Raw genomic sequence first — 57,671 nt, forward strand, 5'->3', positions numbered from 1 at the left:
ATGTAGGTGAGCTTGAGATAGAGCAAGTAGAACTTGAGGTATATTACGGTCTTGGTAAAAATGCTTCAAAATTATATGAAGATGCTCAAGATGGGTACGATTATAAAAAAGATCGTTACAGTTACCGCACTTTTAAAATGGTAGGTAGAGAAAAAGACTGGATTATACAGCAACACAAGCGTGGTGACTTTATCACTACTTATGACACTTTTCGAATACATTTAATAGGTCTACCTTTTGAAATTACGACTATAGAGTTAGATAATGAAGTAATTTCTATGGAAGATGTGCAGTTTGACCCGAAAGCTTGTGCTTTAATCATTAAGAAAGATTTCACAGAGCTTCATCTAAGTGGTATTTAACATTTCTGTATTTTTATAAATAATATCAAACCTTATTACAATGAAACTTAAAAATACATTTGTTCTTATAATGACCGTACTCTTAGTATGTGCTTGTAAGACGAGCCCTTTTACAGGAAAAAAGACACTTAACTTTGTAAGTAACGATCAGCTATTTCCGATGGCTTTTCAACAATATGATGCCTTTCTTTCAGAAAATAATGTTATTACCGGTACGGCAGATGCAAATATGGTAAAGAGTGTAGGTGAGAAAATTGCTGTAGCTGCAGAGCGTTACCTTACAGCTCTGGGAGAGCCAGGTTATTTACAAGATTATCGCTGGGAATATAACCTAGTAAAAGACGAGGCTGTAAATGCGTGGTGTATGCCAGGTGGGAAAATTGTAGTGTATACAGGTATATTACCTATCACACAGTCTGAAACAGGTCTTGCAATGGTTATGGGGCACGAGCTTGCTCACGCACTTGCAGATCACGGTGCACAGCGTATGAGTGCTGCACAGTTACAGCAATTTGGTGCCGTAGCCACTGCAGTAGCAGTAAGTGGGCAAGAGCAAAGCAAGCAACAACAGATAATGCAACTGTACGGTGTAGGTTCACAAGTAGGGGGTATGCTTCCTTTTTCACGTAGTCACGAGACACAGGCAGACGAGATAGGTATTGTAATTGCTGCAATAGCAGGTTACAACCCAGATGAGGCTGCAGAGTTATGGAAACGTATGAAAGCTGCTAGTGGAGGTCAAGCACCACCACAAATATTAAGCACGCACCCATCATCAGACTCGCGTATTGCAAACCTCACTGCAAAAGCGCCTATGGCAAGAGCAGAGGCAGCAAAGTTTGGAGTGACAAGTTTCAAATAAGAATTTACAATAATATATAGTTTAAAAAGCTGTGCACTCGCACAGCTTTTTTATTTTAGTGCTATGAAAGAACAACTCAAAAAAGGCGATAAGAAGTTATTAAACGCTTGGGCGTTTTATGACTGGGCAAACTCTACATACAGTCTTGTCATTGCATCTGCTATATTCCCTTTGTTTTATGGTGCACTTTTTAGAGGAGCAGGTATAGAAGAAATTGAGGTTTTTGGGATGATGTTACGTCGTAGTCCGCTTATATTTTATACCACTGCTATTGCATTTTTAGTCGTGGCTATCATATCTCCCATACTCTCTGGTGTGGCAGATTATCTGGGTAACAAAAAGTTCTTTTTAAAACTCTTCTGCTATCTAGGAGCTTTATCTACAATAGGTTTGTACTGGTTTAGCCTTGAGCATATATACCTGAGCCTTACGTTATATGCCCTGGGACTTATAGGTTTCTGGGGGAGTCTCGTTTTTTATAATTCATACTTGCCAGATATAGCCTATCCAGAACAACACGATAAGATAAGTGCAAAAGGGTATTCCCTAGGCTACATAGGGAGTGTGTTGCTACTTATAGCTTGTTTAGTAATGATACTTGGGTATGAAACATTTGGTTTTGAAGATGAAGGTTTCCCTACACGACTATCTTTTGTGCTTACTGGTGTCTGGTGGATAGGTTTTAGCCAGTATACGTATGCTTATTTACCTCAAGGAAATCAAGCGCAAGGAAAACTTACCAAAGATGTGTTCTTTAATGGCTTTAAGGAGCTAAGAGCCATTTGGTCTTCTATGCAAGACCAGCTACGTCTTAAAAAATATCTTATTGCCTTCTTTGTATACAGTATGGCGGTACAGACAGTGATGCTTGCTGCAGCATATTTTGGGGAGCAAGAACTAGAGTGGGGGAGTGATAGTGAGCGCACGACGGGATTAATTGTAAGTATACTTTTAATACAACTTGTGGCAGTGCTGGGTGCCATACTTACTTCAAAACTTTCGGCACGTGTGGGTAACATAAAAGCACTGGTCATTATTAATGTGATCTGGATTGTAATTTGTGCCTGGGCATACTTTGTATATACGCCCTTCCAGTTTTATATTACTGCCGGTTTTGTAGGTTTAGTAATGGGTGGTATACAATCACTCTCGAGGTCTACGTATGCAAAGTTTTTACCAGAGACAGAAGACACAACATCATACTTTAGCTTTTATGACGTTGCCGAAAAAATAGGGATCATCATCGGGATGTTCTTATATGGTTTTATAGAAGAGATCACCGGTAGTATGCGTTACTCTATTGTATTTCTTATACTGTTTTTTGCAGTAGGAGTAGTGCTTCTGTACAGAGTCCCAAAAGAGAATAAATAAACATAAGGTTTCCGCTTTCGCGAAAGCGTACAACAAAACAATCTTTGCAAGCAATTAATCTGTTTATTAAACGGTCTAGAATGGCTTGAAGCGTTTTTCTAATATTTATATACTATGAAGAGTTTTATACAAGAATTTAAAGATTTTGCCGTAAAAGGTAATATGGTAGATATGGCAGTGGGTATCATCATAGGTACTGCTTTTAATAATGTGGTAAATACCATTGTAAAAAAGGTGGTAATGCCACCACTTTCTTTACTTACCGATGGCATAAACCTACGAGAGCGTAAGTACATTTTACGAGACGCCGAAAATGAGGCAGATGTTGTTGCGATAGGCTATGGTGAGCTCATAGAGGTGGGGATAGATTTTGTTATCATAGCTTTGACTATATTTATAGTCATAAAAGGGATTAACAGATTTAAAGAAAAATCTGAGGACCCAAAAAATACGGAAGAAAAAACACCAAAAAACATTGAACTCTTAGCAAATATTGAACACTTAATGCAAGAGCAAAACAAGATTCTTAGATCACATAAGGAGTCATAAATTGCTTGTATAACAGTCCAATAAAATGTTTATGTTTGCGTTTAAGGTTCACAAAATCCTACATCGATGAAAAAGCTACACTACCTACTCTTATTTATAATGCTAGCCTCAGTCACAGTAATCTCTTGTGATGATGAACAACTAGAGGGCGAGTTTTCTGTAACTGGAGATGGTTCTGAGCCTGGAGAGACAGATCCAGATAGTGATACGTGTGAAACAGCATTTGATGTATTGCAAACTTCACAAGCAGTATTTGCTTCATCTTCTGAAGCAAATTATACACAGGCCTGTACGACCTATGCGCTTGCACTTGAGGCAACTATAGAAATATGCGGTGATAGTTCTGGAGAGCTACAATCCATACTTACTACGCTAGGCGACTGTACAACACCAGACCCGTGCTTACAAGCAGAGCTAGCTACAGAGGCAGCGCTGGAGGCACTTAACAATGCTACAGAAGAAAATGAAGAGCAGTTATGTCTCGCATATAGTGCCGCGTTAAGTGCACAAATAGAAGCGTGCGGAGATGCAAATGGTAGTTTACAAGCAACTATAGATAGTCTTAACTGTGGTGGAGATTGTGCCGCTGCCGAAATTGCAACAGCAGAAGCTCAAGAAATATTTAACGCAGTAGACCCTCAAGATAGTGATGCTTATACGGCTGCCTGCGCAGATTACTCATTTGCACTGCAGGAACAGATTACAGCTTGTGGAGATCCAGACGGAAGTCTAGATGCAATTGTTCAAGAGCTAGGGGATTGTAACCCACCAGAAGATGATGGACCGGTGTATGGAACTATAGGAGGAACGTTTACAAACTTTGATAATGCAGTAGTAACTATAGATGGTTCTCTATTAAGCGTTGTAGCAACAGATACAGATACTGGCGACACCTTCACTTTTGATATTGTATTACAACAAACTGGAGATAATGTGATGCAAAACACAATTATTACTATAGATGGTGTAGTACTTACTGCAGCACCTGGAGGAACATCACCTTTTATTAATACAATTACGGCAAACGATGGTACTATAATCGTAGGAACCTTTTCTGGAGCATTTACAAACCCAGATAACGAAGAAGTATTTACGGTAGATGGAGTTATTAATATTGCTTATTAGTATCCATAAACGACATATTTTTAAAGAGCATCTGTAACCAGATGCTTTTTTTATGTGCGGTTATTAAGGATGGCTCATTTATTGTACTTTTAATTATATGAAGAATAGATATATAAAGAGTTTTGGGGTTGCAATACTTCTAGTTGTAACTACAAGTGTCGCTGCACAACGCGAGCGAGTAAAAGGTAGTCGTAATGTCATAGATGTTTCTGAGAGACTAGATGGCTTTACCGCAATCAAGGTGACAGATGGTCTAGAGGTGACACTTATGGCAGATTCTCAAACCGGTTATGACCTAGAGATGGATGATAACCTAGTTGAACTTATAGATTTTGACATTAAAGATAGTCTACTTGTGGTCTCAACCCGCAAGGATATACGTAGTGCAAAAAGACTTAACATTACTGTGCGATATACAGCACTGAGCGCTGTAAGTTTAGATTCAAAAAGTAGTGCCTTTGTATCTACAGCCATAGAGGGAGATATGTTTACGGGTAGTTTTCTAGATGGAAGTCGTTTCAACGGTGAGCTCAAAACGAGAGAGGCAGATATTATGGCAAACGGCAACTCAAAGTTTGAGATAGATTACACTGGAGACGATATACGTGTGAATTTAAGTGATAACGCTTTCGCGAAAGCGGATATAAACACCGTAAAACTCTCAATAATTGCTTCAGGAAGATCTGATATAGCGTTTACAGGAAATGCTAGTGAAGCTACTTTTACAGTAAATCAAACCGCTCAATGTAAAGGACTCTCCTTTGATGCAGACATAGTGCAGATAGTAGGAAGAGAAAGCGGTAGCGTGACGCTAAGTGTAGATGAGAAGGTAACACTTGACCTTTCAGATAAGAGTATGGTACAACTTTATGGCGAGCCAAAAATTATAGTAGAACGATTTTCTGGTACCGCGAGACTACTTAAGAAAGAACTATAATATGTTATAGGTAAAAAAGCCCTCGCAAGAGGGCTTTTATTGTATTTGGGGCAATAGTTTTATCCTCTAGAGATATCTCCAGATCCAGAAACCTTTGTGTCTTGCTTTGTAGGGTTACCTACATATTCTATATCTCCAGATCCTGTTACTCTAGCGCGTATGCTCTTCTCACAACTTACTCTTATATCTCCAGACCCTGTAACCTTTGCATCTACATTATCTGCTTTAAAGCGTCCTGCTTCAAGATCTCCAGATCCCGTTACACTTGTCTCGTGATCTCTTGTGCTACCTCGTAATACCAAATCACCAGATCCAGTAACACGACTCTCTGTGCTGCTAGCTTCTACTACAAGATTTATATCACCAGATCCAGATACAGAAACTCTAAAGTTATTCGCCTTTATAACATCTGTACTCATAATCTCGCCAGATCCAGATAATGATACTTGGTTTAAATCTCTAAAAGGTACGCGTATTTTAATGTCTTTTCCCCAGCTCGTTTTTAGGTTTTGCTTATTTTTTACCTTGATAGTAAGTCTGTCACCATTTACTTCGGTCTCAATGTATTCAAGTAGGTTACTCTCTCCTTCAATAGTAATTTCTCCTTCATTACCGGCAACAAGTGTCACGTCAAAAAAGCCAGCAACACTTATCTCATCATAGTCACCTACGTTACGAGTTATAGTTTCTAGTTCGCCATTACCTTTTACGCTTTTTCCCCACCATTGTGCGTGTATTTGAGTACTTGCTAAAAGGACTAAGCTGAGTGTGATTAATTTTTTCATAATAGATTGTTTAGTTGATGATTGAATTTAGTTTCTAAATAATGTAACACCCCCATACTCTGAGTTGATGTTTATGTTGTTGTTAGTAGAAGATGATCCTTTGTACCCTTCATAATATTTGTCTGAAGATTCTACACGCTCTACATTAAAAGTAAGTTCATCTTTACCACTCAAGCCTGCATACTCAAGTTTAATATTAAAGGTAAAGTCATAAGCAGGACTGTATCCCACTTTTATGCCAGTATAATCGCTTTGTATCACCACATCACCAGCATCACCAGCAAGTTCTTCTATACGTATACTACCATAATCTGCATTAATATTTAAGTTACCGTGTACAACTCCTATCTTTGCAGAGAGGTAATCACCACGACCTATAATGTCATTACTTTCTGTTGTTTTTACAGATCCATAATCACAGTTGTAGTTGAGATTTTCAATTTTTCCAAATTCAGACTTCGTATAATCTGCATTGAGTTCTATATCACCACCACGTTCTAACATAAAGCTTGAGTAGTCTGCATTAATACGGCCACTTTTCATATAAGAGATGGTACTGTTTTTTGTGTAGTCAAAGTTGAGGTAGTTATCCTCTGCAAGTAACTCGCCTATAGTGATTTTACCATAGTCACAGTTTATTTTTGCATTGCCCTCAAGACGGTCAAGGCTTATACCCCCGTAATCATTGCTTATATCTATCATATTAGTAGCTGGGAGTTTTATGGTGTAGTTAATTTCCATATTTACATTATTGTTTTTCCAGCTATTCCACCACGAGCGACTGCTACTTCTCTCAAAATTAGTCTTAGCACTTACATAAGATGGAGAGCCTTCAAAACGTACATCTATCTCATCTAGCTTTTCTTGCACGCGCTCTTCATCATTTCCATTAGTTTTTACAAGCACTTCTATGACAATACGGTTTTCATTCCAGCTTACCATATTTACATTACCGTATGAGTTATCTATAACCAGTTTTGCATCTGCATTAACGTTATATTCTTTTTTGATTCTTTTCTCCTTAGTATATTTCCCTTTAGGGTAGTTGTCACTTGCCATTACCATAAAAGGCATAGCGAGTACAAAGAGTAGGAGGTGTGTAATTTTTGTTTTCATAGTAATAGTATATTATTTAAGTAACTAGAGAGTTACTGCTTTTTCAATTTTTCTTAATTCTTCGATGGCTTTCATTTGCTCTACTACATTTTGTAGGAGGTCAATGCGGTTCTGGAAGTTGTCTATCATAGCGTAGATCACACGCTTATCTTCACCACTCTCAGAAAGGTCAATTTTAAGTTTATCATATTGCTGCTCTAGCACTTCCAGCTGGCTTATGGCATCTTCTACCATAGCTTGGTTTTCTGGAGTCATCTTTTCTTTGATGTCAAAAAGCTCTCGTTCTATAGTCTTTGTAAAGAAGTCTTGAGTTTCTTGCATTTCTGGTGAGACATCTGCAAGTTCTTTATCACTCGAGCTCGTGTTGAACTGAGTAAAAATGACTCCGGCAAGCAAGAGCATACTCGCTGCTATAAAAAGAGGACGCATCCACTTTATGACTTTAGTTTCTTTCTCTGGAGTTACGGGAGCAGCTTGCGCCTGTAACTTTGCAAGAAAGTTTGCTTTGTGATCTGCACTAGGTGCAGCTGTATCTAGCTTGCCTTCTAGGCGCTTAAATACTTGATCTATAGGTTCCTTTTTCATTTTTATTTAAAATTCTTCGTAAGCTGTCTTTTGCTCTTGACACCATCGTTCTGCAGTTTGCATAGCTTACATTCATTATTTCACTCATTTCTTCATAGTCATAACCCTCTATAAGATGTAATGACAGAGACTGTCTGTAGTTGTCCTTTAATTCACTCATTGCGTTTACCACTTCTTGAGCACGTACACTAGAGAGATCCATCTCTGCTACACCAGCTGCATCGTCTTCTATTTTATATAGATGGTCATCTATAGACGTTTCATCTAGTCGCTTACTTTTATTGTAAGCATTGAGGCTATTATTTACAACGATACGTTTTAACCAACTCCCAAAAGATGCCTCACCCTTGTAGCTGTCTAGTTTTGTAAAAGCACTTAAGAAGGACTCTTGCATAATATCTTCTGCTTCTGCTTCGTGTTTTACAATGCGCAATGAGGTGTTATACATCGCCTTGTAATAGCGATTATAAACTTCCATTTGTGCACCCTGCTCACCTTGCTGGCATAGTGATAATAGATCGGTTATTTGATGGTTGGTAAAATTCACTTTTGGTTAATTCTATAGTAAAGATGTGGTAATTTTTAAGTTGTTACACTTTCGTGAAAAATTTATTTTATTTTTTTGATTCTCCTTTTGAGCACTAGCAGGCTAGTCTCCCTAAAGATGGTTCTTCCGGCCAAAGGTTTTACTATAATTATAAGGAAAGATAAGGGTTGTGGTTTACATTTTCGCGAAAGCGTACATCACTTGGCATAAGAATTGACTTAATGTAATGGTGAGTGACTATATACCATACATTACAGCGTCACTCGCCGATTTTAATAGAATAGTAATACTTAGATAGTCATAATGAGTGTAGCAATACCCGACATTGTGGCACATATATTATATGGCAAAACCAAAATTTACAACATTAGACAGATTGTCACTGCAAGAGATAGATGGAGATGCAGAGCTTATCCCGTTAATGACCCCAGAAGATGAGGAGGCGATTAATAATGAAGAGCTCCCAGAAAGTCTAGCAATATTACCTTTACGTAATACGGTACTTTTTCCTGGAGTTGTGATTCCTATTTCGGCAGGAAGAGACACCTCTATAAAACTTATAGACGAGGCAAATAAAGGAGGAAAGGTAGTAGGAGTAGTGGCTCAAAAAGATGAGTCTGTAGAAAACCCTACGGCAGATGATATAAATAAAGTAGGCGTGGTAGCACGTATACTGCGTGTTCTTAAAATGCCTGACGGTAATGTAACCGTAATCATACAAGGTAAAAAACGCTTTGAGATTAATGAAGTGACTCAAACCGAACCTTACTTAAGAGCCACGATAAAAGAATTTCCAGAAACACGTCCAGATAAAGGAAGTCAAGAATTTAAGGCTGCGATAGACTCTATAAAAGATCTTGCTCTTAAAATTATTCAAGACTCGCCAAATATCCCATCTGAGGCATCTTTTGCAATAAAAAACATACAGAGCGATTCTTTCTTAATAAACTTTGTGAGTTCTAATATGAATCTCACGGTGGCTGAGAAGCAGGAATTACTTCACATAAACGATTTACATAAACGCGCTATCGAGACGCTTAAGTTTATGGATATGGAGCGCCAGAAGCTGGAACTCAAAAATGATATCCAAAACAAGGTTCAAAATGATATGAGCCAGCAGCAGCGCGAGTACTTCTTGCACCAGCAAATGAAGACCATTCAAGAAGAACTAGGAGGATCTACCTCTGAGGATGATCTTGAAGAGATGCGCGAGCGTGCAAAGACAAAAAAATGGGGAGAAAAAGTAGAAAAGCATTTTAAGAAAGAGCTTTCTAAAATGCAACGTATGAATCCTCAAGTAGCGGAGTATAGTATACAGCGCAACTATCTTGACCTCTTTTTAGACCTTCCTTGGAACGAGTTTAGTGAAGATAAATTTGATTTAAAACGTGCTATGAAAATCTTAGACCGTGATCACTATGGTCTTGATGATGTAAAGCGTCGTATTATAGAATACCTAGCAGTATTAAAATTACGTAATGATATGAAGTCACCTATACTCTGTCTTTACGGACCTCCTGGAGTGGGTAAAACCTCACTAGGTAAATCTGTTGCCGAGGCACTTGGTCGAGAGTACATACGTATGAGTCTAGGTGGTATGCGTGACGAGTCTGAGATACGTGGTCACAGAAAGACTTATATAGGAGCAATGCCGGGTCGTATCATACAGAGCCTTCGTAAGGCAGGTACAAGTAACCCAGTCTTTGTACTAGATGAGATAGATAAGTTAAGTATGGGGAGTCAGGGAGATCCATCTTCTGCATTACTAGAGGTACTTGACCCAGAGCAGAATAGTGAGTTTCACGATAACTTCCTTGAGATGGGGTTTGACCTTTCTAAGGTAATGTTTATCGCAACTTCAAATAGCCTTAATACCATACAGCCAGCATTACGCGATCGTATGGAGATTATAAATGTAACGGGTTATACTATAGAAGAAAAGACAGAGATTGCAAAGAGACACTTATTACCTAAGCAACTTAAGGAGCACGGTATGACACCAGAGCAGCTTAAGATTGCAAAGCCACAACTAGAAAAAATTGTTGAGGGGTACACTCGTGAGTCTGGAGTACGTGGTCTTGAGAAGCAAGTTGCAAAGATGGTGCGCTACGGTGCCAAAAATCTTGCAATGGAGGAGGAGTACAATGTAAAAGTCTCTAACGAAGACATCATAGAGGTTTTAGGGTCTCCTAGAATGGAGCGTGACAAGTATGAAAACAATGATGTTGCTGGAGTAGTAACAGGTCTTGCTTGGACACGTGTAGGTGGTGATATTTTATTTATAGAGTCTGCCTTATCAAAAGGAAAAGGAACACTATCTATCACTGGTAACCTTGGTAAGGTGATGAAGGAGAGTGCTACCATTGCAATGGAGTATATAAAAGCAAATGCAGAACTTCTTGGTCTAGACTCAAAAATATTTGACAGCTATAACGTACACATTCACGTGCCAGAAGGAGCAACGCCTAAGGATGGTCCTAGTGCAGGTATCACAATGCTTACCTCTCTAGTATCATTATTTACACAACGCAAAGTCAAGAAGAGCATCGCAATGACAGGTGAGATAACCCTGCGTGGTAAAGTATTACCAGTAGGAGGAATCAAAGAAAAGATTCTTGCTGCAAAGCGTGCAAAAATTAAAGAGATTTTACTTTGTGAGCAAAACCGTCGCGACATAGAAGAGATAAAGCCAGATTACTTAAAAGGTCTTACCTTCCACTATGTAAAAGATATGAGTGAGGTATTAGAACTTGCTCTTACTAAGCAAAAAGTTAAAAACGCAAAGAAGTTATAAACTTGAGACTATAAATAATTCCGCTTTCGCGAAAGCGTAAATAAAAAAGGGAACCTAAATGTAGGTTCCCTTTTTTTATAGCGCTGTGGGTATTATAAATCTTTATTGGTTTTTTTAAGTCCCAGGGCAGCCCCAGCCACAAGACCGAGAGCAATGAGCCCATTTATGGGAGCTGCAGGAGCTTCATCATTTACGTTATCTGGAAAAGAGATTTGAGCTTGTGCACTCTGAAAGCAAAAGAAAAATAAAGCAATAGCTAAAACTCGGGTGATATATTTATGTCTAATTTTCATAATTTTCTTTTTAGTTTTTAATCAGTTTACGTGCTGCGGTCATTGTTCCACTTTTTACTTTTACATAGTAAATCCCAGTAGGAAGTGCATCTACTTTTGAGATAGTAATCTCATTATTTATAAGTGTCTCTTCAGCTTGATATGCATTTTGACCTAGCACATTTACTATTTGCACTGTCGCAGTTGTAGTTGTAGCATCTGGGATACGTATTGTAAATCCATTATCATTAAACGGATTTGGAGCTATTAATAATTCATTTGTTGTGTATGTCTCAGTTGCTAGAGGTTCACTATTAAAAATAATAGCAAAACGATCTGCAGCACTACTCTGCTCATTGTCAGATATTGTAAAGGCTATATGGTTTTCACCACTTTCTAGTGGTGATACGGTGTCTAAATATCTGTCGTGCAGATATGACGGAATCTCTACATTATCTAGAGTAAGCTCTAGGTCATAATTGGCAAACCTGTAATTATCTATGTGTAATTGCATCACAGTGTTTTCGGTAAACGCGTCTCGTTTTTCTATGGCGAGCAAATGATCATCTACTGCTATGGCAATATTTTCATCTAGGTTTGCTAGTTTTTGCGCATCATATAAATCTACCTGAGATGTGTAGTCACTACTAGCTGTAACTTTAAATCCATCAGAAAATATTGATATGCCACTTTCTACACGTGAGAGCTTACCTGCTATGATAGCCGGTATCGTGTTTGAATTGAAGGTGTTTGTCTGAGATTCACCGGTTGGCCCTTCGGCATTTTCTCCAAAGGTGATACTCGTAAGTGTGCCAGGTGTATTATCTACTATTTGAGCAAAGCCACCTTGGTATGCTTGTAGTGAACCATTTGCAGCAGATACCCCAGCTGTATTATTACTTCCGTCAGATAAATCTATAGTTACATAACCACCGCGCCCATTATCGCCGTTTATTTGAGGATCAAATATGTAGTAAAAATTAGGGTTAAGGTTTTGTTGTGCACCATTAGTAGCATCTCCATTAAAAACAGCATTCATATCTACAGTTCTCGCAAAAGGATTGCCAAAAAGGAAAAATGTACCGTCACCTCCAGAAGCATCTTGCGTTGCCGCTGTAGTTGTAAAAGATTGTGTAACAGCATCGAGTTCTAGGGTTCCGGTAGTTCTAAGTACGGTATCGTCTGCCATAGCTTCATTATCTGTAACGTCTATTGCTCTACTACCACGTATTAATGTAAGAAGAGGTTTACCAGCTTCGAGCACATCTATATTGGTATTTGGTATAGGTTCAAAGGCTTGAGTTGCGTTATTAAGAGTAAAAGCAGAAGCATTACCAGAAGGTGATGCGTCAAAACCGTTTGCACCAGTTTCACTACCAGTTATATGTATACCGTAACCTGGATTTGGGTCTTGAGTTGCGCTGGTGGCACCCTCTTGCCAGTTTGTCTGTATGGTAGAACTCGTGTTTACGGGGCTAGATAGTATTCTAAAAGCACGTTTACCAGGGATATATCTTTCTACTGTAACATCTCCTACTACTGTCGCCCCATTTGTAAATGCGCCAGTATAGGCTTGTTGATCTGCTGTACTTCGTAGCGTTAAGTTATTGTTAGTTTGTAATGTACCCGATACAACACGTAATTCATTAAAGAGATCTGTTTCATTAAGAATTGAATAATTGGTACCTAGAATTAAATTTTCTACAGGTCCCCCTATAAAACTGAAACCAGGAGTTGTCGCGTTTGCCTTGAATTGTATATTATCTATTGCAAACTCATCTCTACTACCACCTCCAGAGACATCATCAGTTTGCCAAGCTATGATGTACGTCTCACCAGGTGCTATATTTAAGGTTTCATCACCAGCAGCATTCGTATTTATATCGTAGGTAAGTACAGATTTTAGAGCGCTTGGAGAAAGGTCATCTACCTCAGGACTGTTAAGGTACACCTCGCCTGGAGTGCTTAGACTTGAGTTTGTGAGATCTGTTTCAGTACCGTGTACAAGTGTGACATAATTAGATCTAGGTTGGTCATTATAGACATATAAATCATATGCCACTTGTAGATTAGTTATAACCTCACCTGTATTATTTTGAAATCTAAAAGCGATGATACCCGGCGTAAGGTCAGATCCAGTAGGTTGAAAACCGAGTGCATAATCTTCTGGAGCAATAGTATAAGAATTTATACCACTACCTGCAGAGCCAAAGTTTGCAGTACCCGTAAAGTCTGATGAGGTATTTGTATCGCCAAAACTAGAGTCTCCATCGCTTAATCCTTCTATGAGCCAAGTATTTGAGTCTAATTGTCCTGAAGACGGTGCTGGTGATAATCCATCACCCGTAAAACCACCTTCATTCACTCCTGTTAGACTTGTATCAAAGTTTATAGTATAATTAAAATCTGTATTATTTAATTGAAACCCTAGCTGAGTCATATCATTTACGGTGTATGTAAGTTGCATACTCACAGCTGTTTCTGGCATTGCATTATCATCTGTAGCGCTTAGGGTATAATAAACAGTTGTTCCATCCATTTGTGCGGGGATCGCTGTACTTGTTTCATAAGTTGTGCCAGTAGTGTTATTTAATACAATTGTATTAGGATAAGGACCACCGTCTTGTAAACCCCACGATAAGTTTGCACTATCTATATTATCTTGAGCGTCTGTAATGGTTGCGCTCACGGTCACAACATCTGTCGGGGTTACAACCTCTGGTGATGCAACGATGTTTGTGATTTCAGGGGCAATATTTGCTCCAGCTCCTAGTGTCTGCCCTGTATTTAAGCTCCCTAGGCTTGATGTGGTAGGAGCAGACCACGTAAAATCAGTATATGCAATACCCGAACCAGTGAGCTGTAAGGATTCTGTTGCCAGGGTAGATCCGCTCTCTGCTACACCTATATCTGTAGAGGTAACTCCACTTGCTGGACCATTTGTAGCCGTAAATACTCCTTCATAACTTAGAAATTGACCAGTTATTAATGTACCTTGATAAGTGAGTGCGAGGCCATCAGTATCGTTTTGTAGACCTCCAGAGGAGAAGACAAAGCTGTATACAGTATACGTATTTACAGTTTCACCTATTGTAAATTCATCAAGCGATGTAGTACCATAGGTCACACCACCATTTCCGTTGTAGCGTACAACAGCATAATCTGTAAGTGTTCCAGGGTTTTCAATAATTATTTCAACACTTTCATTGGTGTCAGCTCCATTGTTATCGTAATGAAACTCGTTTATCCAAGCATTGTTTTGCGCTAGCACAATTCCAGAATAACTAATAAAGCACAGTACAAATAGATGAAATGTTTTTAAGTGTAAAAATCTTGCCATTTTGTATGAATTTTCCTGTAAATTTAACATAAATATTAAATAATCAACAATATACATATTAAGCAATTGCTAAGAAATTGTACACTTTCGCGAAAGCGCACTTTTGCTTAAGTAAACATTATGAGGTTATAGTAAAGATACCAAGCATACAAAAGGCTAATTATTTCCCATCCCTATCAAAATATACTATCATTGCAATCGTTTACCATTGTGTTATCGCCTTGTATGATGAGAAAAGTCTGTTACATACTCTTATTTCTAACCGCAGTATCTGCTTACGGGCAGTTAGGAGGGAGAGCAACATACCAGTTTCTCAATTTAATGTCATCACCTAGGCAAGCAGCCCTGGGCGGAAAAATAATCACAAACTATGATTATGATCCAGACTCTGCCCTTTACAACCCTGCAAATATTAATTACAGAATGGATAACCAGCTTTCTGTAAACTATGTAAACTACCTTTCAGATATAAATTATGGTACCGCCTCATATGCCTATTTATGGGACAGACGCACACAAGTACTTCACGCCGGCATAACGTATGTAAACTACGGGAGCTTTGACGGGCGGGACGAGAACGGAAATGCAACAGGAGAATTTGGTGGTAGTGAGGCAGCGCTCTCGCTAGGCTATGCGACTAATATTCCTTACACAGACTTTTATGTAGGAGCAAATGTAAAACTCATCACTTCCACACTGGCCGAGTATACCTCTGCCGGCGGAGCGATAGACCTGGGTCTAACTTATAATTATGAAGACTGGGATCTTAACGCAGCCGTAGTAGTGCGCAATATAGGCACGCAGTTTACACCATATGTAGACACCATAGAGAAGTTGCCACTAGAGATAGATGCTGGTATCTCCCAGATAGTGCCTAATGTGCCCATACGCTGGCACCTTACGCTTGAAAACTTACAACTCTGGAACATCGCTTTTGAGAATGAAGCCCGCGCCACCACAGATCTAGACGGAAACACAACTGCTGAGAAAATAGGTATTCTAGATAACGTCATACGCCACGCCATTGTGGGTGTAGAACTCTTTCCACGAGGAGGCTTTAACCTGAGACTAGGTTATAACTTTAGACGTAGTGAGGAGTTGCGTATTATAAACCAGCGTAGCTTTGCAGGGATAAGCGCCGGTTTTGGCATTAAGATTAATAAGATGCGATTTAACTATGCTTACGCACGTTACAATAGTGCTGCCGCTAGTAGCTTTTTTGGCATAGGTATAGATTTGCAGTAATTCTCTTTGTGGGAGCAACCACTTATTTTTAAGTATTCACGGCAGTATCCCGCTTTTCATTGCAATTCCTCACGGCGCTCACGCTTGTTGCGGGATTTTCATTACAATCGGGGCTAGAGACTTGAGATAGTGCGTGTTTGTAATAGCTGTATTGTGCGTATCTATATACCTTTTGAAAGTACTTTTGGAGTTCCTTACATCTCATAATCATATTCCCTATTTTTGCTCAAAACACACCATACGTGAAAATAACCATCGCCATAGACGGATATTCCTCAACCGGAAAAAGTACCGTAGCAAAACAACTAGCAGACTGGCTAGAATACATATATGTAGACACCGGCGCGATGTATCGTGCAGTAACCCTTTATGCAATGCGTAAAGGTCTTATATCTGATGGTTTTTTTGATAAAGAATCACTTATCAATAAATTATCAGACATTAATATTTCATTTACCAGAGACACCACTTCTGGACAGGCAGAAGTCTGTCTTAATGGAGAAAATGTAGAGCAATATATTAGAACACTTGAGGTATCTTCTTTTGTAAGTCCTATAGCCACCGTGTCAGAAGTGCGAGCAAAGCTTGTAGAGCAGCAGCAACGTATGGGTGAAGAAAAAGGTATTGTGATGGACGGTCGTGATATAGGTACTGTAGTATTTCCTACGGCAGAGCTTAAGATATTTATGACAGCCAGTGCAGAAGAGCGTGCAAAAAGGCGTTACAACGAGCTTGTAGAGCGCGGTGATGATGTAAACTATGATGCCGTGCTATCTAACGTAGTAGAGCGTGATCACATAGATACCACTAGAGAAGACTCTCCACTAGTAAAAGCAGCAGATGCTATTGAGATAGATAATACAGAAACGAATTTAGAAGACCAGTTTCATACCATCTTACAACTCGCAAAAGATCGCATTGCACAACGTATATAATGTCAAAACTTCCTAAACAAGCCCACCTTATACTCTCTGCAAGCATAGTTATCGTGATGGCATTTGTTTATGGAGCAAACCCCAGTGTTATACTGTTTGATATTTTTGGATTTAAGGTCCAAGATCTTGAGCTCAAAAATATCTTTAGAGCCATAATGGGTGTATACCTCGCACTAGGAGTTTATTGGCTTTATGGTGTTGTAAAGCCTATGCACTGGGAGCGCGCTACTTTATTTAATGTATTATTTATGGGAGGTCTTACCGCTGGCAGGCTTATAAGCACTTTGCTAGACGGCTGGTCTCCACAATATGGATTAGGTATGATAGGAGAAGCCATACTCACCGTATGGGGTTTGTGGAATCTCAATTATTATACACAAAAAAACCTACGATCTAGATCGTAGGTTTTTTTATTAATAGCCTTTATAATTATTCTTTTACTTCACGAGCTCTAGAGCAGTGATAGAGAGCATATCATACTCCTCATCATCTTCATTAAGTTCTGTAGAAGTTGTAAATGTAATTTTAAACTGCTGTCCTTTATAAATGTCTTGGGTAAGGTCAAATTCTTGAGCAGCTGTAGCACTTATTGACTCAAAAGCATAAGTTAAGTCGTCGCTATCTGTAAAGTAATACGTCTCGTCACTATAGCCAGTAAAGGTTGCGGTTACTGTTTCAGAAGTTGTGTTGTAAGCAATAGTAGCAAGTGTAAATAAGGCAATAAAAAGTGTTTTCATAATAGTGTAAATTAAAAGTGTTTGTTAATTCAAAAAGCCGCGTGTGCGACCACTATTGTTCAGATTTCCCAACCTAGGATTTTACCCTGCACATTATACGTTATTAATATAGAGAAGGTTACAAAAACGCATAAAAAAAAGTAAATATAAGTTGTAATTTCTCTGCGAGTGGTTGTTAAGCCCTGTAAATATTGGGTTTCTTATTATTGGTAATGCGGAGAATTTTTACCGCTTTCGCGAAAGCGTACTTATAAAAACTACCCTAAAGACTCGTAACGTAAAAAATATTCACAAAATTATCGTTAAAGCGTAAGTGCGGTTTTTGGTTAAATTATCGTAAAAAGAGTGGCTTCTATTTCTTAAAAAGTTAAAGAATGTTAATAGTGTAATGTTGCCAAAACCAAACCTCAAATCACTGCGTAACTATGCTAGAAATTAAAAACAATTAAACCTTTTATTTATGAAATTAACTAGCAAATTAGGAATACTACTTATCGCATCTGCAGGATTTATAGCCTGTGAAACTGATGATAACGGATTATCAACAACAACAGATGATGATGGATCTGCAAACCTAGAATTAGATAACTCACTGTTTGCAACAAGTAACACAAGTGGTGACATTACAGTATATGATGTAGAAGATATAGCGAGTGTTACGGCATCTACTTTTGGGACAGCAGCTACAGATACAGAGGGTATCTATTATGATAGTAGTGATGATGAGGTGATACAGATTTCACGCTCTGAGTCACAGATACAAGCTTTTGGAGACCTTTCACTTAATGTGGCTGGTATCGCTCTTAATGCATCTGTAAGCAGTACAGCTTCTTTATCAAGTCCTCGTGATCTTGCTGTAAATGATAATATTTATGTTGTGGCAGATAATGCAGATGTAGATGGTGATGATAGTACAGATGATGGTCGTTTATTTATCTATACAAGAGGTGATGATGGATCTATCACATTAAGAAACACAGTGACAGTAAACTTTGCTGTATGGGGAATCGAGTTTGATGGAGATACTCTTATCGCAGTTGTAGACAAAACGTCTGACGTAGCAATCTTCGAAAACTTTGCAGACTCAAACACAACAGATGCTACAGTAGAAGCTACAAAAAGAATAACTATAGAAGGTATTGTAAGAACTCACGGTCTTGCTGTAGATGGTGGTACACTTATCCTTACAGATGTAGGTAGCGCAATGGATGATGCAGATGGTGCTTTTCATATCATATCTGACTACGCTTCAAAATTTGCTGGTGTAGCAAACGGTGAGACACTTGCAGTAGTAGGTAACCAAGTACGTGTAGCGGGTGACGCAACATTTTTAGGAAACCCAGTTGCAGCCGAATATGATGCAGAGTCTAACGTAGTGTTTATTGCAGAGCGTGCAAACGGTGGCGGAAGAATTCTTGCCTTCTCAAACGCACAAGCTGGAGGTAACCTTACTCCATCTGTAAATAATGAACTAGAAGGAGCATCTTCATTATACCTAAACGAGTAATCATTTACCCAATGATTATTTTATAATAAAAGCCTCTCAGTATTTCTGAGAGGCTTTTTATTGTGCCATTATGGGATCAAATAAAAAAGGCGCGCTAGATATCTAGCGCGCCTTTTTTATATATAGTGTGGTAGATTTATTCTTCTACCTCGTTTGCTTGCATTGTTGAAAACACATTCTGTACATCATCATCTTCTTCTAGCTTGTCTATAAGTTTGTTTACATCTGCCTCTTGTTCTGGTGTAAGTGTTTTTGTTACTTGAGGTATGCGGTCAAAACCAGATTCTAATATTTCTATACCCTTTTCTTCTAGAGCGCTTTGTATTGCTCCAAAACTCTCAAAAGGAGCATAAATGTGTATGCCATCTTCATCTTGAAAAACCTCCTCGGCACCAAAATCTATAAACTCAAGCTCTATCTCATCTACATCTTGTCCCTCTGCATTTACTCTAAAGGTACACGTGTGATCAAACATAAATACAACAGATCCAGAAGTACCTAGGTTGCCATCACATTTATTAAAGGCTGCACGCACATTTGCTACCGTACGGGTATTATTATCTGTAGCTGTTTCTACAAGTATTGCAATACCGTGCTGTGCATAGCCTTCAAAGATTACCTCTTTATAATCACCTTGACTCTTATCTGATGCACGCTTTATTGCACGCTCTACATTATCCTTAGGCATATTTACTGCCTTAGCATTTTGTATAACTGCACGTAACCTTGAGTTTGAGTCTGGATCTGGTCCTCCTTCTTTTACCGCCATCACGATATCTTTACCTATACGTGTAAAGGCTTTAGACATTGCGCTCCAGCGCTTCATTTTACGTGCTTTTCTAAACTCAAATGCTCTTCCCATAAATAATAAGGATATAGTGATTATACCTGCAAAGGCAGGTTTCTCGTGTTAAATGTAATTGTATAAACTAAAAAAACGATCTGTACACCTGTACAGATCGCTGTAAAAATATGAAATCGCTTGATTTCTTTAAAATTTATAGTTCCTTAAGCGCCCAAAATATCATCTATTGCCGCTGCAAGATCAAAATCTTTTTCTGTCACACCATTTGCATCGTGTGTATTTAGCGTTATTTCCAGCTCATTATACGTATTAGTCCAGGTAGGGTGGTGGTCCATTTTTTCACACTCAAAAGCAATACGTGTCATAGTGGCAAATACTTCTCTAAAGTTTTCAAACTCTATTGTGGTATGGATGGCGTTATCATCAAACTCCCAATCTGGAAAATCCTCTAATCTGTTTTTAATCTGATCGTCTGTAAGTTTCATAATATTAGTTTTACCGTTGTATATTAAAGATACTCAATTACGCTTTCGCGAAAATGCTATTACGATTAAAAATTTGTTAAGTATTACATTTATAGATTAAACTCAGTTGTAGCATCTCCCGTATCAAAAATATGTGGGTAGTGTTCTTTAATATTATTCATCATAAACACTAGCGGTACATCGTCAAAAAAACCATAGTCGTCTATATACTCCATAAAGCGATTACCTTCACTATTGAATTGCTGTAAGAAAGAATTATTTTCACCATCAAATTCTAGCGGAGCAACATTCATCTTGTGACATAATGAGGCGTTAAAGGCTGGTGACATTTTGAGCCATTTACCATTTATATAGGCATTTACCATACCGTGAGGAGTTAGCTCATTTGAGCCAAATTTTTCTACCAGACGCTCTACAGCAATGTGATTTTTCACCTTCCCTAAGTGTAGACGTGCAGGTATTCCTAAGCCACGTAAACAAGCAATGAGTAAGATGGATTTTGTAACACAATTACCTATGTCTTTTTGAGCAATTATACTAGCTCTATAATTATCCTGGTTGAGGCTTATGGCATATGCATTATACATATAGCCATCACGTATCTTTGTATAAATGCCCACTGCCTTCTCCTTTTTAGATAAAGTATCTATATCAAACTCTGCTATGAGTTGCTGTATAGGGCTACTGTTGTAATCAAAAAAATATGAAGGCTCTAGATATGTCATTGTGTAGGGAATTAGTCAGACTAAAATAGTAAAAAAGTAGATAAAGGTTTGTAATGTCTATTATAGACGCTGCTGTTTTCTCTTTTTCTTTTTTTGCCTTTTGAGATATTTATGGTGGGCCTTAATTGTTTGATTATTGAGTTTACCCGTGATCTCTATTTTATATCCTAAGTCTTTAAGTTTCTCTTGGTATTTCGTCAATTTTATTTTGGCTTGACGAGCTTTTATAATGGCTTCTTTTGTCTTACTCTTTTGGGCGCGCATTGCAAGAGTGTCGCAGTTTATTTCTTTCCAAGTAAATTTTTTGTCATACTCAAAGCAGCGCTCATAGCATTTGCCAGATTCAGCATTTAGAGGAAAATCATAGTTCTGGGCATTTGGATATAGAGCACAAAAGAGCGTAAAGATTATGTATAAGGTACCTTTCATTTGATTGTTTAAATATACAGGTATGTGTAAGTTTTACGCTTTCGCGAAAGCATAAAAATACTAAATCTAACACGTAAATTCTTACAGCTATAAAACCACTTCAATAACTCGCCATATTTTATTTTGTAACCCCTTTGTAAATCAATATAAAGGATGTATTTTTGCACACCTTTTTGACCACCGGTAGAAAGCTGTCACAGAGGATTTATAAAAAACAAAACAAACCCTTTTACGGTTTCTTGGTTTATCTAGCTTTCGGAGAAACGTAAAATACAAAACCCATCCCGCTTTAAAACGCTAGTTTTAAGTGAGATGTAATTTTAGCACAAATGGCTGAAGAAACAAAAAATCCTGAAGTTCAGGAAGAAGCTACAGTAGTAGCACCAAAAGTTGAGCTATCTCCAGCTCAAGAAAACCCAGAGCAATTTCTTAAAGACTTTAACTGGGAGAAGTACGAAGAAGGAATCGATACAGTAGATGACAAGCAGCTTGAAGAGTTTGAAGCACTTGTAGAAAACAACTTTGTAGACACTCTTGATGACGACGTAGTAGAAGGAACAGTGATTACAATTACTGATCGTGATGCAATTATCGACATTAATGCAAAGTCTGAAGGTGTAATCTCTCTTAACGAATTCCGTTACAATCCAGACCTTAAAGTAGGTGATAAAGTAGAAGTACTTATCGATGTACGTGAGGATGCAACTGGGCAATTGATATTATCACACCGTAAGGCACGTGTTATCAAGGCTTGGGATCGCGTTAACGCTGCACACGATGAGGGAACTATCGTAAACGGATTTGTAAAAGCACGTACTAAAGGAGGTATGATCGTAGATGTTTTCGGTATCGAAGCATTCTTACCAGGATCACAGATTGATGTGAAGCCTATACGTGATTACGATCAGTATGTAAATAAAACTATGGAATTCAAGGTTGTAAAAATCAACCACGAGTTTAAAAACGTTGTTGTATCTCACAAAGCGCTTATCGAAGCAGATATCGAAGAGCAGAAGAAGGAGATCATCGGGCAGCTTGAGAAAGGACAAGTACTTGAAGGTGTTGTTAAAAACATTACTTCTTACGGTGTATTTGTTGATCTTGGAGGTGTTGATGGACTGGTACACATTACAGACCTTTCTTGGTCACGTATCAACCACCCGAATGAAATCGTTGAGCTTGATCAGAAACTGAACGTAGTAATCCTTGACTTTGATGAGGATAAAACACGTATCCAGTTAGGTCTTAAGCAACTTTCTAAGCATCCTTGGGAAGCTTTAGGAGACGAGCTTAAAGTAGGAGATAACGTAAAAGGTAAAGTAGTTGTAATCGCAGATTACGGTGCATTTATCGAAGTAGAAGAAGGAGTAGAAGGTCTTATACACGTATCTGAAATGTCTTGGTCTACACACTTACGTAGCGCTCAAGACTTTGTAAAAGTAGGAGACGTAGTAGATGCACAAATTCTTACACTAGATCGTGAAGATCGTAAGATGAGCCTAGGTATCAAGCAACTTACGCAAGATCCTTGGACAGATATTACTTCTAAGTATCCAGTAGGGTCACGTCACGAGGGTATCGTACGTAACTTTACAAACTTTGGAGTGTTCTTAGAACTAGAAGAAGGAATTGATGGATTAATTTACATCTCAGACCTTTCTTGGACTAAGAAAGTGAAGCACCCATCAGAATTCTGTGAGGTAGGAGATAAGTTAGAAGTAGTGGTTCTTGAACTTGACGTAGATGGACGTAAACTTTCACTAGGACACAAACAGATCGAGGCAAACCCTTGGGATAAGTATGAAGATGAGTTTAAAGTAGGTACAACACACAAAGCGGCTATCACAGAGATAGTAGACAAAGGTGCTACAATAGACTTTAATGAAGATATCACTGCATTTGTTCCTACACGTCACCTTGAGAAAGAAGACGGTACAAAACTAGGAAAAGGAGAAGAGGCTGAATTCCAGATTATAGAGTTCAACAAAGACTTCAAGCGTGTAGTAGCTTCACATATGGTAATCCATAAAGAAGAAGAAGCAAAAATCGTTAAACAAGCAGCTAAGAAAGCTAAAGCTCAAGCAGATGAGTCTAAGCCTACACTAGGTGATGCAAACGATGCTCTTGCAGCTCTTAAAAAGAAAATGGAAGGAGGAGAGTAATCTCAACCACACATTTTAATACAGAAAACCTCTCAAGTAATTGAGAGGTTTTTTCGTTTTAGTAACTTATAAATAGATGTGTTTGTGTTTATTACGCTTTCGCGAAAGCGTACTAAGACTTTCTATCAAATAATTTATTAATCTTACGTCTTCGTAGCCAAGAAATTTTACGTTTTTCTGGCACACCGTGCTCAGAGATATGCTCCTTAATTGCAGCGACTACTCTTGCCGATGATTTTCCATCTGTATAAGGATGATATTGAGCTATAATACTGGCACGCTCTGAGGCAAAATTATCTTGAGTACGTATTTTTAAGATACTGGGAATTAAATCTTTTGGGTTTCTGATATTTTCCCACCGTATAGCATCCGAAATATTGTTGAGAGTGATAACCGGCTTGTCTAAAAGTAAAAATTCATATATCACAGAAGAGGTGTCACTTATTAAGAGATCTGCCAGGACAAGTTGTTTTACGATATCCTTTTCTTCTATAAAATAAATAGTATCATAACGAGCAGCTAGATCTTTGTAGTAAGAAATAAGCTCTGGATGCATTAAATCGTGAAATTTAATATGTATTACATATTCTCTATGCGATGCGAGCGCCTCAATTTCTTTCTTTAAAACGTGGGCAGAGGTGAGTGATGGAGAAAATGTAGGTGCGTAGAGAATGATGTTACGAGCATTGTGGCGTTCAAGTATTTCTAGCTTGTATGCAGAGGTATCATCTTTGATTTTCTGATAGCTATCTAGCTTGGGCCAGCCAGTTTCTATTACAGATATATTGTTGTGCTTTTTCTTGAGCTTATTAAAACCTTCTGTAAAATAGGGTCCTTGGGTAAGGTAAAGATCAAAGTAATCACGTATTCTAAAATGCCCTTTTTTTTCTCCAGCAAGTCCGTGAAAGATTTGCACCTTAAGACCACGCAAGTAATAAGGTACTTCATTACCAGGACAAATTATAGCGTCACTGTTAAAGGCTATTAATTCTTGTATGCTAGTAGTTACAGCATCGTTATGAAAAGGAAATACATCAAGAAGTTTTGGCATTATAAACCATAGTACTTGGTCTCCACTTTGAGCGAGTTCTTCTCTTATGGTTTGCATAATCCCAAAGGCATATGCGTTTTGACAGAAGAGAATCACTTTCATTTATAAAAAACTATTTACGTGTTCTAGATCTTCTTTAAAATCTACCTCCATACAGTTGAATTTTGAGATGTCTACCGCCTTTATTTTAGTTTGATGCTTGGCAATCATAACCTCTAGTCCTTTTTCAAAATAGTCTTGTGCTTCACAGGCTTCTAGTTCTTTTATAAAGAGCGGAACATCTTTTGCAGAGATGTAATTTATACCTACAGCTTCTCCCAGTCCATTTATTACTTCTTTTGAGAGATTTTGTATGTACCCGTTTTCAAGAGTATACTTTACCTCCTCATCTGCTACAGAGCAGGTGTTTACCGCTACAAAACTTTGATCCTTTTCTATATATGGTACAAGCTCGTTAAGTAGTAATGGGTCAAAAACCACATCTCCATTTAACCATAATACAGATTCATCACGACATTTTTTAAGCGCGCATAAAAGACTCTTAGAGGTATTTGTCGTGTCAAAATATGGATTGTAGATATACGTAATGTCTGGAAAACGTTCCATAATACTATTCTTCTTAAAGCCTACTACGGTTAATAAGTCATTTATAGAAAAATAAGATGATAAGCTTTCTATCATCATTTCCATAATGCTTTTTCCATTCTTGAGAGGGGTAAGTGGTTTAGGGTAGGGATTGCCTAGGCGTGAGCCTATGCCAGCTGCGAGAATGATTGTTTTCACTAGTTGGGTGTTTTCTTTTGTAATCTAAGCCTGCGTAGCTTGCAGTACTTTAAGTAGGTTGTCTTCGCACTAAATGTACAAAGAATAAAACCATTACGCCCATCTAAGAATCCCATCCTTATAATGTATGATCTTATAAAAATCCACGTGGGTTTTATAATGAGGTCAAGTATACTCGCTTTACGCCCTCTTTTGTAGTACTCTTTTGAAGCGATGGTGGAGAATTTTTCTGTCTTTTGTCTATGCTCCTCGTGAGTTGCGTGTACCCAGTGCAGTATCTCTCCCTGTAAAGAGCCTACTGTAGCCCCATCACTCATCTGTACTTTATCGTGCGGATTTACACCGCCCCATCGAGCCTTTGTTTTGTCAAAAACACGTAATTTTTTATCACGACTCCAGTCTGTATGGTTAATCCACTGGCCGCAGTAGTTGTTGTATCGTTTTACGATGTAGCCGTCCTTGTTAAAATCTCTTTTAACACGCTGTATAGCAGTTTGTAATTCTTTGCTCAAAGCCTCATCTGCATCTAGAGATACAATATGGTTATGGGTAGCAAGGTCAAGGGCTACGTTTTTTTGCTGTATGTGTCCCTCAAATGTATGCTGTATAAATCGCACAGGATATTGCTCGCAGATATATTGGGTCTTATCTGTGCTGTATGAATCTACTATCACAACTTCATCTACCACGGGTAGTAGCGACTCTATACACCTTGCAATGTTCCTTTCTTCATTATAGGTGATAATCGTGGCAGACATCTTTACACTACCATCGTTAACCACCGTGCTTTCTTTTAAAAAGGCACTGAGTTTTGGTACAATGAGCTCTGGTTTAAACTGCTGGTAGTTTGCAGCTACCTTTTGAGGTGCGCGCTCACGTTTATTAAATCTAGGGTTATAATCTATGTAGTCATATAGATGTACAGAGACGTGTCTTTTATGATCGTCGTACACACTCCATTCTTCTTTATTAATCCACGGGCAGAAGATGGCAAACGTAGGGATATTTATAGCCTTTGCCATATTTATAGCTCCGCCCTCGTTACCTATAATAGCATCACAGTGACTTGTGATCGCTATAAACTCTCTAAGGCTTTTACCATAACAGTCTAAAAATATATGAGCTCTGGTCTTTACTGCACAGTGATTGTATAAGGTAGTTATTAAATCTACCTGTGAGGGTATGTAATTAAAGATGAGTTGTGCATCTGTGCTTTCTACAATATAATCTAGTAAGGTTGCTAGATAGGGTAGTGGATATGTTTTTGTAGATCCGCTGCCTAGGGCACTTATTTGGTACAACTTTTTTGAAAGGTCAATACCGCAAGATTCTATGATATGTTTTGCGTTTGTCTTTTCCTGCTCGGTGAGGTAAATTTTTGGAGCAATAGCATCAAATTGTTTACCTGTGAGTTGCTCTAGTAAGAGCATTCTATTCTCTATGGCGAGACCAGCTAGGGTATAAGACTTCTTTCGGCGACTTAGGGTGTCTGTATAAAAAAGGTGGGTATACCATTTATGATAACCCACGCTGTTTTTTGCTCCAGTAGCTTTAGTTAAAAAAGCGCTACCTATTTTAGAGTACACATCTATAACGGTGTCATAGGCTTCTGTCTTGAGCTGTTTTTTAAATTGTGATTTTGCCTTTGCACTCTTTTCTATCTCTGGTGTATAGATAATGAGCTTGTCTATAAAAGGATTATTCTCAAGTACGGGTGTAGTGTGAGCGTTTATGAGGTAGTGTATCTCGCTTTCGCGAAAGCGTAATTTTATCGCTTCACATAAGATAGACGATGTCAAGACATCGCCTATCATTTTCTGTTGTATGATGAGAACTTTTTTCAATAGATCGTTTATACGGCTACATCATACTCTCTTAGTGCGTCATTAAGAGAGGTTTTCTTATTTGTACTTTCTTTACGTTTACCTATAATAAGTGCACAAGGTACTTGGTACTCTCCGGCGGCAAACTTTTTTGTATAACTTCCTGGTATTACTACAGAGCGAGCTGGCACGCGGCCTTTCATCTCTACTGGCTCGTCACCAGTAACGTCTATAATTTTTGTACTCATAGTAAGTACTACGTTTGCTCCTAGTACGGCTTCTTTCTCTACGTGTACACCTTCTACTACGATACATCTAGATCCTATAAAAGCACCATCTTCTATAATTACTGGAGAGGCTTGTAATGGCTCAAGTACACCACCTATACCTACACCACCACTAAGGTGAACATTTTTACCTATTTGAGCACAGCTACCTACGGTTGCCCAGGTGTCTACCATTGTACCCTCGTCTACATAGGCACCTATATTTACATAGCTAGGCATAAGGATAACTCCTTTTGATACGTATGCTCCGTGTCTTGCGACAGCGTTAGGTACTACACGTATACCACGGTTTTCGTAATCTCTCTTGAGAGGAATTTTGTCGTGATATTCAAATATACCAGCTTCAAGAGTTTCCATTTTTTGGATAGGGAAATAAAGTACTACAGCTTTTTTTACCCACTCGTTTACTTGCCATCCATTTTCTGTAGGCTCTGCAACACGCAGGGTACCGCGGTCTAGCATATCTACCACCTCACGTATGGCGTTTATAGTTACTGGGTTAGTAAGGTGCGTACGGTCGTCCCACGCTTCTTCAATAATATTCTGAAGTTGTGTCATTGTATATTCTTTTAAGTTTTACAAGTGAGTATAGTGGCTCACGGTGCTATAATCTTTGGCCCAAAGATAAAGTATCAATTGAGTTTATAAAGGTACTCTTTGTTGTAAAAGCTGCACAAGGAAGTGCTTTTTTGTTATATATGTTACAATAAGCAAAGCCTATAGTGAGTAATAGACTGTTGCTTATGGGTGTGGGTTTATTTATCGGTGTGCATATCGCTTATATTCTTGCTTGTTTTTACTTATTTTTGCACCAAATTTTACAGATGGCACGCATCATTGCAATAGATTATGGAACAAAGCGCACGGGAGTCGCGGTGACAGATGAGTTGCAACTTATTGCTTCTGGCTTAACCACGGTACCGACTAAAGATATTTTTAAATTTTTAGCCACCTACCTAGCCGAAGAAAAAGTAGAGGCAATGGTCATAGGAGAGCCTAAACGTATGAATAATGAGGCGAGTGATGTTGAGGAGCATATAGTACGCTTTCGCGAAAGCGTAGAAAAAAAACATCCCGAGCTTAAAATCATTAGGCAAGATGAACGTTTTACCTCAAAGATGGCTTTCCAGACAATGATAGATAGCGGTATCGGTAAAAAGAAAAGACAAAATAAAGCACTTGTAGATCAAATAAGTGCAACCATTATACTGCAGGATTACCTGTATAATAAATAGATATGATATTACCTATAGTAGCATACGGGAGTCCCGTGCTTAAGAAAAAGGCAAAAGACATTACTCCAGAGTACCCTAACCTGAGTGAGCTCCTTGAGAATATGTATGAGACAATGTATGGAGCACACGGTGTAGGCCTTGCAGCACCACAAGTGGGATTACCTATACGCATCTTTCTTGTAGATACAACACCATTTGCAGATGATGAGAGCTTTACACCAGAGGAGCAAAAGCAACTATCTAGCTTTAAGAAAACCTTCATAAATGCAGAGATTCTAAAAGAAGAAGGCGAGGAGTGGGCTTTTTCTGAAGGATGCTTGAGTATACCTGGTATAAACGAAGATGTTTTTAGAAAGCCTACGGTAACCATCAAGTATCAAGACGAAAACTTTAAGGAGCATACAGAGACCTATGAAGGTCTTATAGCACGTGTGATACAACACGAGTATGATCACATAGACGGTATACTTTTTACAGATAAACTATCGAGTCTTAAAAAACGTTTAATAAAAGGAAAGCTAGCAAATATCTCAAAAGGGAAGTGCAGTGCAGACTACCGTATGCGTTTTCCGGCAGCGTCAAAAAAACGCTAAAACGTTAAACCCAAAAAACTAATTTGTAAATATGTGGTGCAAAGTGCATCTTTGCCACCCAATAAAATAATATATGAGTTTAGATAAAGTAATCGCAATCGCAGGAAAGCCTGGTATATATGAGTTAAAGCAACAAACACGTAGTGGTTTTGTAGCAGAGTCACTCGTGGATGGTAAGAGAATTACCGTAGGGATTCGTCACAATGTGAGTGTTCTGTCTGAGATAGCCATCTATACACTAAGTGCAGAAAAGCCGTTAAGAGAGGTTTTTCAAGCTATAAAGGAAAAAGAAAATGGTGGTCCTACCATACACCACAAGGTGTCAAAAGATGAGCTCGAAGAGTTTTTCTTTAACGTAGTACCAGATTATGATGAAGACCGCGTGTATGCCAGCGATATAAAGAAGGTAGTACAGTGGTACAACATCTTACAAGCAAAAGATATGCTCAATTTTGAAGCGCCAGCAGCTCCTGCAGCAGCAAGCGAAGAAGAAGAATAGTGCATAACTTTTTATAATATTAAAGAGCCTTTACAATCTATATGTGAAGGCTTTTTTAGTTTTAAACTTTAGTACGCTTTCGCGAAAGCGTAATATAAACCCTCATTATATCTACTGTAAAAAGAACCATTATGAAGTACTCAAGAGAAGCACAGCTCAAAGCCATAGATAGATTACTCACCATTATGGATGAACTTAGAGTAGGATGCCCTTGGGATAAAAAACAAACGATGGAGAGCCTACGCCATCTCACCATAGAGGAGACTTATGAGCTAGGCGATGCCATACTAGATAATGACCTAGAAGAAGTAAAAAAGGAACTAGGAGATCTCTTATTACACATTGTCTTTTATGCAAAAATAGGAAGCGAGACCCAAGACTTTGATATAGCAGATGTGGCAAACAGTATCTCAGAAAAGCTTATCTCTCGTCACCCACATATATATGGTGATATAGATGTAGCAAATGCCGATGAAGTAGCTACTAACTGGGAGAAACTCAAACTCAAAGAAGGTAAGAAATCTGTGCTAGAAGGAGTGCCTAGAAGCCTGCCAGCACTTGTAAAAGCAAGCCGCATACAAGATAAAGTAGCGGGTGTAGGTTTTGACTGGGAAGAGCCACAGCAGGTTTTTGAAAAAGTACAAGAAGAGCTAGAAGAACTACAACACGAAGTAAACGAAAATAATCAAGAGAAGATAGAAGCCGAGTTTGGCGATGTGCTGTTCTCTATGATTAACTATGCTCGTTTCTTAAAAGTAGACCCAGAAAGCGCTCTTGAACGCACTAATAAGAAGTTTATAAAACGCTTTCAGTACCTAGAAGGTAAGGCCAAAGAGCTTAATAAAGACCTTTCAGATATGACGCTTAAAGAGATGGATATCTTTTGGGAAGAGGCAAAGCAATTGTAAAGGCGATATAATCTTGATGATTATGATGGGCGTTAGGGCACTTGCCTAGCTCAAAAGATGTGTTCACTCATCGTAGGTTTAGTTTAGAGTATAGCTAAGGTAGTTTTACCTCATACTTAAAAACCAAACATTATGAGAGCTATCATCACATCTATCTTAATATTTCTTAGTCTTGTTTCTTATGCTCAAGAAGTAAACATCACAGGAACAATCACTGCAGAGGGTAACCCACTTCCGGGTGCAAATATCTTAGTAAAAGGGGAGGATCGTAAATCAGTCTCAGATTTTGATGGTAATTATGAGATCAGAGCGGCAAAGCTGGATACGCTCGTATTTTCATTTGTAGGTTTTGATACTCAAGAAATCATTGTAGGAGATGCTGCCTTAATTAATGTCGCGATGCTAGGCAGTCCTGAGCTAGAAGAAGTAATTGTAACAGCTTCTGGAGTAAAGAGAGAGAAACGTGCTGTAGGGTATGCCACCTCAGATGCTAGTATCGTTATAAGAGGTAAAGTTTCTGGCGTTGCAGTGACAGAAGGTTCTAGTCATCCTTCTAGATATAATGATCTAGCTTATGGACAGCTTACGGCAGGTGAGATTAATGACTTAGAAAAGTGGTCTGAGTATTATGAGATTTTCTCAAGTGGGGAGGCACAAAAAGTTGCCGGCCGCTGGGGATTTATCCATAAAAATAAAATAGACATTTCCCTCAAGAATAAAGATCACACTCCGGTAGCAAATACAATGGTTGCTCTCTATAAAAATAAAAAGCAGCTTATGAAAGGTCGTACAGATGTTAATGGATCACTAGTACTTTATAAAGGAGCACACAATCTGAGTGATCGCTTCTTATTACAAGTATATAGTGAGGGTACTGTTGTGGGAAAATCTATAAGCGGTGGGCAACAGGCGGTAGAGATTACCCTAGCGTCAAGTATTGCTGCGACTAATACAGTAGACGTTCTATTTGCTGTAGATGCTACAGGCTCTATGGGTGATGAGATTGCTTATCTCAAATCTGAGCTTAAAAATATTATGAATAGAATAGATGCACAAATCGCACAAAAACGAGTAGCGCTCACAGTGTATAGAGATCACGGTGATAGCTATGTAACTAGATCGATAGATTTTAAAGAAGATGTAAATGAGGTAAAAGACTTTTTATCACAGCAAGACGCAAATGGAGGTGGAGATTATGAAGAGGCAGTAGAGGAAGCTTTAAAAGTATCCCTCTCTCAATCTTGGAATGTGGATGCAAAGGCAAAGCTACTATTCTTGATGCTAGACGCACCTCCACACTACACGGAGCAAAATGTGGAGCTCATAAAATCACAGATAAAAAAAGCGCAAGAGATGGGCGTAAAAATAATACCTGTCGTTGCTAGTGGAGCAAATAAAGAAGTAGAATTCTTGATGCGATCATTTAGTGTTGCTACTAATGGAACTTATGTTTTCCTTACAGATGATAGCGGTATAGGTAATGACCATATGGAGCCTACTACAGAAGATGTAAAAGTAGAAAAGCTCAATGACCTCATAGTACGTCTCATTGAGAAATACGCAGGTGTAGAGAGCGCCTTGTAGAAGAACTGTTTTTTAGTTTGTTTGTAAACGCGTTATTCAGTTATTGATAACGCGTTTTTTTTATATAGACTGCAGGTATAATTGCTCTACTTTTTCTCTAGCCCAAGGAGTACGTCTCAAAAATTTGAGACTAGATTTTATAGAAGGATCTTTTTTGAAACAATTTATATCTACCTGTAGACTCATTTCCTTCCAGCCATAATTTGTTACTAGAAACTCTAAGATGTCTACAAGTTTTACCCCGTGTAACGGGTTATTAGGTTGTTGCTGCTTCTCTTCCATAATAGCAAAGATAAAGCAATCTAGTGTCTAAATAGATTTACGGTTACTGTTGCAGCATCATTATTTGGAAATTTTTTACTTAGTTTTTCATCTCTCTTCATACCTATACTATCTAGCACTTTATGGAAAACAGGTACTTCTACTATAAATTGATCTGAGTAGCCGTGCGTAGCATCATAGGCGGTTACGGCTGTTTTTCCTATATAATCTGCTGCAATTGCTGGAGGTACACTATGTAACTCTATAAGTAATAAACCGTGTTTTCCAGTATATGGAGACCATTTTCCAAAATGTTCTGCAAGCGAGGCTTCAGCATTGTTATTTGAAATGCGAGCGCCCTCATATGCAAAGGCTCCAGTAGATGTGCTTGGACTCTTTGTAGATTGCGCTGGGGCTTTCCATACACGATTATGATCTAAGAAAGAACGCACATTAAGAAGATCTCCTAGCGTGATGTCATACTCCTCCTGTAAGTCGGCAGCGAGTCTGTCTGGGTCACCTATATCTCCCCACATCACTTTTGCCCATATTTCGGCTTGGATGAGATTTTGCTTAGTAATATCTATTGCTGTCTGGTTATAATCTGCTCCTACTAGTATAAGTGGGTGTTCATCTAGATGCTTGCCACGTAGTGTGTGACGCTCAATAAGATTGTAAAGGTGTATTAAAAAAGCACCGTTACCGCAGCCCATATCTAATATCCCTTTAGGTTGCTCGTCTAGAGGTTTGTTAAAAATATCAAGTATAATAGTATCTACCACTTTAAAGTAGTTAGCGTGCGCACCACCGCTTCCCCATACATTCATAGCTCTGTCTACGTGTCCTTCTTGGCTACCGTCACCTTGTGATTTTGCCGCAAGCGCATTACCAAAAAGCAGGTCGTCAAGCTTACGCAAGGTAGGTATGTAAGAAACAGTCACACCGTATGCGCTGGCTCTCTTTGCAAAGAACAGTCCTTTGTCTGTAAATTGATACGTGTGTTCTTTGCGAGTAAACAGTTTAAAATAAGTGAGTATGTCTAATAGTTTTTTAAAGTTCTCCCCATCTGCGTGAAACTCTTCTGGCCTAAAGCTTGCCTGCATAAAGTATTTATGAAAAGCCCCATTCATAGACAGGTGTACAAGAGTAGGACCTAGTATACTTCCTTCTATATGAGCAAGTACTTGTTCTTGTATTGCTCTTTCTGCTGGATCTTGTGATAGCGTGATACCATAATGATTGCGGTATTTTGAAAAAATATCTTGTAACATTTTAAAAGGAACAACCTCAAATTTTCTAAAATGGTAATTTTCAGAAAGCTTTTGTAATGCTGTAACCTCTTCATAAAGCGGGAAGAGTGCAAAAGCAGTTGGCGTATGCTCATTAATACTATAAGTAACCGTATTTGTGCTATTATCTATGTGCTGCACGAGCCATCCTTGTGAGGCTAGTAGTCGCAATGCCACGTTGAGGTATCCCTCATTTGCATCAAATGTTGATGTCAAATCACCAATTGTGACCTCTTTTTTGTCTAATATATATGTAGTCACGCCCTTTTTGTGAAGCGAAAACGCAGATGGAGCGGTAGCGATACCGTCTAAGTGTCTAAAAAGTCGCTCTCTATAGGTGGCTTGTAATGCTTTGGATACCATAGTATCAGTGTGTTATGTGTTTAAGTATTTATTAGTCTACCATATCACTAGGTTAATAACTTTTTTTCAAATAAAAATGTTTTTAACATCAATTTATATCCGTCTCATTCTTGTGTATTTTTACCGCTGTGAATCGTACTATTAAAACCATAACTATAACAGACCTTATTGCCTTTAAGAAACAACTACTTTCTTGGGCACAGCAGTATGAAGACATTGTGTGGCTTGATAGTAATAGTTACGAGCGACAAAATTATCCTGAGTACGAGGCCATACTAGCAGTAGATGCTTTTACAAGTTTAAAGACTGACTATCAAGGAGCTTTTGATCAACTGGAGGAGTATCAAAGTACAACAAAAGATTGGATTTTTGGATACCTCAGTTATGATCTTAAGAATGATACTGAGCGACTTACGTCAAAAAATGATGACAGTCTCAACTTTGCAGACTTATATTTCTTTCAGCCCAAAAAGGTTTTTTTACTCAAAGGTGGCACCCTCGAGATGCACTACCTAGGTATGGTAGATGATGAGATAGAAGAGGATTATAAGGAGATAATAAATGGTGTAAACTATGAACCCTATATCCCTGCAGACCCATTATCTATTAAACTCAAAATTCACAAAGAAGCTTATAAAGAAAAGGTACGTGAGATGCTTGCTCACATACAAAGAGGTGATATTTATGAGGCAAATATGTGTCAAGAGTTTTATGCAACAGGCGCCATCGATCCGCTAGAAACCTATGAGCGACTCAATGCAATAAGTACCCCACCGTTTGCCACTTATTTAAGGATGGAAGATCAGTATTTACTTTCGGCAACACCAGAGCGGTATATTAAAAAAATAGGAGAGAAGATTGTTACCCAGCCCATAAAGGGAACGGCTAGACGTAGTGATAATGAGGTGGAGGATTACGCTTTCGCGAAAGCGTTACAACAAAACCCAAAAGAGCGCTCAGAAAACATAATGATTGTAGATCTCGTGCGCAACGACCTGTCTCGCACAGCTCGCAGAGGATCTGTTGTAGTAGAGGAGTTATGCGAGGTATATCCCTTTAAGCAAGTTCACCAAATGATCTCTACCGTTACCTCACAACTAGCCGTAGGTATCTCACCGGTAGATGTGATACGTAGTACCTTCCCAATGGGAAGTATGACCGGAGCGCCAAAATTGCGAGCAATGCAAATCATCGAGTCACTAGAAGAGTCAAAGCGGGGTTTATACAGCGGCTCAGTGGGCTATTTTACCCCGGCAGGCGATTTTGATTTTAATGTAATCATACGCAGTATACTCTACAATGCAGAGAAACAGTACATCTCATACTCAGTAGGCGGCGCCATTACCGCTGGTTCTGATCCAGATAGTGAGTATGAAGAGTGCTTACTCAAGGCTAAGGCGATGCGTGCCGTTTTAGAGGGAGAATAGTAGCGATATTTTGTATTTTTGCCTTCCGCTTTCGCGAAAGCGTACTAACAATAAAACAACTAGCTTAAAGCATACAGCTTAGAGCCAAAAGCCAAATTATGAGCGACGATAAAAAGATCATTTTTTCAATGCAGGGCGTTTCAAAAACGTTTCCTGGAGCACAGACACCTGTACTTAAAAAGATATACCTAAGCTTCTTTTATGGAGCAAAAATAGGAATCTTAGGTCTTAACGGTTCTGGTAAATCTACCTTGATGAAAATCATCGCAGGATTAGATACAAACTTTCAGGGAGATGTAACTTCAGATAAAGAATTTTCTGTAGGGTATCTTGAGCAAGAGCCTAAGCTAGATCCAGAAAAAACGGTTCTTGAGATTGTAAAAGAAGGCGCAGCCGAAACGGTTGCTATTCTTGATGAGTACAATAAGATTAATGATTCATTTGGTCTAGAAGAGGTATACTCAGATGCAGATAAGATGGATAAGCTTATGGCACGCCAGGCAGTTTTACAAGATGAGATAGATGCTCGCGGTGCCTGGGAGCTAGATACAAAACTAGAGATCGCGATGGATGCACTACGCACCCCACCGGCAGATCAAAAAGTGGGTGTACTCTCTGGAGGAGAAAAGCGTCGTGTGGCTTTATGTAGATTATTATTACAAGAGCCAGATGTGTTATTACTAGATGAGCCTACTAACCACCTTGACGCAGAGTCTGTGCACTGGTTAGAGCATCACCTTGCACAATATAAAGGAACGGTAATAGCCGTAACACACGACCGTTACTTCCTTGATAACGTAGCAGGATGGATATTAGAGCTGGATAGAGGAGAGGGAATCCCTTGGAAAGGAAACTACTCTTCTTGGCTAGACCAGAAGTCTAAGCGTATGGCGCAAGAGAGTAAGACCGCTTCAAAAAGGCAAAAAACACTAGAGCGAGAGCTAGAGTGGGTACGTCAAGGAGCAAAAGGTCGCCAGACTAAACAAAAAGCTCGTTTACAGAACTATGACAAGATGATGAGTCAAGATCAAAAGCAAGTAGATGAGAAGCTTGAGATCTATATCCCTAATGGGCCACGTCTTGGTACTAATGTTATTGAGGCATCTGGAGTGAGTAAAGCCTTTGGCGATAAGTTACTGTATGAAGACCTTAACTTTAACTTGCCGCAGGCTGGTATCGTAGGTATTATAGGTCCTAACGGAGCTGGTAAAACTACTATCTTTAAAATGATTATGGGTGAAGAGGCTCCAGATAAAGGAACCTTTAACGTAGGAGAGACGGCTCAAATCGCATATGTAGACCAGAGTCACAGCAATATAGACCCAGAGAAAACTATCTGGCAAAACTTCTCAGACGAGCAAGAGCTTGTAATGATGGGAGGTAAGGAAGTAAATTCAAGAGCCTACCTAAGTAGATTTAACTTCTCAGGTAGTGAGCAAAATAAGAAAGTAGCAACACTATCTGGTGGTGAGCGCAACCGTTTACACCTCGCGATGACTTTAAGAGAGGAAGGAAACGTACTATTACTGGATGAGCCTACAAACGACCTTGATGTAAACACACTAAGAGCCCTAGAAGAAGGACTAGAGAACTTTGCAGGCTGTGCAGTAGTAATTAGTCACGACCGCTGGTTCTTAGATCGTATATGTACTCACATTCTTGCTTTTGAGGGAGATAGTCAAGTGTATTTCTTTGAAGGTAGTTTCTCAGAATATGAGGCTAATAAGAAAAAGAGATTAGGTGGTGATTTAATGCCTAAGCGTATTAAATACAAGAAGTTAGTAAGGTAAGTAATTACATACAATGAAAAACGCCCCATACATAACTGTATGGGGCGTTTTTATTTTAAGTGTTAATTGTAAAATACCGCTACATAAAGAAAAATAGCATAGCACATAAGGCGAGTATAATAACAGATACAATAAGTATTGACTTATTAATTAGGATCAGTTTGTTATTAAATTCAATGCGTATCATCTTGATAGTTTTATGGTTTCACTTTATAGATACTAAAATATGTAAAAGGTTGCGTCTAAGTAATTTAAAAATTTTTGAACCATACATTTTACGAATAATTCCGTTACAGCGATAAAATTATGCAGTTTATCTGATGTGAAGTCATAAAATATATTATTTAATCATTAACTCCCGGTTGTTTTAGTGTGAAGTTTTCTTCCTTTTTTGCCTTATCTACTTGGCTTTTTACATCTCTCAAAAGTTCTTTTGCATCATAGATTATCCCGTCTTTTATGGTGTACTTAACTCCACCTACACGCACTACTTCATTATCATCTGTTAGTTTTATAGCGCCTGTTCCATAAAGTACTTTGAGATTTTGCAATGGGTTTTCTTCTACAATGACAAAGTCTGCAAGTTTATTTACTTCTACAGAGCCCACTTGGTCTTCCATATTAAGCAATTCTGCGCCATTGAGGGTTGCCGCTCTTATAACTTCCAGAGGATGAAAACCTGCTTCCCTAAGTAGCTCTAATTCTCTAGGGTATGCAAATCCATATAATTGAAAAATAAAGCCAGAATCTGTACCTACAGTCACACGACCACCTCTATTTTTATATTCATTTACGAAAGCCATCCACATTCGGTAGTTGTTTTTCCAGTGTACTTCTTCTTCTGTGCCCCAGAAGTGCCAGTAGCTACCGTGTGAAATTTTACTAGGTTGATAAAACCTCCATAAGGAAGGAAGGGTGTAGTCTTCGTGCCACTCGGCTCTTCTTGCTCTCATTAAGTCACGACTGGCTTCATAAATATTAAAGGTAGGATCTAGTGTGAAATCTAGCGCGATAAGCTCTTCCATCACTGCATTCCATTTTTCAGACCCTGGCTTAGCCGCTTGTGCCCATAGGCGTCCTGCCTCGCCAAAACGGTGTTGCTCATTGTTATAATTATAGTCAAGCGGATAGTTTTGTACCGTCGTGTTTTCAAACAGTGCTTCTGGCAGTCCGTACCAGTGCTCCATAGACGTAAGTCCAGCTCGTGCGCTGTTAAGTACATTCCAGCGTGCAACGCTCATTTGAGCGTGGTGCATAGATGAGGTAAGTCCCAGTTTCTTGTTTTCTTCAAGAGCTGCTTGCATAACCTCTGGTGGAGCGCCAAAAAACTTAATTCCGTCTGAACCATTTTTGCTATTATTTTGAACCCACTCTCTTGCTTGTTGTGCAGTAGTTATAGTCTCTTTACTACCTTGGCCAAAGCCTGTATGCGAGATGATACGTGGAGCAATGATGCTATTGCGTGCAGATTTTTTCTTGAGATCTAGGGTAAAGTCTCTTCCTCTTCCAGAAACCTCACGTACGGTTGTAACGCCGTGTGCCATCCATAATTTAAAAACATAATCTGGATCTGCTCCTTGAGCTTCTCCGCCTATATGCACGTGACAGTCTACAAACCCCGGTAAAAGGTACATTCCATTTGCATCTAGCTCTTTTCCGTCTGCACGTAGTTTTGGGCGTTTTGCTTCGTTAATCGCTACACCTGGATATCCTACTACTTTAATTTCGGTGATTTTATTTCCTTCTACTACAATATCTACAGGACTTATCGGTGGTGCACCATTACCATTTATGAGCGTTACGCCACGTATGATGAGCTGATTAAAAGGACCTTCTTGTAGGGGTGATTGCGCTTTCGCGAAAGCGGAAAAAAACAACACTCCGCATATAAATGTGATAATAGATTTATGCATAACTAGTTTATTAAACTCCCGAAGAAGATTGCGTTAAGAAAGAGTTTATTGGTACCATACCAGCTTCCTCTAAAGTTAGGATTATCTGCAAAAAGGACCACACGGCCTCTACCTTGCGGAGAAACGATAAGTGAGGCACTCTTTTTCATAAAGTCATTTAAGTTTTTATCAGATATAAATCCATCTATATGCGGTGTGTCTGTATATTGAGCAACGGTATTATATTCACTTTTTGAAGGTTGTAGCCATACGTTATTGTTCTTATAAACAGGTAGTGTGTTATATCTGTAGCCAAAAGCGAGTGGGTGTGTTAAGTCCAGATCTACCTCAAAAATGGCTCCGCCTAGACGCTCCTTACCACGATTAGGACCTTTATTTACATAAGGTTTGCGCTCTTCGGTCTTTGTGGAGTCTTCTTTCTTATCTTTTGTAAGTTTACCCGTAGCAATTTTTGATTTTATAGCCCAGCTACTCGCAGTTCCAGAAGTAATAAGAGTATTGCCTTGAGCAATCCAAGCTTTCAAGTTTTTTTGCTGTCTGTCTGATATGGCGTTGTAGTTGCCAGACACCATCACTATCGTGTTGTACTTACTTAAATCTACACGGTTAAAGTTGCTCATCATCACTTTTGTGATAGGCATATGCACACGTGTGTCAAGCAAGTGCCATACCTCTCCAGCCTCATAAGAGCTAGTACCATTACCTATAACCATAAGTGCTTTAGGAGCGTCTATTTTTTGAAAGTTTCGGCTTCCTAAATCAATTCCTTTTATGCTAAAACCAGTATTTGCCGCATAAATAGGTACTTGATATTTTTGTTGTGCAGCTGCTAGTATGTCATATACTTCATCTTCGGTCTCATCTTGACGACTTACTGGTAACAAAAGTGTACCATAATTAAAATCTCTAACACCGCTTGTAGTATTTGCTGTAAATGGTTTAAAAGCGGTGGCAAGCACGAGTCCTTCTTTTTGTAGGTAGTTAAGTAGTGCTGGTGCATTATAATCATCATAATCTATAAGGTAGGCATAGCTTGTTTTTGTAAGTGGTGCTACGCGGACTAAATTTTCTGTTGTGGTGATCTCTTTTCCTAAACTTGGTGTGCTGTTCAAACCTTTGTAACGCATATTGTAAAAGTTACCTACAGACCACGCACTTGCATCATAGTATACACTATCACGATACGTGCTATAAGTTTCAAAAAATGATTGTACCATTCTTTTTTGAGCTTGGTTAGTAGGTACTACATAACGGCCATCACCTTTATCATATAGTTTAATACGGTGCTTTAAGAGCTTATCTATAAAAGCCTTTGTTCTATTTGCATCATAAGAATCACCAAACTCGTATGCGGCTGCTTGATCTGTTTTTCCTTTCTTAAAGGCGCTTTTAAAGAACTCTTGTTGATACTCGCGTAGTCTAGCTTTGTTCTCTACAGCGGCCTTTACGGTAGCCATTCCAGATGTAAACTGGTTTCTTATTGTAAATGGAAAACTAATGGTGCCAAAATCTGTGTCTTGTAAATGACCACGGCTACTTGCTTGCTCAAAAAGTAAGGCGAGCGCTCCTTGTAAATCTGGATATGAAGATCCGTAGCCTGGGTAGGTGCCGTCAAAGGCTTCCTTTGTAAAATAAAAACTCCCTATCTCATCTAGCGCACTAGAAAAGTATGGTGCAAAAAGGTTATTGAGCTCCTCATAATTTTCCTTAGGCATAATAGGGTCTTTACTTCCTATAGGCAACATAGGCTCAAAGAAGTGTGTACTGTTTGTACCCATCTCGTGAAAATCTGTAACCACATTAGGATACCAGTTGTGATACCAGTCTAGTTTACCACGACTCTCTGGGTTAATAGCGAGTAACCAGTCTCTGTTAAGGTCAAACCAGTAGTGATTTGTCCTTCCGCGTGGCCACATTTCTGTATGCTCTGCGTCTATATTATCAGATACAAGTGGTGAGCCTTTATAACTATTTGCCCACTGTGTGTGGCGATCACGACCATCTGGGTTTATGGTAGGGTCTAAAAAGATAACACTGTTTTTACGGTAGTTTACAATATCTGGATGCTGTGATGCTACTAGTGTGTATGCGGTAAGCAATGCCGCCTCAGAACTTGATGGTTCATTACCGTGCACATTATACCCTAGTTGTATAAAAACGGGGACTTCATTATAATTAGTCACATTTTGCTTTGTGTCTACAAAGGCGAGATGTTGTTTTTTAATGTCCGGCAAGTTTGCAAGGTTTTCTGCAGTAGATATGGTGAGCATAACTAGCTTTCGGCTTTCGTGTGACTTGCCGTATTGTGCTATGGTAGCCTGGTTTGATATCTCTGCTAGTTCTTGCAAGTAAGCTACAATCTGGTCGTGGCGGGTATGTTGCTCGCCTATGTCGTACCCCAGAAACTCTGCAGGTGACGGGATGGCGGAGTCAAAAGGAGCATACTTGCCTGTAAAATAATCTTGTGCGTGTAGTTGCGGTGATAACGCTTTCGCGAAAGCGTAAAAAACCACAGTCAGTAATAGAATCTTATATTTCATTTGGATTGATTTGTACCACTAAAAATACGGAAATAATTATTGCAACATCTTTATAAAAGTACGTTTAGAATGTGCTACCTTTATTTTGTGCACGGTTTTTGATACCTGCAATATTCATTTTATACTGTATGCGCAATTTTTATTTTTTACTCCTTATTACATCTATTACTTTTGGGCAATCTGCCATTACACCAGGTATGGTGCACCCCAAGGTGAAGCAAGACCCTACTTCTGATAAAACGTATGCAATATATCTCCCTAGAGATTATGATGCACAGAGCACATATCCTGTAGTGTTTGTTTTTGATGAGAAAGGAAGGGGAGATCTCATTACACAACAGTTTTCTATAGGTGCCGCGCTCACTAGTAGTATTGTTATAGGAGCAAATTATGAGCTAGATAGCACGATAAAGCCGGCACTAAAACAGATGGAGGAGTTGATAAACCGCTCTTATGATGAGTATGCTATAGATCGTGACAAGATAATTCTTGCGGGTTTTGGCGATGCAAGTTTAGTAACGAGTACCAGCGCGCAGTTGTCTAATAGCACTTATGGTCTTATTGCGGTAGGAGATGCATTTTTAGACAAGAAGCTTCTTAGCAAAAACCCAAAACTTAAGGTGTCTATACTCTCACCAGATGAGGGTAAGCAGTTTTATAAGCTACGTGCTTATGGTACAGGATATAGCTTAGATAAATTTATAAAGGGTTACCACGTGTATGATGGAGGTGATCTGCCAGAATCTGGTTACCTGGCGACAGCGCTTACAGATATTCTAATAGACGAGGACGTAAAAGAAGAGCGCGTACAGCAATTTTATGATACAGATATGGCCTTTGCAGATTTATTGTACAAAAAGCAAAAGCACGTTTATGCATATAACTTTGTGACAGCGCTTAAAGATAAGTACAAGAAGATTCTTGATATAAACAGCCAGAAAGAACTCGCAAAGGAAATACGTTTTAATAAAGCTTTTCGCGCTAAGCGAGATAGGAGTACTGTAATTGCCTACGGAGAAGGTCTGCTAGCAGAAGATTTTAAGTATTACCTAGCAGAAGACACGCAAAAGGCGTTTTTTGATAACCTAGGCTGGTGGAGTTACCAGATGGATGAGCTAGATGTAAAAATAGATAGTACTGCAAGCAGTAAACAAGAGCGTAAGGCTGCTATACGTCTCAAAGGATTTGTACAAAACAGTGTAGAGCAGCAATATGAGATTGTAAAAGCACAAAATAGCACCCCAGAAAAACTACTTTTTGTAAATATCTTACGCACACTGGTAAACCCGTCTAACCAAGATGCGTTTATACAAGTTATAGGACTTAGTGCTCGCGAGGGTGATATTAATGCTTCTCTTTTTTATCTAGAAGAATTATTAAAATCTGGATATACAGATTATGATAATCTATATGCCATTCCTTATACAACCGCCTTACGTATAGGCCCTGAGTGGAATGAAATAATAAAAGATTACCTAGGTAAGTCTAAGTATTACTAATGCTTTGAGCTTTTTTTATAGCAGTTTTTATAGCCTCTATATTATCTGTCACCACAAAGAACTCTGAGTTTTTATTCTTTGTTTTAATGTGAATGGCTTTACCTAGACGTGTGTTAAAAAGCGTGCCGTGAGGTGTAAATCTATAGCCTATTCCCCAGAGCAATGTTGTCTTTAAGATTTTTGTACTTGCAAGGTCTAGACGGTTAGTAGCTATTTTTCTCTTAACAAGACCTATCCCAAAACTTAATATAGCTTCATCTTTTGTAATGATAATATCTAGCTTGTAAAAAAGGATAATAATCCCTGTAAAAAGCAAAGTAGTTGTTATATAAATAGCGGGACTAGCAGCAGCCTGTGCATTACTCAAATATACATTTGTAGCTGCCAGAATAACGACTACCAGTAAAAGTATAAGAATAAGGGAGCGGAAATATTGTGTCTCTTTATATAGGATGTTTTTCATAACTTTTCTTGTAATGATATGATGCAAAATAATGTAATATGTTACAGGTAATCTTTTTGTGATTATATTTTCGCCTCATAATCAGAAGGTTAACGTTGTGATTGTCATATATTCAGTTTGGCGCGATTATTGGCTGTTCATTACTATGTTGACAACTAAGTAGTAGAAGCTCAACATCACTCTTAACTATTATTACATTTATAGTAAGAGTAATTTTAAAATGTCGCCTATGGATTTTAGCCAAGAAGGAAATAGTATATCACTCACTCGCTTTGAGTCTATGTTAAAGACTAATGATGTTCTTTTTTTTGACGCAGAGGAGTTTGAGAATATTGCAAATTACTATATCGAGAGTGGTAAAATTGCGCTTGCGCGAAAAGCTGTAAAGCTTGGTCTAGAGCAGCATCCCACATCATCAAATCTTAGACTTTTTAAAGCAGAGCTTTTCATCTTTGAAAATAAGTTTGAAAAAGCCGAACAAATTCTTACAGAGCTACACGAGTTAGAACCACATAATGAAGAAGTTTTCATCCAGAAGGCAAATATTTATAGCAAACAGGATGATCACAAAAAGGCGATTTACTTACTAGAGCAGGCTATAGATCTTACTAATGACCCTGCAGATGTTTATAACCTCATAGGGATGGAATATCTTTTTATAGAAGATTTTCAGAATGCCAAGGTTAATTTTATGAAATGCCTAGAGGTAGATGATCAAGATTATAGTGCGCTTTATAATGTAATTTATTGTTTTGATTTTTTAGAGCAACATACAGAAGCTATAGATTACCTCAATATGTTTTTAAATAATAATCCTTATTGTGAAGTAGCTTGGCATCAAGTGGGTAAACAATATTTTGGACTTAAGGAGTATGAAAAAGCGCTCTCGGCCTATGATTTTGCCATTATAAGTGATGACCGTTTTGTAGGAGCATACCTTGAGAAAGGTAAAGTGCTGGAGAAATTAGGGCGTTATAATGAAGCTTTAGAAAACTACCAGATTACACTAGAGCTTGAAGATCCCACGTCTTTTGCATTACTTCGTATGGGTAAATGCTATGATAAGTTAGGAAGTGATGAACTTGCTATAAAGCACTTTGAGCGTTGTGTGCACGAAGATCCTTTACTAGATAATGGGTGGATTGCCATTACAGATTTCTATAAAAAACGTCTTAACTTTCAAAAGGCATTATATTATATAAACAAAGCGATTAATATAGATAGCGATAACGTACTTTACTGGAAACGTTATGCAAAAATTAATCACAGGCTTAAGTTTTATGAAGAGGCAGAAGAAGGGTATCGCCGTACGTTAGAACTGGGTAATTATGAACTTGAAACTTGGTTAAACAGAGCAGATATACTTTTACAACTAGGTGAACATAATGCTGCAGTTATTAATTTAACGCAGGCTATGGAGTTTTATCCAGAAAATGCCGAGGTAGCTTTTAGACTGGCAGGTCTTAACTATATACAAGGAAGTGATATACAAGGACGTTACTTTTTGAAAAATGGTCTAAAACTAGATGCCGAATTTTCTATAATTATAGATGAACTTTTTCCTTATGTGGCTGCAAAGAAGGAAGTGCGTGAGTTAATTGAGAAATATTCAAACTAGCAAATTCTAAAATTTTGTTTAAAAATAGGTGCATAAAGTGAAAGCTAGTATTTTAGCTTAGACTTTAAAAATAACCCTATGCCAAAAACTTCACTCGCTTACGTATTTGTTATCTTAAAAGGAATGGCAATGGGAGCAGCAGATGTGGTTCCCGGGGTATCTGGTGGTACCATTGCATTTATATCTGGTATCTATCAAGAACTTATAGAAACAATAGATAAACTAGACTTTGGAATTTTTAAAGTTTGGAAAAAAGAAGGGATAAAAGCTGCAATAACTCAATACAATCTTAAATTTTTAGGAAGTTTATTTTTAGGAGTAGCTATAAGTATACTCTCACTTGCTAGGGTTATATCTTATCTTTTAGAATCGTACCCTATACTAGTCTGGTCTTTTTTCTTTGGTCTTGTACTTGCAAGTATTGTTTATATAGGAAAACAAATTACAAAATGGAATGTGGCTACTATTATTGCCCTCATAGCAGGTGTTGCAGTAGCATATTTCATCACAATAGCCGTACCTACAGAAGCGCCTAACGCGTGGTGGTTTTATTTTGTTTCTGGTGGTATTGCTATTATCGCAATGATTTTACCAGGAGTTTCTGGTTCATTTATACTCGTATTACTGGGTTCTTATGGGATGGTGCTAGGCACAATTACAGATGCGCAAGATGCATTACTTACCAGAGACTGGGCCCTGCTAAGAAGTGCCATATGGAAAATTATACTTTTCGGTTTAGGCTGCATTGTGGGTCTCAAACTCTTTTCAAAAATTCTCAAATGGATGTTTGAGCATAAAAAAGAAATTACACTTGCCGTACTTACTGGTTTTATGATAGGGTCTCTTAATAAAATATGGCCTTGGAAAAAAGTATTATCTACACGCATAGATAGGCACGGAGATGAGGTTGCAGTAGAGGCAAAGAGTATACTCCCGTCGAACTTTGATGGAGATCCGCAGGTGCTATATGCAGTGACATTTGCTATTGTTGGATTTGCATTAATCTTATTGCTGGAAAGAGCTGCAGGTAAAAAGAAGGTATATGCAGACTGAGACTAGATCGCTTTCTGATAAGCTCTGGCTCGTTCTTAAAGGTCTTGCTATGGGTGCTGCAAATAAAGTTCCGGGAGTATCTGGAGGTGTTGTAGCCTATGTTGCAGGATTTTATGAAGAGTTTATTTATTCGCTCCAAAAGGTAAATGGAAAAGCTTTACGACTTCTTTTTGGAGGGCGGTTTCGTAGTTTCTGGCAATACATAAATGGACGATTTTTAGGACTCCTTATTTTAGGAATGCTCATAAGTTATTTTAGTGTTTCATTATTACTAGATCTCGCTATAAGAAATTACCCCTTGTTAGTGTGGAGTGCTTTCTTTGGTATGATAATAGGTTCTATCTATTATATAGGTAAAGATTTTGAAGAGTGGACTAATCGCAATATTGTAATGCTTATTTCGGGGGTTGTTTTTGGTGTAGCCATAAGTCTTATGGAGCCCGCACAAGAAAATGATAATCTTCTCTTTGTATTTATTTGTGGTATTATAGGTGTTTCTGGGATGACATTACCAGGCCTCTCTGGTTCCTTTATACTTATCTTATTAGGTAATTATGTACTACTGCTTGTAGATTCTGTAAACGCATTATTTGTAACGATTACAAAAACATTTTCTGGAGACTTTTCTTTTATAGATGACCCTATACATATGCGACTTCTTACAGTGCTTGCTGTTTTTGCCTTAGGCTCACTTACAGGGCTAGTGACGATATCGCACTTCTTAACTTTTTTATTAAAAAAGTTTAAATGGGCTACTAACGCTGCTATACTTGGGTTCATAATAGGTTCGCTAGGTGTTGTATGGCCTTGGAAAACAGAAGTCTTTGAGCGCGATCTATCGGGAGAGATTGCACTAGATATAAACGGAACCCCAATTTTAGATAATTACGATCGTTATTTACCCACAGCTTTTAATATAGAAAATGTGCTTGCTATATTTTTTATACTCGCTGGTATCTTTATGATTGTTGCACTAGGTAAATATGGAGAGAGAACAAGACAAGGTAAATAAATATGGCCTTTTTGGTAAGGATATAGGATATTCATTTTCTAGAGGATACTTTAAGGAAAAGTTTGATAGGCTTCAAATTAATGCACAATATGTAAATTTTGATGTGCCAGATGCTACTGCGATGCAAGAGGTACTCCTAGCAAAATCTGCCGCAGGGTATAATGTCACTATACCTTATAAACAAGATATTATTCCTTTTTTAGATAGACTTGACGCACACGCAGCCGCTATAGGTGCTGTAAATACCGTAAAGACAGAAGATGATGGCACACTTACGGGGTATAATACAGATTATATAGGTTTTAGAGATTCATTATTAGAACGTTTTGGTGAGAGTCATTTTTCTGATTTTGATGAGACAGTTCTTTCAGCATCTTCTTATAAATGTTTGATTTTAGGAACAGGAGGTGCCTCAAAGGCTGTTCATTATGCAATGCAACAGCTGGGGGTAGACTGCACTTTTGTTTCGCGAAAGCGTTCTAATAACTCATTACAATATGAAGATCTTAATGAGCAAATTATAAAGGACCACACTTTTATAGTTAATACCACACCTGTAGGAACTTTTCCAGAGGTTGAGATGGCGCCAGCGATACCGTATCAATATATAGGTGATTCTCATATAGCTTTTGATCTTATTTATAATCCTGAGCAATCTACTTTTCTTACAAAAGCATTGCAGCAAGGTGCTCAAATTATAAACGGAATTAGAATGTTAGAATTGCAAGCAGAGGCCTCTTGGAGCATCTGGAATAGCTAGCTCTAGATTATTGTCCTATGTGCGCACTAAATAGTATATTTACTTCTTATAAAATAGAACCCTAACATTGAAAGATATGTCTGAAGAGAAGAAACCTCAAGACCCAAAAGTAGAAGAACATCTAGAAGAAACAGCGCCAGCAACAGATCGCACTATGAATGATGAAATAGAAGCACTGGCTGCAGAAGCAAATGCTACAGAACTTCCAGATGACGCTGAGGTAGCATCTGAGATTGATGCAGAAGAAGTTGCTTCTCCAGATCAGGCTGCTGCAACACCAGAAACTACAGAAGTGGCACCGGCTGCTCCAGTGGTAAAAGAAATCCCTAAAAAAGACTATGCAACTCTTACAAAAGAAGAGCTTATAGAGGAGTTACAATCGCTTATTAAAAGTGAGAAAGTAACCGCTATAAAAGAACACGTAGAGGAGATAAGTACAGTTATAAATGCTCAGTTTGATAAAGAGCAAGAAGAGGCTAAGGCTGCTTTTCTAGAGGAAGGTGGTAACATTATAGATTTTAGATACTTCTCGCCACTTAAAAAGGCATATAATGAGGTATACTATGAGTATAGAAACAAGCGCCAAGAGTTTTATGAGCGTAAGCGTAAAGATCAAAATGCAAACCTTGCAGAGCGACAATCCCTTATTGATGAAGTAAAAGCTTTGCGCAATGAGCTAGGTGGGGCTGAGAGTGTAAACACGACATTTAATAAATTTAAAGAAATACAAGAGCGCTGGAATAATGCGGGTAACATACCGAGAGATCGTTATAACCTTGTGTGGAATGACTACTATTTTCACGTAGATGCGTTTTATGAACTGCTGCACCTTAACCGTGACTTTAGAGATAAACACTTTAAAGAAAACCTAGATAAAAAACTACTTCTTATAGAAAGAGCAGAGGAGCTTGGAGCAGAGCCTAACATTAATAAGGCTTTTAAAGAATTACAACTCCTACACCGTATGTGGAAGGAGGAAATAGGTCCTGTAGCACGTGAGCACAGTGACGCTATCTGGGATAAATTTAGCGCTGCTACAAAAAAAATACACGATGCTCGTGATGAAAAGCAAAAGGAGATAGAGCTCGTATGGGTGAAGAATCTTGAGACTAAAAATGATATCATAGCGCAAATTAATGAAGTAGCACAAGATGATATTAAATCTCACAAGAGCGTACAAGACAAGATTAAAAAAGTAGAAGCACTACGTGAGCAATTCTTTAAAGCAGGTAAAGTCCCAAAAGAAAATAATGAAGAAACTTGGGCATCTTTTAAAGCAGCTACAAAGCTTTTTAATCAGAAAAAGAATGGCTTCTATAAATCTCAAAAACAAGAGCAGTACGATAACCTTGCAAAAAAGCAAGAGCTTGTAAAAATAGCCGAAGAACACAAAGATAGCGATGATATAAAAGGAACGCTAGATGTGATGAAGCGCATCCAGGCAGACTGGAAAAAGGTAGGTCACGTACCACGTAAAGAAAGCGATAAGGTATGGAAGCAGTTTAAAGATGCTTGTAATCACTTTTTTGACCGTCTTAAAGATTCTAAAAAGCAGGCAAGTGCAGGCGAGCAAGAAAACTTTGATAAAAAACAGGCCTTAATGAATACTGTTAAGGAAACAAAGATGACGGGTGAGCGCACTGCAGATCTTGCGACTATTAAAGAATTTATAGACCAGTGGAAAGGTATAGGTCGTGTTCCTTATTCAAAAAAGAATATAGATCAAGACTTTAATAAAGTACTAGACGGCCTCTTTAAACAACTTGATATAGACAAGAAAGAAGCAGAGCTTATTAAGTATGAAAATCGTGTGCAAATTATGGCAGGCGGAGCAGATGACCGCGCTATAGAAAAGGAACGTTTCTTTATTAGAAAGAAAATAGATGAGACTAAAGCAGAGATTAATCAGCTAGAGAACAATCTAGGTTTCTTCCAGCACGTGGCAGACGATAACCCGATGGTAGTAGAGGTGCATAAAAACATTTCACGTCATAAAGAAGAACTTAATGTATGGACTTCAAAACTACGTAAGATAAAAACCTTAGTAGCTCAAAATCAAAAAGCTGAGGAGGAAGCAGCTGCTGCTCAAGAAGCTGCAGAAAATGCTCAAAATGAGACTTCTGAAGAAAATTCTGAAGCATAATTGTAACAATTACCCTCGTGCTTCGTCTTTATAGTATCAATCAATAAAAACAGATATTATGAAAACGCAAGCAAAAACAGCAACAGCACGAGATCCTAGACAGGGAAGAAACACCATTTTGGGGATATATGTAGTCCTCTCAACATTTTTTATTTCTGCCTACACACTGGTACAGTATTTCTCAATGTAGAGTAAATTAATTAAAATCTAAAAACACAGCCTTCATCAAGCTGTGTTTTTTCTTTTTACGCTTTCGCGAAAGCGTAATACTCCTTAGTATAATAAAACACAAAATCCGTTTCTTAATAAGAAACGGATTTTGCTCTTTCATAGCAGATTTTTATCCATCACGCTATTGTAAGGGTGAAAGACACATCATAAGTCGGTAGAAAAAAGGTGACCTTACAAAAAAATGTATATTTGATTAAAAATAATAGCAATGCGCAAACTCCTAGTATTACTCGTATTAATTACCGTCTCTGTAAGCTGTGATGGACAGAAGAAAAACAAAGCAACTACCGAGCAGGTGACTAATTATTACTTCATTCGTCACGCCGAAAAAGTGCTAAGTGATCCGTCTAATAGTAATCCAGATCTCACTCCAGAAGGAGAGGCGCGTGCAGAGCGCTGGAAAGATTTTTTTACAGATAAGGATATAGACGCTGTTTACTCTACAAACTATTTACGTACTATGCGCACGGCAGAGCCTACGGCAAAGGCAAATAGCCTAGCTATAAAAAAATATGATCCCAGAGCTTTAAATGACGAAGCTTTTAAACTTGCGACTACGGGACTTAATGTTGTGGTAGTAGGCCACAGTAATACAACACCAAACTTTGCAAATGCTGTCTACGGTGAGCCAGATGTGTTTAAAGAAATAGACGAGTCTGAGTATTTTCATCTCTACCACGTGCAGCTTGCGGGCGAAGGTAAAGACCTGGTTAAGAAAAAAGAAGTGCTAGTCATAGACTAGCAAGCAGGACAACTAGATACCTCCACATCTTCTAGTTCAATAATGCTAAGTAAACCAAGACTATTTTTTTCATAAAGTGCATCTAGTGTTTGCAATGGTGGATACTGCTCTTCTGGCTTGTAATTGCGATAATCTACAAAGCGTATGCCGTTTATAATACGCTCATTGTAAGCCTCTCTAAAACGTGTCCCACCTTCTGATGTTTGGTAATTATATGCAAGATAGTCTACCGTGTAGCGGTTTTTGTGTATCCAGTACATATACTCATCTTGAAAATCTTCACCACCACCTTCTTGGGCAAAAGTTACCTTGATGCGGTAGTAAGGCTCTCCTTTTACAATGCTTTCATCTACAAGTGATTTACGCACCGCTGGGTCATTAAGGCCATAAGGTAATACAGAAAAGTAGTGTACAGAATTTACACTATTTGCATAGCGATTTTTCATACTATCTGGAAGGGTTGTAGGTGCGCTTTCGCGAAAGCGTACAAACTCTCCATTATTTTTTATAACATCCTGTTGTACTTGACAAGCGGCGTCTGTGCAACGTTCTAATGTTCTCAATCCGTCTTTTCTAGTAGCTCTGTAGTAATACTTTCTAAATTTAAAATGTATGCTAGAGTTTGCAATTACCTCACCACCAGATGCGGCGATTGCCTTATCGACAATCTCTTGTGCAGTAGGCGCTGGCGTTGTACAACTTGTAGCAAGTAGTAATAAAAAAGCGATATAAAATAATCTGTGCATAGTGTTAGTTATATGGAGGATATAGTCGAGGAACAATGGATGTGCTTACATTTATATGAAAGGGATACAAAAATACAATCCATAATTTTAAAAGTGCTTAAGACGAGCTGTGCATTAGGATTTTTTAAGACTGTAAATGATTATTAATCGTGTAACATTGTATCTTTGTAAGAATGTCAAATACGGTAAACATAAAGAACAGAAAAGCTCGTTTTGAATACGAGATACTTGATAGGCTCGTTGCAGGTATTGTACTTGCTGGTACAGAGATTAAGGCTATAAGAGAGGGTAAAGCCTCTATAGCCGAGAGTTTTTGTGAGTTTAATGATCAAGGGGAGATGTTTGTAATTAATATGACCGTACAAGAGTACTCACACGCTACTTACTTTAATCATAACCCTAAGAGTGAGCGCAAGTTACTTCTTAACAAGCGCGAACTTAAAAAATGGGAGCGTGAGGTTAATAAATCTGGTCTTACTATTGTACCCTTAAGACTTTTTACAAATGAGAAGGGTTTTGCAAAACTCGAGATTGCACTAGCTAAGGGTAAGAAAACGTACGACAAGCGCGAGACCATTAAGGATCGTGACAACAAGAAAAATCTTGATAGAATTAAAAAGGCTTTTAATAATTAACGACCGCGGTTAAGAGTTTAACAATTTGTTGGGCAGCTCTTTATAAATTTCTAGCTTTTTTTGAGTTAGAAATATTCTTATGGTCATTAGACTTTTTGTTCTCTTTTTATGCTGTGCTCAGGTATGCCTTGCCCAGTTCCCACTATCTACCCAAGGAGAGGTAAGAATAGGCGACTTTAAACTAGAAGACGCACACGTAAATAATCTTAACTCGCAACAAAGTATTACTACAGATAGTGATGGTCGTTTTGTGATGGCTGTAAATAAAGGTGACGTTTTACTTGTCACTCACTTAAGTGCCAGAGATCAATATGTTGTAATATTTGAAGAGCTGGCATCAAATCCCTTTTTAAGTATAATACTCAAAGAAAAAGAGAACACCCTTGATGAAGTCGTTTTAAATAGTAGTGATAAAATCACCGTTCAAAGCGTGGGGATTATACAAGGAGAGCGCCCCATCCCCACCACAAATGAGCGTAGGCTACAAACTGCTGGTGATTTTAAACCAGTTCATCTACTTGGTCTTCTAGGGGGGAGTCTGCAGCTGGATCCTATTATAAATGCTATAAGCGGTCGTACCAAAAGACTCAAAAAATATGTAGCTATAGATAAAGAAATAGCAGCTTATGACCTTATGATGGAAAAATATACACAGTTTTTGAGAGAACGTTTTGAGCTTACAGAAGATGAGCTTAAACAGTTTATAAATTACCTGGTAGACCTACCAGAGTTTCAAAGTAAAGCGCATCAAGAAAATGAGTTGCAGGTACAGCTTTGGCTCTGTGAGCAGTATCTTAGGCTTGTAAAAGAGTAAACATTTTATCAAATCAAAAATCAGCATATGCGTACACATTACTTTATCATTTTCCTAACACTGTTGTCATCAACCCTCACAGCCCAAATTACAGGTGTTGTGACAAGCCAAAATGGAGAGCAACTCCCATTTGTAAACGTATACATAGAAAACTCAAATAGAGGAACTACTACAAATGGTGATGGGGCTTACGAGCTCCTTCTAGAAAGAGAAGATCAAGGTAAGGAGATGGTCGTGGTTTTTCAATTTTTAGGTTTTGAGACCATCACACGTACGGTAGAGATAGGGTCGCCACAAGTAGTCTTAGACATTGTAATGACAGAGGCAACAACCTCTCTAGATGAAGTTATAGTTGAAGCAGGTGTCAACCCTGCCGACAGAATAATACGTGCAACCATAGCAAACCGAAAGAAGAATCTTGACGTCATAGGGGAGTATACTGCAAAGTTTTACTCTCGTGGACTATGGCAAGTACAAGATGCTCCAGATAAAATACTAGGGCAAGAAGTAGGTGACCTGGGTGGTGGTCTAGACTCCACACGTACTGGTATTATCTATCTTAGTGAGACTATATCAGATATAAAATACCAGCGTCCAGATAACTTTAGTGAGGTTATTGTGGCAAGTAAGGTAAGTGGTGATGATAACGGTTTTAGCTTTAATACCGCTAGTGATGCAAATTTTTCTTTTTATGAAAATACATTAAATCTCAATGCTCAGATCGTATCACCCATCGCTTCAAATGCGTTTGCTTATTACAAATACACCCTAGAAGGTACCTTTTATGAAAACAACCAGCTCATAAATAAGGTAACGGTAACACCTAGACGTGTTAATGACCGTGTGTTTACAGGCACAATTTATATAGTAGAAGATAGCTGGCAATTGTACGGTGTAGATTTACATACAGATGGTGCCGCTATACAAGTGCCTTTTATAGAATCTCTTAATTTTAAACAGAATTTTAAATATGAGGACGAGCTTAAGCAGTGGGTAAAAATATCTCAGGTCATAGATTTTAGTTTTGGATTTTTAGGGCTTAAAGGTGACGGGAGATTTACAGCTGCTTACTCAGATTATAATTTTAATCCGGCATTTAGCAAAGACTCTTTTTCGGCAGAGATCTTGTCTTTTTCTCAAAATGCAAATAAAAAAGACAGTACCTTCTGGGATCAAAGACGCCCAGTACCACTCACACTGCTAGAGCAAGAAGATTATGTGAAAAAGGATAGCATACAAGTCATTAGAAAATCAAAGAAGTACCTAGATAGTATAGATGCACGTGGTAACCGTTTTAAGATAACTTCACCTATTTTTGGGTATGATTATACAGACACATATAATAGATGGAGAGTGGGAGTTTCTTCACCTTTACAGGCTATTCAGTACAATACCGTACAGGGCTGGAATGGTAGCCTGCAAGCCAGTTATTCAAACTGGAGCGATGATGATTATACAAAGACTTTTTACGCTTTCGCGAAAGCGAACTACGGCTTTTCTGAAGACCAACTACGTTATACCTTAGGAGTCACAAGGCGTTTTAATAGAACAAATAGGGCAGTGGTGAGCCTTACAGGAGGTGTAGATTTAGAACAGTTTAATAACGCCGAACCTATACGCCCTATATTTAATACTGCATACTCACTCCTTAGAGAGAAAAATTTTGCTAAGTATTATGAAAAAGAATTTGCACAAATAGGCTACGGGCAAGAGCTTGTTAATGGTTTACGAGTAAATGCAATTCTAGCTTATGAGAAACGTAACCCCGTTTTTAATACGACAGACCAAACATTTTTTCCTAGTGATGACCGCGAGTTTACCAGCAATAATCCTCTAGCTCCATCAAGTAACGGGAGTGCTGCAATCACAACACATCGCATAGGGAAGTTTTTTTCAAGTGCAACGATAAACTTTGGGCAAAAATATTATAGTTACCCTAGCGGAAAGTTTAATGTACAGTCTGAAAGATATCCAGCTATAACGCTAGTATATGAGAAAGGCTTTGGAGCCTCGGTAGCTGATTATAATTTTGATCAATTACGCATTGTTGCTCAGCAAGAGTTTAATGTGGGTAATAAAGGTAGGTTATCATATGATTTGCGTGCAGGGACATTTTTGGGCACTGGAGATGAGATAAGCTTTGTAGATAGGCAGCATTTTAATGGTAATGAGACCGTGCTTTTTGAGCCTGGTGCTATAAATAGGTTTAACGTCTTGCCATATTATGAGCGCAGTACAAATACCGGTTACTTTGAGGCACACGCAGAGCACAATTTTAAAGGTTGGATTCTAGGTAAAATACCAGGTATAAATAAACTCAATTTTAACCTTGTAGCCGGTGCACACCTTTTAAGTACTCAAGAACAAAGACTGTATCGTGAGTTTAATGTAGGTTTAAGCAATGTAGGCTGGGGTAAATTTAGATTACTGCGTGTAGACTACGTTTATGGACAAGGTGCACTAGGAGGAAATAAGGGTACTTTTCTTATAGGCTTGAGTCTATAATTTATTCTGGAAATATAATACTCTCATAGGCACCTATATCTGGAGCCAGTGTTCTGTTAGTCCCAATAATATCTGTAGGAACTGCATTTGCAGCGCTCTGTAAACCAAAACCGTTACCAGCAGTATTTTCACCTACTTGTAACATATTTTCTGTAGGGAGTAAAAAGTCTGGGTCTTCACTACGTATGATATCTTGATATAAATTTACATTTGTAAAATCATAAAGTGGCTCCCCTATAAAGTCACCAAAAACATCATCAAATCGTATTTGTGAGTTTGTAAATTTAAAATTAAAAGTAGCGTCGTTATCTTGGTTAAAGCCTATTTCTTCCCCTTGATTACCGTACACTATACAATTAGTAAAATTAGCTTGAGCAAGGTCTCCTACAAGTAAGGTTTCTTGCGTTTGTAAGGTGTTGTCTAAAAATACAGCAGGCGTATCTCTAAAGCTTTGCGTCCAGTAGTTTGCAAAGGTACAGTGCGTAAAATTGTAAATACCGCCCAGTTGTACCAGCATAGAGAACTGCCCGCAGTTGTTAATTACCGTATTTGAAGCCTCAACAGAGGTAAATCTATTAAGTAAGCCTACAGCAGAGGCGTTGTAAATTTGGGTATTTGTGAGTGTAAGACTAGCTCCAGAAGCATTTGGTGAAGCCTCATTAAGTATTCCCACAGTAGCATTTTTTATGGTGGTATAGTTAATTGTGTTATTTACACTACCATCTGTAAGTAATATAGTTCCCCACTGGCCAGGCACGTTAGAAAATGCGGGCTCTAGTCTATCACTTTCAAAAATCACTTCATTCTCTAGCGCTATGGGATCTGCGCTTAGTGCACCATTTATAGCTAGTGTTGCATTATCTGCTATGAGTAAACCACTATCTGCGTGAAAATGCACTCTGGCTCCAGCTTCTATCGTTAAGGTTTTTGCTGTTGTTCCGTCTGGATCACCTACAGCCATATAACCGTATATTACGTAAGGTTTATCATTTGTAAAAGTAAGTTCGTCATCCATAAGGTAACGTCCTTCAAGTGTAGTTTCTACATTATTTACAGTAAGTGTTTCAACCATACCTGTAGCACCGTCACGCTCCGGAAATAGAAAAATGGCATCCTTTACAAGCGTTACGAGTTCTACATTTTGTGATGTACCCACGCTATTAAATTCAATAGCGTCTGTATATAAAAACTCATCAGAGGCATTGCCTACTTCATTGATATCTAAGGTAGTCTCTACAAACACAAAAATACTGTCGTTTGCGAGAATTTCTACCTCTTCAAATTCTTTACCAGCCACACCGTCTACATTAAGTCTATAGTCTGAGTCTTGACCACGACCTAGTCGTACAGATGGTATAGAGATTGCCTCATCACTGCGATTATACACCTTAAGGTTATACGTGCTAGAGCCTATGTTTGTAAACACCGT

52 protein-coding genes (2 of these 52 running past the window's edge) are annotated in these 57,671 nt (G+C 38.4%); 30 read left to right on the top strand and 22 right to left on the bottom strand.

What is annotated here, in order from left to right; all coding sequences use genetic code 11:
- The 6 genes from ACFO5T_RS06095 to ACFO5T_RS06120 all read left to right on the top strand — a co-directional run.
- Positions 1-362: the end of a glycoside hydrolase family 31 protein gene (locus tag ACFO5T_RS06095; protein ID WP_380032855.1), read on the top strand. The gene continues 2,041 nt to the left of window position 1, outside the view; the window shows 362 of its 2,403 coding nt (coding positions 2,042-2,403); its start codon lies beyond the left edge, outside the window; the stop codon is at positions 360-362.
- A gap of 40 nt (positions 363-402) precedes the next feature.
- Positions 403-1,224: a M48 family metallopeptidase gene (locus ACFO5T_RS06100; RefSeq protein WP_021778560.1), complete on the top strand. Its 822-nt coding sequence runs from the start codon at positions 403-405 to the stop codon at positions 1,222-1,224.
- A 63-nt stretch (positions 1,225-1,287) separates the two neighbouring features.
- Positions 1,288-2,595, top strand: a complete 1,308-nt coding sequence (locus ACFO5T_RS06105) for an MFS transporter (RefSeq protein WP_380032857.1) — start codon at positions 1,288-1,290, stop codon at positions 2,593-2,595.
- Between the two features lie 114 nt (positions 2,596-2,709).
- Positions 2,710-3,144, top strand: coding sequence for a large-conductance mechanosensitive channel protein MscL (gene mscL / locus ACFO5T_RS06110; RefSeq protein WP_035325136.1), 435 nt, complete (start codon positions 2,710-2,712; stop codon positions 3,142-3,144).
- A 66-nt stretch (positions 3,145-3,210) separates the two neighbouring features.
- The gene (locus tag ACFO5T_RS06115; RefSeq protein ID WP_380032859.1) at positions 3,211-4,269 is read left to right on the top strand and encodes a hypothetical protein; all 1,059 of its coding nucleotides are present in this window, start codon (positions 3,211-3,213) and stop codon (positions 4,267-4,269) included.
- Between the two features lie 97 nt (positions 4,270-4,366).
- Positions 4,367-5,206, top strand: a complete 840-nt coding sequence (locus ACFO5T_RS06120) for a GIN domain-containing protein (RefSeq protein ID WP_380032861.1) — start codon at positions 4,367-4,369, stop codon at positions 5,204-5,206.
- Positions 5,207-5,265: 59 nt separating this feature from the next.
- On the opposite strand, the gene ACFO5T_RS06125 is transcribed toward ACFO5T_RS06120, so the two are convergent.
- The 4 genes from ACFO5T_RS06125 to ACFO5T_RS06140 are packed head-to-tail and all read right to left on the bottom strand — an operon-like array spanning position 5,266 to position 8,239.
- Complete coding sequence (locus ACFO5T_RS06125; protein WP_380032863.1) at positions 5,266-5,991, bottom strand: head GIN domain-containing protein; 726 nt, start codon at positions 5,989-5,991, stop codon at positions 5,266-5,268.
- A 27-nt stretch (positions 5,992-6,018) separates the two neighbouring features.
- Positions 6,019-7,107: a hypothetical protein gene (locus tag ACFO5T_RS06130; RefSeq protein ID WP_375252588.1), complete on the bottom strand. Its 1,089-nt coding sequence runs from the start codon at positions 7,105-7,107 to the stop codon at positions 6,019-6,021.
- 24 nt (positions 7,108-7,131) lie between these two features.
- Positions 7,132-7,692 carry a hypothetical protein gene (locus tag ACFO5T_RS06135; protein WP_375252587.1) on the bottom strand — a complete coding sequence of 187 codons (561 nt, stop codon included), beginning with the start codon at positions 7,690-7,692 and terminating at the stop codon, positions 7,132-7,134.
- The gene (locus ACFO5T_RS06140; RefSeq protein WP_035325130.1) at positions 7,661-8,239 is read right to left on the bottom strand and encodes an RNA polymerase sigma factor; all 579 of its coding nucleotides are present in this window, start codon (positions 8,237-8,239) and stop codon (positions 7,661-7,663) included. Before ACFO5T_RS06140 ends, ACFO5T_RS06135 begins: the two co-directional genes overlap by 32 nt.
- 343 nt (positions 8,240-8,582) lie before the next feature.
- Between ACFO5T_RS06140 and lon the strand changes: the two genes are divergently transcribed.
- Positions 8,583-11,033 (top strand): endopeptidase La, encoded by a 2,451-nt coding sequence (gene lon, locus ACFO5T_RS06145; protein WP_021778569.1) that lies wholly within the window; start codon positions 8,583-8,585, stop codon positions 11,031-11,033.
- A 92-nt stretch (positions 11,034-11,125) separates the two neighbouring features.
- Here the strand turns inward: lon and ACFO5T_RS06150 are convergent, their stop codons facing one another.
- On the bottom strand, positions 11,126-11,326 hold the full coding sequence (locus ACFO5T_RS06150) for a hypothetical protein (protein WP_380032867.1): 201 nt from the start codon (positions 11,324-11,326) through the stop codon (positions 11,126-11,128).
- A gap of 10 nt (positions 11,327-11,336) precedes the next feature.
- The gene (locus ACFO5T_RS06155; RefSeq protein ID WP_380032869.1) at positions 11,337-14,645 is read right to left on the bottom strand and encodes a T9SS type A sorting domain-containing protein; all 3,309 of its coding nucleotides are present in this window, start codon (positions 14,643-14,645) and stop codon (positions 11,337-11,339) included.
- A gap of 225 nt (positions 14,646-14,870) precedes the next feature.
- On the opposite strand from ACFO5T_RS06155, the gene porQ reads away from it, so the two are divergent.
- The 3 genes from porQ (at position 14,871) to ACFO5T_RS06170 (ending at position 17,229) form a co-directional block, all read left to right on the top strand.
- Complete coding sequence (gene porQ / locus ACFO5T_RS06160) at positions 14,871-15,890, top strand: type IX secretion system protein PorQ (RefSeq protein ID WP_380032871.1); 1,020 nt, start codon at positions 14,871-14,873, stop codon at positions 15,888-15,890.
- Between the two features lie 242 nt (positions 15,891-16,132).
- A complete protein-coding gene (cmk, locus tag ACFO5T_RS06165) occupies positions 16,133-16,825 on the top strand; it encodes a (d)CMP kinase (RefSeq protein WP_380032873.1) in 693 nt (230 codons plus the stop codon).
- A complete protein-coding gene (locus tag ACFO5T_RS06170; protein ID WP_035325124.1) occupies positions 16,825-17,229 on the top strand; it encodes a DUF4345 domain-containing protein in 405 nt (134 codons plus the stop codon). Before cmk ends, ACFO5T_RS06170 begins: the two co-directional genes overlap by 1 nt.
- Before the next feature lie 33 nt (positions 17,230-17,262).
- On the opposite strand, the gene ACFO5T_RS06175 is transcribed toward ACFO5T_RS06170, so the two are convergent.
- Entirely contained in the window at positions 17,263-17,562 is a 300-nt protein-coding gene (locus ACFO5T_RS06175) for a hypothetical protein (RefSeq protein ID WP_380032876.1), read from the bottom strand.
- Positions 17,563-18,022: 460 nt separating this feature from the next.
- Between ACFO5T_RS06175 and ACFO5T_RS06180 the strand changes: the two genes are divergently transcribed.
- Complete coding sequence (locus ACFO5T_RS06180; RefSeq protein ID WP_380032878.1) at positions 18,023-19,069, top strand: hypothetical protein; 1,047 nt, start codon at positions 18,023-18,025, stop codon at positions 19,067-19,069.
- 136 nt (positions 19,070-19,205) lie between these two features.
- On the opposite strand, the gene ACFO5T_RS06185 is transcribed toward ACFO5T_RS06180, so the two are convergent.
- The 4 genes from ACFO5T_RS06185 to ACFO5T_RS06200 all read right to left on the bottom strand — a co-directional run bounded on the left by ACFO5T_RS06185 (position 19,206) and on the right by ACFO5T_RS06200 (position 21,513).
- Positions 19,206-19,931 carry a YebC/PmpR family DNA-binding transcriptional regulator gene (locus ACFO5T_RS06185; RefSeq protein WP_021778575.1) on the bottom strand — a complete coding sequence of 242 codons (726 nt, stop codon included), beginning with the start codon at positions 19,929-19,931 and terminating at the stop codon, positions 19,206-19,208.
- Between the two features lie 146 nt (positions 19,932-20,077).
- On the bottom strand, positions 20,078-20,359 hold the full coding sequence (locus ACFO5T_RS06190) for a 4a-hydroxytetrahydrobiopterin dehydratase (protein WP_375253157.1): 282 nt from the start codon (positions 20,357-20,359) through the stop codon (positions 20,078-20,080).
- 89 nt (positions 20,360-20,448) lie between these two features.
- Positions 20,449-21,084 carry a transglutaminase-like domain-containing protein gene (locus tag ACFO5T_RS06195; protein WP_380032881.1) on the bottom strand — a complete coding sequence of 212 codons (636 nt, stop codon included), beginning with the start codon at positions 21,082-21,084 and terminating at the stop codon, positions 20,449-20,451.
- A gap of 60 nt (positions 21,085-21,144) precedes the next feature.
- Entirely contained in the window at positions 21,145-21,513 is a 369-nt protein-coding gene (locus ACFO5T_RS06200) for a hypothetical protein (RefSeq protein ID WP_380032883.1), read from the bottom strand.
- Between the two features lie 329 nt (positions 21,514-21,842).
- Between ACFO5T_RS06200 and rpsA the strand changes: the two genes are divergently transcribed.
- A complete protein-coding gene (gene rpsA, locus ACFO5T_RS06205; RefSeq protein ID WP_380032885.1) occupies positions 21,843-23,675 on the top strand; it encodes a 30S ribosomal protein S1 in 1,833 nt (610 codons plus the stop codon).
- 112 nt (positions 23,676-23,787) lie between these two features.
- On the opposite strand, the gene ACFO5T_RS06210 is transcribed toward rpsA, so the two are convergent.
- The 4 genes from ACFO5T_RS06210 to ACFO5T_RS06225 are packed head-to-tail and all read right to left on the bottom strand — an operon-like array spanning position 23,788 to position 28,177.
- Positions 23,788-24,828, bottom strand: a complete 1,041-nt coding sequence (locus ACFO5T_RS06210; protein ID WP_380032887.1) for a CDP-glycerol glycerophosphotransferase family protein — start codon at positions 24,826-24,828, stop codon at positions 23,788-23,790.
- The gene (locus ACFO5T_RS06215; protein WP_380032889.1) at positions 24,829-25,509 is read right to left on the bottom strand and encodes a phosphocholine cytidylyltransferase family protein; all 681 of its coding nucleotides are present in this window, start codon (positions 25,507-25,509) and stop codon (positions 24,829-24,831) included.
- Positions 25,509-27,353 carry a glycosyltransferase gene (locus ACFO5T_RS06220; protein ID WP_380032891.1) on the bottom strand — a complete coding sequence of 615 codons (1,845 nt, stop codon included), beginning with the start codon at positions 27,351-27,353 and terminating at the stop codon, positions 25,509-25,511. Before ACFO5T_RS06220 ends, ACFO5T_RS06215 begins: the two co-directional genes overlap by 1 nt.
- An 8-nt stretch (positions 27,354-27,361) precedes the next feature.
- On the bottom strand, positions 27,362-28,177 hold the full coding sequence (locus ACFO5T_RS06225; RefSeq protein WP_380032893.1) for a 2,3,4,5-tetrahydropyridine-2,6-dicarboxylate N-succinyltransferase: 816 nt from the start codon (positions 28,175-28,177) through the stop codon (positions 27,362-27,364).
- 266 nt (positions 28,178-28,443) lie between these two features.
- Here ACFO5T_RS06225 and ruvX point away from each other — a divergent pair, with 266 nt between their 5' ends.
- The 5 genes from ruvX to ACFO5T_RS06250 all read left to right on the top strand — a co-directional run bounded on the left by ruvX (position 28,444) and on the right by ACFO5T_RS06250 (position 32,438).
- Complete coding sequence (gene ruvX, locus ACFO5T_RS06230; protein ID WP_038600903.1) at positions 28,444-28,854, top strand: Holliday junction resolvase RuvX; 411 nt, start codon at positions 28,444-28,446, stop codon at positions 28,852-28,854.
- A gap of 2 nt (positions 28,855-28,856) precedes the next feature.
- Positions 28,857-29,447 carry a peptide deformylase gene (gene def / locus ACFO5T_RS06235; protein ID WP_380032896.1) on the top strand — a complete coding sequence of 197 codons (591 nt, stop codon included), beginning with the start codon at positions 28,857-28,859 and terminating at the stop codon, positions 29,445-29,447.
- 73 nt (positions 29,448-29,520) lie between these two features.
- Positions 29,521-29,946, top strand: coding sequence for a DUF5606 family protein (locus ACFO5T_RS06240; RefSeq protein ID WP_380032898.1), 426 nt, complete (start codon positions 29,521-29,523; stop codon positions 29,944-29,946).
- Between the two features lie 131 nt (positions 29,947-30,077).
- Entirely contained in the window at positions 30,078-30,854 is a 777-nt protein-coding gene (gene mazG, locus ACFO5T_RS06245) for a nucleoside triphosphate pyrophosphohydrolase (RefSeq protein ID WP_375253149.1), read from the top strand.
- 132 nt (positions 30,855-30,986) lie between these two features.
- Positions 30,987-32,438: a vWA domain-containing protein gene (locus ACFO5T_RS06250; protein WP_380032900.1), complete on the top strand. Its 1,452-nt coding sequence runs from the start codon at positions 30,987-30,989 to the stop codon at positions 32,436-32,438.
- 60 nt (positions 32,439-32,498) lie between these two features.
- On the opposite strand, the gene ACFO5T_RS06255 is transcribed toward ACFO5T_RS06250, so the two are convergent.
- On the bottom strand, positions 32,499-32,720 hold the full coding sequence (locus tag ACFO5T_RS06255) for a VF530 family protein (RefSeq protein WP_021778590.1): 222 nt from the start codon (positions 32,718-32,720) through the stop codon (positions 32,499-32,501).
- A 20-nt stretch (positions 32,721-32,740) separates the two neighbouring features.
- Positions 32,741-34,351: a class I SAM-dependent methyltransferase gene (locus ACFO5T_RS06260; RefSeq protein ID WP_380032902.1), complete on the bottom strand. Its 1,611-nt coding sequence runs from the start codon at positions 34,349-34,351 to the stop codon at positions 32,741-32,743.
- Positions 34,352-34,479: 128 nt separating this feature from the next.
- On the opposite strand from ACFO5T_RS06260, the gene ACFO5T_RS06265 reads away from it, so the two are divergent.
- Complete coding sequence (locus tag ACFO5T_RS06265) at positions 34,480-35,778, top strand: anthranilate synthase component I family protein (RefSeq protein ID WP_380032904.1); 1,299 nt, start codon at positions 34,480-34,482, stop codon at positions 35,776-35,778.
- A 98-nt stretch (positions 35,779-35,876) separates the two neighbouring features.
- Positions 35,877-37,568, top strand: a complete 1,692-nt coding sequence (ettA, locus tag ACFO5T_RS06270) for an energy-dependent translational throttle protein EttA (protein ID WP_035325109.1) — start codon at positions 35,877-35,879, stop codon at positions 37,566-37,568.
- Between the two features lie 344 nt (positions 37,569-37,912).
- Here the strand turns inward: ettA and ACFO5T_RS06275 are convergent, their stop codons facing one another.
- Both ACFO5T_RS06275 and ACFO5T_RS06280 read right to left on the bottom strand, forming a co-directional pair.
- Positions 37,913-39,481 (bottom strand): amidohydrolase family protein, encoded by a 1,569-nt coding sequence (locus ACFO5T_RS06275; protein WP_380032906.1) that lies wholly within the window; start codon positions 39,479-39,481, stop codon positions 37,913-37,915.
- Between the two features lie 2 nt (positions 39,482-39,483).
- Positions 39,484-42,021 carry a M14 family zinc carboxypeptidase gene (locus ACFO5T_RS06280; RefSeq protein WP_380032908.1) on the bottom strand — a complete coding sequence of 846 codons (2,538 nt, stop codon included), beginning with the start codon at positions 42,019-42,021 and terminating at the stop codon, positions 39,484-39,486.
- Positions 42,022-42,149: 128 nt separating this feature from the next.
- Between ACFO5T_RS06280 and ACFO5T_RS06285 the strand changes: the two genes are divergently transcribed.
- Positions 42,150-43,520: a hypothetical protein gene (locus ACFO5T_RS06285; protein ID WP_380032910.1), complete on the top strand. Its 1,371-nt coding sequence runs from the start codon at positions 42,150-42,152 to the stop codon at positions 43,518-43,520.
- Here the strand turns inward: ACFO5T_RS06285 and ACFO5T_RS06290 are convergent.
- Complete coding sequence (locus ACFO5T_RS06290; RefSeq protein ID WP_380032912.1) at positions 43,507-43,983, bottom strand: hypothetical protein; 477 nt, start codon at positions 43,981-43,983, stop codon at positions 43,507-43,509. The genes ACFO5T_RS06285 and ACFO5T_RS06290 overlap by 14 nt on opposite strands.
- Positions 43,984-44,212: 229 nt before the next feature.
- On the opposite strand from ACFO5T_RS06290, the gene ACFO5T_RS06295 reads away from it, so the two are divergent.
- The 7 genes from ACFO5T_RS06295 (at position 44,213) to ACFO5T_RS06325 (ending at position 51,542) form a co-directional block, all read left to right on the top strand.
- A complete protein-coding gene (locus ACFO5T_RS06295; protein ID WP_380032914.1) occupies positions 44,213-45,601 on the top strand; it encodes a tetratricopeptide repeat protein in 1,389 nt (462 codons plus the stop codon).
- Between the two features lie 78 nt (positions 45,602-45,679).
- Positions 45,680-46,654, top strand: coding sequence for a DUF368 domain-containing protein (locus ACFO5T_RS06300; protein WP_380032916.1), 975 nt, complete (start codon positions 45,680-45,682; stop codon positions 46,652-46,654).
- Positions 46,644-47,666 (top strand): DUF368 domain-containing protein, encoded by a 1,023-nt coding sequence (locus ACFO5T_RS06305; RefSeq protein ID WP_380032918.1) that lies wholly within the window; start codon positions 46,644-46,646, stop codon positions 47,664-47,666. The genes ACFO5T_RS06300 and ACFO5T_RS06305 overlap by 11 nt, the downstream gene beginning before the upstream one ends.
- Positions 47,638-48,426, top strand: coding sequence for a shikimate dehydrogenase family protein (locus tag ACFO5T_RS06310; RefSeq protein ID WP_380032920.1), 789 nt, complete (start codon positions 47,638-47,640; stop codon positions 48,424-48,426). Before ACFO5T_RS06305 ends, ACFO5T_RS06310 begins: the two co-directional genes overlap by 29 nt.
- Positions 48,427-48,502: 76 nt before the next feature.
- Positions 48,503-50,569: a DUF349 domain-containing protein gene (locus tag ACFO5T_RS06315; protein WP_375252200.1), complete on the top strand. Its 2,067-nt coding sequence runs from the start codon at positions 48,503-48,505 to the stop codon at positions 50,567-50,569.
- Positions 50,570-50,627: 58 nt separating this feature from the next.
- Positions 50,628-50,759, top strand: a complete 132-nt coding sequence (locus tag ACFO5T_RS06320) for a hypothetical protein (RefSeq protein WP_262485472.1) — start codon at positions 50,628-50,630, stop codon at positions 50,757-50,759.
- Positions 50,760-51,008: 249 nt separating this feature from the next.
- Complete coding sequence (locus ACFO5T_RS06325; RefSeq protein ID WP_380032922.1) at positions 51,009-51,542, top strand: SixA phosphatase family protein; 534 nt, start codon at positions 51,009-51,011, stop codon at positions 51,540-51,542.
- Here the strand turns inward: ACFO5T_RS06325 and ACFO5T_RS06330 are convergent.
- On the bottom strand, positions 51,539-52,288 hold the full coding sequence (locus ACFO5T_RS06330) for a DUF6503 family protein (RefSeq protein ID WP_380032924.1): 750 nt from the start codon (positions 52,286-52,288) through the stop codon (positions 51,539-51,541). The two genes, ACFO5T_RS06325 and ACFO5T_RS06330, sit on opposite strands and share 4 nt — an antisense overlap.
- A gap of 173 nt (positions 52,289-52,461) precedes the next feature.
- On the opposite strand from ACFO5T_RS06330, the gene smpB reads away from it, so the two are divergent.
- From smpB to ACFO5T_RS06345, 3 genes are all read left to right on the top strand, one after another.
- A complete protein-coding gene (gene smpB / locus ACFO5T_RS06335; protein WP_021778605.1) occupies positions 52,462-52,923 on the top strand; it encodes an SsrA-binding protein SmpB in 462 nt (153 codons plus the stop codon).
- A gap of 79 nt (positions 52,924-53,002) precedes the next feature.
- Complete coding sequence (locus ACFO5T_RS06340) at positions 53,003-53,737, top strand: peptidase associated/transthyretin-like domain-containing protein (RefSeq protein WP_380032927.1); 735 nt, start codon at positions 53,003-53,005, stop codon at positions 53,735-53,737.
- 27 nt (positions 53,738-53,764) lie between these two features.
- A complete protein-coding gene (locus ACFO5T_RS06345) occupies positions 53,765-56,242 on the top strand; it encodes a DUF5686 and carboxypeptidase regulatory-like domain-containing protein (protein WP_380032929.1) in 2,478 nt (825 codons plus the stop codon).
- A gap of 1 nt (position 56,243) precedes the next feature.
- Here the strand turns inward: ACFO5T_RS06345 and ACFO5T_RS06350 are convergent, their stop codons facing one another.
- Positions 56,244-57,671: the 3' portion of a hypothetical protein gene (locus ACFO5T_RS06350; RefSeq protein WP_380032931.1), read on the bottom strand. The gene runs 126 nt beyond the window's last position; only the last 1,428 of its 1,554 coding nucleotides appear in the window; its start codon lies off the right edge, out of view; the stop codon is at positions 56,244-56,246.

The sequence above is a fragment of the Dokdonia genika genome (genome assembly GCF_042652845.1).
Classification (GTDB): Bacteria; Bacteroidota; Bacteroidia; order Flavobacteriales; family Flavobacteriaceae; genus Dokdonia; species Dokdonia donghaensis.

What these genes read in the sequence shown, in the direction of transcription:
- ACFO5T_RS06315 (WP_375252200.1), top strand. Translation starts at nt 48,503, where the DNA reads ATGTCTGAAGAGAAGAAACCTCAAGACCCAAAAGTAGAAGAACATCTA.
- ACFO5T_RS06155 (WP_380032869.1), bottom strand. Translation starts at nt 14,645, where the DNA reads ATGGCAAGATTTTTACACTTAAAAACATTTCATCTATTTGTACTGTGC.
- ACFO5T_RS06260 (WP_380032902.1), bottom strand. Translation starts at nt 34,351, where the DNA reads ATGGTATCCAAAGCATTACAAGCCACCTATAGAGAGCGACTTTTTAGA.
- ACFO5T_RS06330 (WP_380032924.1), bottom strand. Translation starts at nt 52,288, where the DNA reads ATGCACAGATTATTTTATATCGCTTTTTTATTACTACTTGCTACAAGT.
- ACFO5T_RS06295 (WP_380032914.1), top strand. Translation starts at nt 44,213, where the DNA reads ATGGATTTTAGCCAAGAAGGAAATAGTATATCACTCACTCGCTTTGAG.
- ACFO5T_RS06105 (WP_380032857.1), top strand. Translation starts at nt 1,288, where the DNA reads ATGAAAGAACAACTCAAAAAAGGCGATAAGAAGTTATTAAACGCTTGG.
- ACFO5T_RS06280 (WP_380032908.1), bottom strand. Translation starts at nt 42,021, where the DNA reads ATGAAATATAAGATTCTATTACTGACTGTGGTTTTTTACGCTTTCGCG.
- ACFO5T_RS06320 (WP_262485472.1), top strand. Translation starts at nt 50,628, where the DNA reads ATGAAAACGCAAGCAAAAACAGCAACAGCACGAGATCCTAGACAGGGA.
- ACFO5T_RS06255 (WP_021778590.1), bottom strand. Translation starts at nt 32,720, where the DNA reads ATGGAAGAGAAGCAGCAACAACCTAATAACCCGTTACACGGGGTAAAA.
- ACFO5T_RS06200 (WP_380032883.1), bottom strand. Translation starts at nt 21,513, where the DNA reads ATGAAAGGTACCTTATACATAATCTTTACGCTCTTTTGTGCTCTATAT.
- ACFO5T_RS06240 (WP_380032898.1), top strand. Translation starts at nt 29,521, where the DNA reads ATGAGTTTAGATAAAGTAATCGCAATCGCAGGAAAGCCTGGTATATAT.
- ACFO5T_RS06290 (WP_380032912.1), bottom strand. Translation starts at nt 43,983, where the DNA reads ATGAAAAACATCCTATATAAAGAGACACAATATTTCCGCTCCCTTATT.
- ACFO5T_RS06150 (WP_380032867.1), bottom strand. Translation starts at nt 11,326, where the DNA reads ATGAAAATTAGACATAAATATATCACCCGAGTTTTAGCTATTGCTTTA.
- ACFO5T_RS06115 (WP_380032859.1), top strand. Translation starts at nt 3,211, where the DNA reads ATGAAAAAGCTACACTACCTACTCTTATTTATAATGCTAGCCTCAGTC.
- ACFO5T_RS06305 (WP_380032918.1), top strand. Translation starts at nt 46,644, where the DNA reads ATGCAGACTGAGACTAGATCGCTTTCTGATAAGCTCTGGCTCGTTCTT.
- ACFO5T_RS06175 (WP_380032876.1), bottom strand. Translation starts at nt 17,562, where the DNA reads ATGAAAACACTTTTTATTGCCTTATTTACACTTGCTACTATTGCTTAC.
- ACFO5T_RS06310 (WP_380032920.1), top strand. Translation starts at nt 47,638, where the DNA reads ATGGAGAGAGAACAAGACAAGGTAAATAAATATGGCCTTTTTGGTAAG.
- ACFO5T_RS06275 (WP_380032906.1), bottom strand. Translation starts at nt 39,481, where the DNA reads ATGCATAAATCTATTATCACATTTATATGCGGAGTGTTGTTTTTTTCC.
- ACFO5T_RS06345 (WP_380032929.1), top strand. Translation starts at nt 53,765, where the DNA reads ATGCGTACACATTACTTTATCATTTTCCTAACACTGTTGTCATCAACC.
- ACFO5T_RS06285 (WP_380032910.1), top strand. Translation starts at nt 42,150, where the DNA reads ATGCGCAATTTTTATTTTTTACTCCTTATTACATCTATTACTTTTGGG.
- ACFO5T_RS06340 (WP_380032927.1), top strand. Translation starts at nt 53,003, where the DNA reads ATGGTCATTAGACTTTTTGTTCTCTTTTTATGCTGTGCTCAGGTATGC.
- ACFO5T_RS06190 (WP_375253157.1), bottom strand. Translation starts at nt 20,359, where the DNA reads ATGAAACTTACAGACGATCAGATTAAAAACAGATTAGAGGATTTTCCA.
- ACFO5T_RS06180 (WP_380032878.1), top strand. Translation starts at nt 18,023, where the DNA reads ATGAAATTAACTAGCAAATTAGGAATACTACTTATCGCATCTGCAGGA.
- ACFO5T_RS06210 (WP_380032887.1), bottom strand. Translation starts at nt 24,828, where the DNA reads ATGAAAGTGATTCTCTTCTGTCAAAACGCATATGCCTTTGGGATTATG.
- ACFO5T_RS06130 (WP_375252588.1), bottom strand. Translation starts at nt 7,107, where the DNA reads ATGAAAACAAAAATTACACACCTCCTACTCTTTGTACTCGCTATGCCT.
- ACFO5T_RS06125 (WP_380032863.1), bottom strand. Translation starts at nt 5,991, where the DNA reads ATGAAAAAATTAATCACACTCAGCTTAGTCCTTTTAGCAAGTACTCAA.
- porQ (WP_380032871.1), top strand. Translation starts at nt 14,871, where the DNA reads ATGATGAGAAAAGTCTGTTACATACTCTTATTTCTAACCGCAGTATCT.
- ACFO5T_RS06120 (WP_380032861.1), top strand. Translation starts at nt 4,367, where the DNA reads ATGAAGAATAGATATATAAAGAGTTTTGGGGTTGCAATACTTCTAGTT.
- ACFO5T_RS06250 (WP_380032900.1), top strand. Translation starts at nt 30,987, where the DNA reads ATGAGAGCTATCATCACATCTATCTTAATATTTCTTAGTCTTGTTTCT.
- ACFO5T_RS06135 (WP_375252587.1), bottom strand. Translation starts at nt 7,692, where the DNA reads ATGAAAAAGGAACCTATAGATCAAGTATTTAAGCGCCTAGAAGGCAAG.
- ACFO5T_RS06225 (WP_380032893.1), bottom strand. Translation starts at nt 28,177, where the DNA reads ATGACACAACTTCAGAATATTATTGAAGAAGCGTGGGACGACCGTACG.
- ACFO5T_RS06100 (WP_021778560.1), top strand. Translation starts at nt 403, where the DNA reads ATGAAACTTAAAAATACATTTGTTCTTATAATGACCGTACTCTTAGTA.
- def (WP_380032896.1), top strand. Translation starts at nt 28,857, where the DNA reads ATGATATTACCTATAGTAGCATACGGGAGTCCCGTGCTTAAGAAAAAG.
- smpB (WP_021778605.1), top strand. Translation starts at nt 52,462, where the DNA reads ATGTCAAATACGGTAAACATAAAGAACAGAAAAGCTCGTTTTGAATAC.
- ACFO5T_RS06325 (WP_380032922.1), top strand. Translation starts at nt 51,009, where the DNA reads ATGCGCAAACTCCTAGTATTACTCGTATTAATTACCGTCTCTGTAAGC.
- ACFO5T_RS06300 (WP_380032916.1), top strand. Translation starts at nt 45,680, where the DNA reads ATGCCAAAAACTTCACTCGCTTACGTATTTGTTATCTTAAAAGGAATG.
- ACFO5T_RS06185 (WP_021778575.1), bottom strand. Translation starts at nt 19,931, where the DNA reads ATGGGAAGAGCATTTGAGTTTAGAAAAGCACGTAAAATGAAGCGCTGG.
- rpsA (WP_380032885.1), top strand. Translation starts at nt 21,843, where the DNA reads ATGGCTGAAGAAACAAAAAATCCTGAAGTTCAGGAAGAAGCTACAGTA.
- ACFO5T_RS06195 (WP_380032881.1), bottom strand. Translation starts at nt 21,084, where the DNA reads ATGACATATCTAGAGCCTTCATATTTTTTTGATTACAACAGTAGCCCT.
- mscL (WP_035325136.1), top strand. Translation starts at nt 2,710, where the DNA reads ATGAAGAGTTTTATACAAGAATTTAAAGATTTTGCCGTAAAAGGTAAT.
- mazG (WP_375253149.1), top strand. Translation starts at nt 30,078, where the DNA reads ATGAAGTACTCAAGAGAAGCACAGCTCAAAGCCATAGATAGATTACTC.
- ruvX (WP_038600903.1), top strand. Translation starts at nt 28,444, where the DNA reads ATGGCACGCATCATTGCAATAGATTATGGAACAAAGCGCACGGGAGTC.
- ettA (WP_035325109.1), top strand. Translation starts at nt 35,877, where the DNA reads ATGAGCGACGATAAAAAGATCATTTTTTCAATGCAGGGCGTTTCAAAA.
- lon (WP_021778569.1), top strand. Translation starts at nt 8,583, where the DNA reads ATGGCAAAACCAAAATTTACAACATTAGACAGATTGTCACTGCAAGAG.
- ACFO5T_RS06170 (WP_035325124.1), top strand. Translation starts at nt 16,825, where the DNA reads ATGTCAAAACTTCCTAAACAAGCCCACCTTATACTCTCTGCAAGCATA.